Raw genomic sequence first — 57,671 nt, forward strand, 5'->3', positions numbered from 1 at the left:
AGGCTGGGACAATGTGTTCCAGTCTTAACTGTTAAATTTGACAAAGAATAGTTCAATTCTTTGAAAGAGAAGCAGACAAGTGCTATGATTAAATCTATCTCACATTTTGATATCAGTGATAGGAAAATATTATCACAGTGATAGAAAAAAACTATTATACAGGGTCTACTTATCGTGATAGACTGAAATATAATGATTTAAACTGCTTTAAAGCCCTGTTTTGTAGGTTTAGGCTTGCTGTAAGCCCTTTGTTTTAGGGCTTATGGTGCTTTAATTGGCAGTATAATTTATTTCAGGAGAACGATATGAAAATGAAAAAATTATTGGCTGCTTCTATTTTACTCGCTGTAACGGTGCTGGCTTTAGTATTACCGGTCAAGGTAGCCGCAAAGGAAACAGTGACAGTAGCTACTGATTCAGACACAGCACCTTTTACTTATAAAAAAGATAAGCAATTTGATGGTTACGATGTTGCCTTAGTGAAGGCAATTTTTAAGGACTCAAAACAGTATAAGGCTAAGTTTGAAACTGTAGCTTTTTCCTCCATTTTGACAGGGATAGATGCTGGGCGTTACCAAATGTCGGCCAATAATTTTAACTACAGTGACGAAAGAGCAGAAAAATACCTCTTTTCAGATCCTGTCTCAAAATCTAACTATGCCATTGCTAGTAAAAAGGGTAAGTTGAAAACTTTGGACAGCCTGTCTGGCAAATCGGTAGAAGTCTATGCTGGTTCTAACTATGCGGCTATTCTTGAAAATTGGAACAAGCGCCATTCAGATGAGACAGCTATTGACATTCATTATGTAGCCAACAGTGTGACCTTGACGCAGCGTCTCCAAAATGTCGAGGCAGGAAAGATTGACTTCCTGCTTTACGATGCCATTTCGCTAAAAACAGTCATCAAGGATCAAGGCATGAAACTGAAGGTTACTAATGTTAAAGGGAAAGTCGGCGGTGAAAAGGATGGACTGGAATATCTTCTTTTTGCCAAGGACAAGACAGGACAAAAACTTCAGAAGTTTGTTAATAAACGCATCAAGGTCCTTCAAAAAGACGGCACTTTGAAAAAACTGAGCCAAAAATATTTTGGCGGCGATTATGTTTCTTCGCTTGATTGATTTAATTGAAGACAGCTACGACACTGTGCAGAAAGACAGCTTCTCCCAGAGTCCTGCGACTCTTGGTTTTAAATTCGTCGTAGACGTCTGAACTCTCTGCGCCTTGCAGGCATTGAGAGTTCTAGTCGTCCTGACGAGGGTGCGTCAACGAAATCTCAGATTTCTGACTTACCGCTTATTTTGCTGTATGTCGCTTACGCCTTTTGCGACACTTTGTTTGGTTAGTCGATCTTACTAACCAAACAAAGTTAGTGGGAGAGGTAGCCAAGTCACAATGGTGATTGGCGTTTGTTATCAAGTGCAGAGCACTTAGATAACAATCCTCTGCCGTATCTTATGTAATCGAACACGGGCTAAAATCCTAGTAAAAAAGATAAACTTCCTTGTGTCTTAACGACACAGCGTCAGTTTCCTATTTTTATACGGATTTCTTCACGCCTTTTGTATCTTAAATAAAGGAGAACTATGTTTTATTTACTTTTAGCGGCAGGCTGGTATGACAAACTTGTCAGCAGTCTGCCCAACGGGAAACTTTTTAGCTGGCGGGCAGTATTTGACGCGATTCCTTCTATCTTAGAAAAACTGCCAACAACGCTGATTCTAACCTTAGGTGGCTCCGTCTTTGGTTTGCTTTTGGCTCTTTTGTTTGCTGTTGTCAAAATTAATCGGGTTAAAATTCTCTATCCGATTCAGGCCTTCTTTGTTTCTTTCCTGCGAGGGACACCCATCTTGGTTCAGCTCATGCTGACCTATTATGGGATACCTTTGCTGCTGAAGGCTCTCAATCAAAAGATGGGAACTGATTTTAATATTAATGCTATCCCAGCTTCTGTCTTTGCCATCACAGCCTTTGCTTTTAATGAGGCGGCTTATACCAGCGAGACCATTCGGGCAGCTATTCAGTCGGTCAATTCAGGAGAAATTGAAGCGGCCAAGAGTCTGGGAATGACAACTGTTCAGGTTTATCGCCGGGTTATTATTCCCAATGCTGCAGTTGTTGCGACTCCGACTCTGATTAATACCTTAATCGGTTTAACCAAGGGAACGTCTCTTGCCTTTAATGCTGGTATTGTCGAAATGTTTGCTCAGGCTCAGATCCTCGGCGGCAGTGATTACCGTTATTTTGAACGTTTTATTTCTGTAGCTATTATCTATTGGGGTGTCAGTATCCTGATTGAGCAAGCTGGACGCTTGATTGAAAAGAAGATGGAAATTACTTCCCCTGATAATCTTGTTAAAGATCAAGCAGTGGAAGGAGGTGTGCGTTAATGATTCGAATTTCCAATTTAACTAAAGAATTTTCCGGACAAAAGGTCTTAGACGGTCTTGATCTTGATATTGAAAAAGGCGAAGTTGTTGCCCTTGTCGGTGCTTCCGGCGCTGGTAAATCGACTTTTCTGCGCAGCATGAATTATCTGGAACAGCCTGATTCAGGCAGAATTGAGATTGATGATTTCAAGGTCAATTTTGATACCATTACCAAAGAAGAAATTCTAACGCTACGCCGTAAATTAGCTATGGTTTTCCAGCAGTTTAATCTTTTTGAACGCCGGACAGCGCTTGATAATGTTAAAGAAGGCCTTAAAATCGTTAAGAAATTATCTGATGAAGAAGCAACCAAGATTGCCAAGGAAGAACTGGCCAAGGTTGGCCTTTCTGATCGTGAAAACCATTATCCGCGCCACCTTTCCGGAGGCCAGAAGCAGCGCGTTGCTTTGGCAAGGGCTCTTGCTATGAAGCCAGATGTTCTTTTGCTTGATGAGCCAACCTCAGCACTTGACCCTGAGCTTGTTGGTGAAGTTGAAAAATCAATTGCGGATGCAGCTAAATCAGGGCAAACCATGGTCTTGGTCAGTCATGATATGAGTTTTGTCCGTCAGGTAGCCCATAAAGTTTTGTTCCTTGAAAAAGGGCATATTTTGGAGCAGGGAACACCGGATCAGCTCTTCAATCATCCAAAAGAAGAACGGACAAAAGAGTTTTTTGCCAGTTACAAAAAAACCTTTATTTGATATAATAAGAATACTCTTAATCAGAGTATTTTTATTTATGGTGGTTAATATGTTAGCAGAAATTTTTAATTTGTATATACAAGGCTTGCTTTTGTCTGCTTTAACGGTTGTTTTAGCCAGTGCGGGCTGGATTCTTTACCGTGCTATTCGCAAAAAAGATAAGACATCCAAGGAGCGCTTGACGATTTTGTATGAGGCGCTGCTAATAGATTTGGTAAGCATTCCCATCCTATCCTTTGCCTTTATGGCAATCATTTTGATGGTCAAGGCATAAAAGTGGTAAATTTTTAAAATTTGATTTAGAATATAAGAACAAAAAAAAGAAGGAAAAATAATGTACGATACAATTATTATTGGTTCAGGTCCTGCAGGAATGACGGCTGCTCTCTATGCTGCCAGAAGTAATCTCAAGGTTGCTGTCTTAGAACAAGGAGCGCCGGGCGGACAAATGAATAATACCTCTGATATTGAAAATTATCCGGGCTATGAACTGATTTCTGGACCCGAGTTATCAATGAAAATGCATGAACCGCTTGAAAAATTTGGGGTTGAAAATCTCTACGGCATTGTTTCAGCCGTTGAAGACCATGGAAATTTTAAAAAAGTACTGACTGAAGATGCCAGTTATGAAACACGAACGGTTATCGTTGCCACTGGTGCTAAGCACCGTTCTCTTGGGGTAGAAGGAGAAGAAAGCTACAACAGCCGGGGAGTTTCTTACTGTGCTGTCTGTGATGGTGCTTTTTTCCGCGGACAAGATTTGCTAGTTGTTGGCGGTGGCGATTCAGCTGTTGAAGAAGCCCTCTTCTTAACCAGATTCGCTAATAAGGTAACCATTGTTCATCGCCGTGATGAGCTGCGAGCTCAAAAAGTATTGCAAGAGCGTGCTTTTGCCAATGACAAGGTCGAATTTATTTGGGATTCGGTTGTCAAAGAAATTAAAGGCAATGATGTCAAGGTTACCAGCGTTGATATTGAAAATGTCAAAACCGGTCAGGTGACCAACCATGCATTTGGCGGCGTCTTTATCTATGTGGGGCTCGATCCAGTTTCAAGCATAGTGAAGGATCTGTCTATTACCGATGAAGCAGGCTGGATTCCAACGGATAACCACATGAATACCAAGGTCTCAGGTATTTTTGCTGTCGGCGATGTCCGCCAAAAAGACCTGCGCCAGATTACAACAGCTGTCGGTGACGGCGCTGTAGCAGCTCAGGAAGCCTATCAGTATATTGTCAATCATTTTTAAAAACAAGAAAGCCAGTTTCCAATTCTGATCTTCATTTGCTTAGAGTCTGGAGCTGGTTTTTTTATATGCTAAAAGAAGTGGATTGTTCAAGCACAAAATAGTTAATACTCTTCAAAAATCAAAACTATAGGTTGTTGCCTTTACTTTGCCCTACCCCAGTATGACCTGCAGTCTGTCGCCTAGCCTATTTTTGATTTTTATTGAGTATAAGTCCTGTCTTACTGCCATCTTTTTAGTTATTCATTAATAAAAAAGAAAAGCAGACTTTTTTGTGATTATTCTCACTTTTGCTTATCGGTTAGCGATTTTGTGATATAATAGTAGCCATAAATATAATCGAACACGAGCTACGAGCTGTGTCAAAAAGACAGCTTCTCCCAGAGTCCTGTGACTCTTGGTCGAACCTGCTTTTTGACTTTGCTCGTAACGCCCTTTGCGCCCCTTCGTTTGGTTAGTCGATCTTACTAAGCAAACGAAGTTAGTGAGAGAGGTAGCCAATTCACAATGGTGATTGGCGTTTGTTATCAAGTGCAAAGCACTTAGATAACAATCCTCTACCGTATCTTACGTAATTGAACACGAGCTGCGAGCTGTGTCAAAAAGATAGCTTCTCCTAGAGTCCTTTGACTCTTCGTCGAACCTCCTATTTTGACTTTGCTCGTAACGCCCTTTGCGCCCCTTCGTTTGGTTAGTCGATTTTACTAAGCAAACGAAGTTAGTGGGAGAGGTAGCCAATTCACAATGGTGATTGGCGTTTGTTATCAAGTGCAAAGCACTTAGATAACAATCCTCTACCGTATCTTACGTAATTGAACACGAGCTGCGAGCTGTGTCAAAAAGATAGCTTCTCCTAGAGTCCTTTGACTCTTCGTCGAACCTCCTATTTTGACTTTGCTCGCTAATGCTCTTTGTATCTTACTAACTGAACATGGGCTAAAATCCTAGTAAAAAAGATAAACTTCCTTGTGTCTTGATGACACGGCGTCAGTTTCCTATTTTTATACGGATTTCTTCACGCCCTTTGTATCTTACTAATTGAACACGGGCTAAAAGCGTCGAGAAAAAGATAGCCTGCCTTATGCGCAAAGCGCATGGCGTTAGGCTCCTATTTTCTTCTCGCTTTCTTCACGCCCTTTGTATCTTAATTAAAAGGAGAGTATGTATGTATAAGGATGACAGTTTAACTTTACATACAGATTTGTATCAAATCAATATGATGCAGGTCTATTTTGACCAAGGTATCCATAATAAAAATGCTGTTTTTGAGATTTATTTTCGTAAAGAACCTTTCGCAAATGGTTACGCTGTTTTTGCAGGTTTGGAGCGGATGATTGCTTATTTGCAAGAATTAAGCTTTTCAGAAACTGATCTTGCTTATTTGGAAGAGCTGAATTATCCGGCGGATTTTCTTGCCTATCTTAGGAATTTTAAATTGGAATTGAGTGTCAGATCTGCTCAGGAAGGTGACTTAGTTTTTGCCAATGAGCCCATTGTTCAAATTGAAGGTCCGCTTGCTCAGTGCCAGCTGGTTGAGACGGCTCTTTTGAATATTGTCAATTTTCAAACCTTAATTGCTACAAAAGCAGCCCGCATTCGCTCAGTCATTGAGGATGAACCGCTTTTAGAGTTTGGTACTCGGCGTGCGCAGGAATTGGACGCGGCCATTTGGGGAACACGGGCTGCCGTTATCGGCGGTGCTAATGCAACCAGCAACGTTCGTGCTGGAAAACTCTTTGGTATTCCTGTTTCCGGTACTCATGCGCATGCTCTCGTTCAGACTTACGGCAATGATTATGATGCCTTTATGGCTTATGCAGGAACTCATAAGGACTGTGTGTTTTTGGTAGATACTTATGATACACTTCGTCTGGGCGTACCTGCTGCTATTCGAGTGGCTAATGAATTGGGCGATAAGATTAACTTTTTAGGTGTGCGGATTGACTCAGGGGACATGGCTTATTTGTCTAAAAAGGTGCGAAAACAGCTGGATGAAGCTGGCTATCCTGATGCTAAGATTTATGCCTCCAATGATCTTGATGAAAATACCATTCTTAATCTCAAGATGCAAAAAGCTAAGATTGATGTCTGGGGAGTAGGAACCAAACTAATCACAGCCTATGATCAGCCTGCTCTGGGAGCTGTTTACAAGATTGTTTCTATTGAGGATGACAAGGGAGTCATGCAGGATACCATCAAGCTTTCCAACAATGCTGAGAAGGTGTCAACACCAGGCAAAAAACAAGTCTGGCGCATTACCAGCCGTGCCGAAGGCAAATCAGAGGGTGACTATATTACCTTTACTGATATTGATGTCAATGATTTAGAAGAACTGGATATGTTCCATCCGACCTATACTTACATCAATAAAAAAGTGAAAAATTTTGATGCAGTGCCGCTGCTGGTTGATATTTTTGACCAAGGCCGCCTTGTTTATACTCAGCCAAGTCTGCAGGAGATTCAAGACTATGCCCGCAAGGAATTTGATAAATTGTGGGATGAATACAAACGTGTTCTCAATCCGCAGGATTATCCAGTCGATCTTGCACGTGATGTTTGGCAAAATAAAATGGATCTTATTGATCGTATCCGCAAAGAGGCTTATGAGAAAGGTGAAGTTCAATGAGCTTACAAGAAAAAATAATTGCTCAGTTAGGTGTAAAACCCAGCATTAATGCTAAAGAAGAAATTCGCAGATCAGTTGAGTTTTTGAAAGATTACATGAAAAAGCACCCTTTTTTGAAAACTTATGTTTTAGGAATTTCCGGTGGACAAGATTCAAGCTTGGCCGGCCGTCTGGCACAAATTGCTATAGAAGAGCTGCGGCAGGAAACTGGAAATCAAGACTATCAGTTTATTGCACTTCGCTTGCCCTATGGTATTCAAGCGGATGAGGCTGATGCCCAGCGTGCTTTGGCCTTTATTCAGCCAGATCTTAGCTTAGCAGTGAATATTAAGGCAGCTGTTGATGGTCAGGTAGCGGCTCTTAAAGAAGCCGGGGTATCTGTTTCTGATTTTAATAAGGGCAATATTAAGGCTCGTCAGCGCATGATTACTCAGTATGCTGTTGCTGGCGAAAACAGCGGGGCTGTTATTGGTACTGACCACGCCGCTGAAAATATCACTGGTTTCTTTACGAAGTTTGGGGATGGCGGTGCGGACATCCTGCCGCTTTACCGCCTGAATAAGCGCCAAGGGAAGCAGCTTTTAGCAGAATTAGGAGCAGATAAGGCTCTGTATGAAAAAATTCCGACAGCAGATCTTGAAGAAAACAAGCCGGGAATTGCTGATGAGGTGGCCTTGGGTGTAACTTACAATGATATTGATGATTATCTCGAGGGTAAAGATATTTCTGCTGAAGCTCGGGAAAAAATCGAAACTTGGTGGCAAAAAACGGAACACAAGCGTCATTTGCCTATTTCGGTTTTTGATAATTTTTGGCGCTAGAATAGCTCGATTTAACTTAAAATGACTGATAGGAGATTAATATGTCAGAATTAACCACATCATTTACAGATAAATTAATTGAACAATATGAAGCCAATGCTAAATTTCAGGCAGTTGAAAATGCTATTACTCACAATGGTCTATTAAAATCGCTTGAAACGCGTCAAAGCGAAATTGATAACGATCATGTCTTTTCTATTGATTTGACCAAGGATGAAGTAGCTAATCAAAAAGCTTCTGGTCGCTGCTGGATGTTTGCCGCTCTCAATACTTTTCGTCATAAGCTGATTGCTGATTTTAAATTGGAGAATTTTGAACTTTCGCAGGCCCATACTTTCTTTTGGGATAAGTACGAAAAAGCCAATTGGTTTTTTGAGCAGGTTATTGCTACGGCAGATCAAGACCTTAGCAGCCGCAAGGTGAAGTTTTTACTTGATGTCCCACAACAAGACGGTGGTCAATGGGACATGGTGGTTGCCCTTTTTGAAAAATACGGTGTTGTTCCCAAGTCTGTTTATCCAGAGTCTATCTCTTCAAGCAACAGCCGCGAACTCAACCAATACCTCAATAAATTGCTCCGCCAAGATGCTCAAATTTTGCGTGAGTTTATTGCAGCAGGTGCAGACAGTGCAGCTGTTCAAACCAAGAAAGAAGAACTTTTGCAGGATATTTTCAATTTTCTTGCCATGAACCTTGGTCTGCCGCCGCGTACTTTTGATTTTGCTTACCGCGATAAAGATAACAATTATCAATCTGAAAAGAACATCACTCCCCAAGCCTTCTATGAAAAGTATGTTGGTCTTAAATTATCAGATTACGTGTCTATTATCAACGCTCCAACTACCGACAAACCTTACGGCAAATCTTATACGGTAGAAATGCTGGGGAATGTTGTTGGCAGTCCAGCTGTTCGCTATCTTAATCTGGATATGGAACGTTTCAAAGAACTGGCTATTGCACAAATGCAGGCTGGAGAAACGGTCTGGTTTGGTTCTGATGTCGGACAGGTCTCTGACCGGCAAAAGGGGATCCTTGCAACCAATACCTACGATTTTAAGGCTGCTATGGATATTAGCCTAACACAAGATAAGGCTGGCCGCCTTGACTACAGTGAGAGCCTTATGACACATGCTATGGTTTTAACTGGTGTTGATTTAGATGATCATGGCAAAGCTATCAAATGGAAAGTTGAAAATTCATGGGGAGACAAGGTTGGTCAAAAAGGTTACTTCGTGGCTTCAGACGCTTGGATGGACGAATATACTTATCAGATTGTTGTCCGCAAAGATTTCCTAACTGCTGAAGAACTGACTGCCTATGAAGCTGAGCCAATCGTTCTTGCACCATGGGATCCGATGGGAGCTTTGGCGAAGTAAACTATGCTGGTATATTGGAAGCATAAAGATTTGTATTTACTTTGGAAAAATGAAGTTAAATAATTTTTGAAGAGTATAAGGTGCTACAGAAGATTTAAGCAGCAATTAAAAGAGCGTATCTGATGAATCGTGAGTTCGAAAGAACCGATTTTATCAGATACGCTCTTATTTATTATCATCTGTTGTTAAGGGTTACCAGAGTTAGCAGCAGATGTTGCTTCGCTGTTGGCAGATGAGGCTTCACTGCTTTGCTGAGGAGCTTCAGTTGCTGACTGGTTACCATTATTTTCGTCTTCTTGGTTATCTTCGTCATCATCGCTATCTTCATCATCATTAGCATTAGAAGAGGATTGTGTTGAGAAGGAAGTGACTGGTGGAGCACCATATCTGCTGTTTGAACCAGAAGAACCATTAAGGTAGAGATATCCGCCGCTGCGGTAGAGCCCGGCAGGCATTACCCAGTCAGAGCTGCCTGAGCCTGAGCTGGCCAGGTAAGACATCATAGCCCGATAAACTTGAGTCGCTATTTTAAGACTTTCTCCGTAAACAGGTTTCAGCCGGTCTTTGTAGCCGGTCCAAACCGCCATTGAATACTGTGTGGTATAGCCGACAAAGTTTTCATCGGGAGCAATAGTACCAAGTCCATATGGATTGATGCCATACTTTTCAGCCATTTCAACTAATTCATGGTCGTCGTAGTTAGATGTTCCTGTTTTACCTGCTTGGTAAAGGCCAGGGATGGCCGCTTCAGTACCTGTACCGTAAGTCAATACAGTTTTTAGCATGTCTGTCATCATATAAGCAGTCGTCTCTTTCATAGCTCGAGTGCCTTTGGCATCGTAGGTTTCAGACGTACCGTCACTGAATTCGATTTTATTGACATATTGAGGTTGGTAATAAGTTCCGCCATTGGAGAAGGCAGCAAAGGCAGCAGCCATCTTTTCACTGCTGGCGCCGTATTTCTGGTCAGCACTGCTTGTATTACTTGAAATAGCGTTTGAATAGCGCATTTCTGGGTAATCAATTCCAAGTCCGTTTAGGAAGCCTTTGGCTGTGTCTAAACCAGCAGCGTCAAGGGCTCTTACTGCCGGAACGTTACGTGATTGCTGGATAGCTGTTTGAATGGTCATCCAGCCGTTATAGCGACGGTCCCAGTCATAGACTTGAGTGGTTGTTCCTGGATAGTAATAAACAGAGTCGTTAAGCATCTGCGCTGTTGTCGTAAAAGCCTCGCTTTCCAGGGCTGGACCATAAGCAGAAATCGGCTTCATGGTTGATCCCCAGTCACGGTCGGTTAGAACCGCTTGGTTGGTTCCGAAAGATACATTGGTATCTTGGTTACGTCCGCCAAGCTGAGCAATGACTTTACCGGTAGTAACATCCATAACAGTTGAAGCAACTTGGAAATCGGCATCCGGATAGGCAACAAATTGATCGGTATTGTAAATGTTCCAAAGGTACTGCTGTGCTTCGGCATTAACATTTGTATAGACCTTCATACCGGCTGAGAAGATGTCCTGGCCAGTACGCTTTTTAACTTCAGCAATAACCTGTTTCAGATAATTATCCATATATTTTGGATAACTTGATGTCCGTTTCAGCTCTTGAAGACCATCTGAAATCGGGGTAGCTACTGCCTTATCGTATTCAGACTGGGTAATCTTTTTATGCTTGTACATTTGAGACAAAACAGTATTTCGTCTGCTGGTTGCTGCTTTAGGTTGGGCATATGGATCATATTGGGTTGGCGCCTGCGGAATACCTGCTAGGGTTGCCAGCTGAGCAATTGAGAGCTCTTTAAGGTCTTTGCCGTAGTAAGATTTGGCCGCCGTACGCATTCCATAGTTACCATTTCCCATGTAAACCTTGTTAATGTAGAAGGTTAAAATTTCTTCCTTGGTATACTTTCTTTCCATTTTCAGCGACAGCCAAACTTCCTGAGCTTTACGCTTTAAAGTCTGGTCTGATGCTTTGGTGGAGAAGTAAGCCAGCTTGATCAGCTGCTGGTCAAGTGTTGATCCCCCTTGAGTTGATTTACTGATCAAGTTATTCCAGGCCGCACCTATAATCCGATAGATATCAACCCCGCGGTGTTTGAAAAAGCGGTGATCTTCAATGGAAGTGACAGCGTTGACCAAATTGATAGGAATATTATCAGAAGAGATACTCTCGCGCTTTTCAGCTCCCAAATCGGCAATTAAGTTGTTGTTGCTGTCATAAACCAGACTGGAATTGGTCGCCTTAAGTTTAGCTTCGGAAAGCTTGGGCGTACTGCTGACATAATAAGTAAAGAGGAGACCTCCGACAATAATAGCTAAAATAACGGCGCTTAGAATAATACCAAGTCCATATTTTAAAACCTTTAATCCAAAGTTTTTATCAAATTTAATGTCTTTAAAACTGGATTTGTTAAATTTGAGATTTTTCAATTTGGATTTGTCAAATTTCAATTTATTTTTAATTTTAATCACCGCCTAAAATATTTTTTTCAAGAACATCTAAATAAGGAACTTGAGGAAATGCTGATTCATTCACTTGATAGCCATTTTTTTTGATATAATCAAGTGGCATAGACTTCCCGCCCTTATCAATCTGATAAAAGCGAATCAGGTGGGAAGCAGGAAGCAAATAGGTCTCCCTAAGTGTCGAAAAATGCAATAAGACAAAGCAAATACCCTGTTGGTCTAAAACTTGTGACATATGCTTAATCTGATGAGCATGAAAATTTTTCATGGGTATCGATGTCTTATGTCTTGTTTCTTTTGCCTCAAAGTCTATGTAATGTCCCTTGTAAACTCCTGAATAATCTGTCGTTGAGGCCTGTCTGAAATAGGCTTCGACAATTTTAGCGCGACTTCGCTTAGGATAGTCTACCCTTACAATTTGAACAGGGGTCGGCTTTTTATGGATCACAGCAATCCGCTGGGACAGATAATACTCATTTGTCGCATTGATAGCTGCTTCAAAGGACATACCGCGATTGGCAAAATCAGTCATTTTAGCCTTTTGATCAGGTCTGCTTTGTTTACGAATTAAATGATGCGGATAGTTGACCATAGTTCTCCTAACTCTGCAATAAAGTAAAACATAACATAAAGCATATACTATTATATCATAAAATTAAAAAGGACAACAGCTTATGAGTACAATTCTTGTTACTGGTTACAAAAGTTTTGAATTAGGAATTTTTAAAGATAAGGATCCTAAAATAGCCGTGATCAAAAAGGCCATCAAGCGCGATCTTCTTCATTTTCTAGATGAGGGAGTAGACTGGTTGGTTTTTCTGGGGAATTTAGGGTTTGAATATTGGGCGCTGGAAGTAGCCTTGGACCTGCAGCAAACCTACGACCTTCAATTAGCAACCATTTTTCTTTTTAAGAATCACGGCGAAAATTGGAATGACAGCAATCAGGAAAAATTAGTTAAGTTTAAGCAGACTGATTTTGTCAAGTATGTCTATGATAGCTATCAAAATCCCAGTCAGTTAAAGAATTACAATCAATTTTTGCTGGATAATACAGACGGTGCTTACTTGTTTTATGATGAAGACAAAGAAACGAGTCTTAACTATTTGTATCAGCTGATGAAGACTAAGGACGATTATTGGCTGAAACGCCTGACTTTTGAAGAACTAAATGATATGGCACAGGATTTAGATTAGAATTTGTACGTAAAAGACTTGATTTTTAAATTTATTTTCTGTATGATTATGAATGATAGTGTAGGCATATTCTACACAGAATGATATGTTTGGAGAGATAAACGAATGGCAAGTATAATGTACACCCCTAAAGATATTTTTGAACAAGAATTCAAATCTAGCATGCGAGGCTATGACAAAAAAGAAGTTGATGAGTTTCTTGATGATGTCATCAAAGACTATGAAACTTACATGTCAACCATTGAAGAGCTTCGTCAGGAAAATGCTCGTTTGAAGGAAGAAATTAAGCAGGCGAAAAAACGTCAAGATTCTGTTCAGCCATCAGTTCAAGCAGCTTCAGCTGTAGGAACCAGCCGTGCAGCAACAACTGCAACCAATTTTGATATTTTAAAACGGATTAGCCGGCTGGAAAAAGAAGTGTTCGGTAAGCAGATTACCGAATAAAAAGGCAAAACTGTGCAATTTTTGGATAATCGCGTGATAGTTTTATCATGAGGAAAGTCCATGCTAGCACCGGCTGTGATGCTGGTAGTGTTTGTGCTAGGCGAAAAAATAAGCCTAGGGATGTGCTTTTTGCACATTACGGCGGATAAAATCACTAAGTCTTCGGATAGGTGAGAGTCATCCTGAAAGTGCCACAGTGACGTAGTTTTTGTGGAAACACAAAAAGTGGAACGCGGTAAACCCCTCAAGCTAGCAACCCAAACTTTGGTAGGGGCATGGAAAAGCCGGAAGCAGAACGGTCTTTTCTGACTGCATAGCAGTAGACAGATGATTATCGAAGAAGGTGAGGCCTAGTCGCCTTCGGAACAAAACATGGCTTATAGAAAATTGCATAATAGGTGAGCTAGCGGTTTGCTAGCTTTTATTGTCATTTAGTGAGGACTTATGAAAAAATCTTTTGATTTAGTAGCAACGGCAGCAGCAGGAATTGAAGCAGTTGTCGGTAAAGAATTAAGGCAGCTGGGGATTGACTGCCGGGTTGAAAACGGCAGAGTTCTTTTTAAGGGAGATGTCGAAACAATTATCACTGCAAATCTGTGGCTGCGCTCGGCAGACCGCATCAAAATTTTAGTTGGTGAATTTCCAGCAAGAACCTTTGAGGAGCTTTTTCAGGGTGTCTATGCCCTTGATTGGGAAAATTATCTGCCTTTAGGCTGTCAGTTTCCTGTTGCCAAGGCCAGATCTGTTAAATCTAGGCTACATAATGAGCCTAGCGTACAGGGAATTACCAAAAAGGCTGTTGTTAAAAAACTGCAAAAATATTTTCATAGACCTGAAAATATTCCCTTACCTGAAAACGGGCCTGAATTTAAACTAGAAGTTTCCATTTTAAAAGACCAAGCCAGAGTAATGATAGACACTACGGGTTCCAGTCTTTTTAAACGCGGCTATCGTACAGAAAAAGGTGGCGCTCCCATTAAAGAAAATATGGCTGCCGCTATTCTTTTGCTCAGCAACTGGTTTCCAGATAAGCCTTTTGTTGATCCAACCTGCGGTTCGGGGACATTTTGTATCGAAGCTGCTATGATTGGCATGAACATTGCTCCAGGCCTTAAGCGTCAGTTTGCCTTTGAAGAATGGCCTTGGGTGGATAAAGACCTAGTAGCTAAGGTGCGCAAGGAAGCTGATGAGAAAGCTGACTATGAGGCAGAACTTGATATTTCAGGGTTTGATATTGATGGTCGCATGATTGAGATTGCTCAGAAAAACGTCAGAGAAGCTGGACTTGAAGATGTAGTCAAATTGAAACAAATGCGCCTACAGGACTTCAAAACCGATAAAATCAATGGTGTCATCATTTCTAATCCACCTTATGGCGAGAGATTGCTTGATGACAAAGCAGTTGACATTTTGTATAATGAAATGGGTAAAACTTTTGCTCCTTTAAAAACATGGAGTCAATTTATTTTAACCAGCGATGAAAATTTCGAAGAAAAATTCGGAAGAAAAGCAGATAAAAAGCGTAAACTTTACAATGGAACCTTAAAAGTCGACTTGTATCAGTTCTACGGTCAGCGTGTTAAGCGCACGTTAAAATAGAAAGGCGGAGAAGTGCGTGTCCAAGGAAGAAAACAACTCAGTAGAAAACACGGAAAATACAGAAAAACTTGATTTTCAAGATGCCAAAGACATGACAGTCGAAGAGGCTGTGCGCAGAGATTCTGAGATTAAGGCTGGAGTAACAGAAGAAGACAGTGTGCTCGATCGTTACATTAAACAGCACCGCGATGAAGTTGCTTCACAAAAATTTGATACAAAGAGCGACGATTTTCAGAGTATTGATACTAGTGCACTGGATAATTTTATCAAGCAGCAGCGTCAGGAACTGGTTGATACTGGCCTGATTGAGCCCATTGAAGAAGATTCTGCAGAGCAAGAGCCAAAAGTTCAAGCAGCTGCTTCCGAAGAAGCAAACCATGAATTAGAAGATACCCTTGTGGCTCCAGCTATCAATCCTGATCAGAAAGTTTGGCAAAAAGCCGAATTTGATGATGTGCCTTTAACAGATACTCAGGAAAAAGAAAATCTCTTAAATGTAAACGAAGAAGCAGAAGAAGAAAAAGAAACTGCTGTGCCAGCTGCTTCCACTTACAGCAGGAGCAGTACAGCTGCTGATGATTTTTTTGATGAGTTCGACGACGAAGATGATGACATAGAAGAGCAGCCGTTTTATAAACGTAAAAAGGTTCTGATTACCTCTTTGATTGTCCTTTGTCTCTTGGCTGGCGGTGCAGCTTACGGTGCTTACCAATTCAGCAATCATTCACCGAAAACCAGCAAGACGGCAAAGACATCAAAATCAACAACAAAGAAAACAGACTTTGCCGAAATTTCGCAAACATTTGAAAAGTCCTATTCAAATTTCTTTGCGGATGCCAAAAGAGCCAAACCAAAAAATAATCAGTTTGCTAATCTGCCTAAGTTAGAGAAGATGTTAAAAAAGCTTAAGGGCAGCAAGTATTATGATGAAGCAAAGAAAAAATATGACAGCTTGAAACGCCAATTTTCAGCCATTAATGCGGTCAATGGGAAATTTAAATCCAATGCAATTGTTGATGGTGATAAGAAAGCAGCTGTCGTTAAAGACGATGCTAATTTTGATGATATTCCGGAAAGTAAATTAAACACCGGGAATGCGACCTTGGATGCTCTTTTGAAATCAGTCATTGCTGATGGCCGCAAGCAATTAGAAGAGAAGAAAAAAGAGGGAAATGCTGCTTCGTCATCTAATGCTAATGCCAATAACAATGCTGCACCAAGTTCAGGAAACAGCGGGCAAGCTGCACAAAGCAACCCTGCAGATTCAGCTGCAGCCAATGGTTCATCAGGTTCAGCCAATAATTCGGCTCCAGCTGCTCCAAGTAATCCCAACAATGGCTCATCTAACGCAGCTGCTCCGTCAGGTGCATCTGGTCATGGTATCTCAAATTATGATGTCGCAAAACTTCAGCGTGACCGTAGCCGTGTTCCTTATGACCAATCGAAAATTGCCGACAGCAGCAATCCAGCGTGGACTTTCAATCCAGGTATTTTAGAAAAAATTGTGGCTGTTTCACAGCAGCGCGGTTATATCACGGGTAATGACTATATTCTTGAGAAAGTCAATATCATCAATGGCAATGGCTATTACAATATGTTTAAACCGGATGGAACTTATCTTTTCTCTATTAATTGTAAGACGGGTTACTTTGTAGGAAATGCTTCAGGTCATTCAGACAAACTAGACTATTAAAAAAGAGCAAGCAGGAGTGGAAAAGACAGCCAAAAATGAGAGTAAACATTAAATTGGCTTTAATTTCTAGATTCTGCGTAAAACTATTTTTATACACTAAAAACGAGGCTGAGTTTTGCTATCAGCCTCGTTTGTTTTTAAAGATTTATCAGACAATCCGACGTTCAAAAGGATCGTCAGAAATGCCCTGCTCAAGAATCAGACTTGCCCATTCCTTGGCAGAAAAAAGGCTGTGATCCTTATAATTTCCGCAGGATTCAATGGTGGTTCCAGGGACATCTTCCCAAGAAGTAGCCTTGGCAATCTCCTCTAAACTTGATTTGAGAACCTGAGCAATTTCTTTGGTAGTGTGTTTTCCCCACATAATGAGATGAAATCCTGTCCGGCAGCCAAAGGGAGAGCAGTCAATCATACCGTCAATCCGTTGGCGGATGAGCTTAGCCAGCAAATGTTCGATTGTATGAAGGCCAGCGGTTGGAATGGCGTTTTCATTAGGCTGAACTAGTCGAATATCAAAATTGGTAATCACATCACCTTTAGGTCCTTGATCTTCTGAAATCAAGCGGACATAAGGGGCTTTTACGGCTGTATGATCCAGTTCAAAACTTTCAACAATAACTTTTTTAGACATAATAATCTCCTTTGTATATTTACGATAATCATATCATAAATTAGAAAATACTGCTGACAATTTTATTGTAGAAAATAATAATTTATGATAAACTATAATTTGGATTTTCTAATTGAAATCCAATAGAATTTTTGAGGTAAAAGAGGTAAAACATGTTAAATATTCTTTTAGCACTTGTTTTCTCCCTCATTGGTTTGGTTATTGGTTATGTTGTTATTTCAGCCCGATTAAACAGGGCTAAAGAAACGGCAGAACTGACTCTTTTAAATGCAGAACAAGATGCTGTCAATGCTCGGAGCAAGGCGGAAATGGATGCCGAGCATATCAGAACGACAGCAGAACGTGAGAGTAAGGCCTATAAAAAGGAACTGCTTTTAGAAGCAAAGGAAGAGGCTAGAAAATATCGAGAAGAGATTGAAAAAGAATTTAAATCTGAAAGACAAGAGCTCAAGCAAATGGAGACACGTTTAACAGAACGTGCCAGCTCTCTTGATCGTAAAGATGAAAATTTAAGCAGTAAAGAACAGTTGCTTGATAGCAAAGAGCAAAGTCTGTCCGATAAATCTAGACATATTAATGAGCGAGAGCAGCAAGTTGAACAATTAGAGCTTAAGAAAACTGAGGAGCTGGAAAGAGTAGCAGCTTTAAGTCAGGATCAGGCGCGTGAAATTATTCTTTCTGAAACAGAAAAAAAACTGTCGCACGACATTGCCAGCCGTATTAAAGAAGCAGATCGTGAAGTGAAAGATAAGGTTGATAAGACAGCTAAAAATCTACTAGCTCAGGCTATGCAGCGTCTGGCAGGAGATTATGTTACAGAGCAGACAATTACGACTGTTCACCTACCTGATGACAGTATGAAGGGGCGGATTATTGGTCGAGAAGGCCGTAATATTCGTACCTTGGAGAGTCTGACAGGAATTGATATTATCATTGATGATACACCCGAAGTTGTTGTTCTATCAGGTTTTGATCCAATCCGCAGAGAAATTGCGCGAATGACTTTGGAAGCTTTGATTCAGGATGGCCGCATTCATCCGGCTCGAATTGAAGAATTGGTTGAAAAGAATCGTCTGGAAATGGATAACCGCATCCGTGAATACGGTGAGGCAGCGGCCTTTGAAATCGGTGCTCCAAACCTTCATCCAGACTTGATTAAATTGATGGGACGGTTGCAATTCCGTACGTCATACGGTCAAAACGTCCTGCGCCATTCGGTTGAAGTTGGTAAATTAGCTGGACTTTTGGCAAGCGAGCTGGGTGAAAATGTTGATTTGGCCCGCCGTGCCGGTTTCCTTCATGACATTGGAAAAGCTATTGACCGTGAGGTTGAAGGCAGTCACGTCGAGATTGGAACAGAATTCGCCCGCAAGTATAAGGAACATCCAGTTGTTATCAATACAATTGCCAGCCACCACGGTGATGTTGAACCAGAAACGGTGATTGCAGTCTTGGTAGCTGCTGCGGATGCTCTCAGCTCTGCTCGTCCCGGTGCTCGCAATGAGTCCATGGAAAATTACATTAAACGTTTACGCGATTTAGAAGAGATTGCAACAAGCTTTGAGGGTGTTCAAAACAGTTATGCCCTTCAGGCAGGACGCGAAATCCGCATCATGGTAGAACCCGCAAAACTATCTGATGATGATGTAACCATCATGGCTCATAAAGTGCGTGAAAAAATTGAAAGCAATTTGGATTACCCAGGCAATATTAAGGTGACCGTTATCCGTGAACTGCGCGCCATTGATTATGCCAAATAAGCTAAAGCAGTGCTTAACAACAGCTTTATATGAATAACTAGTTTAAGGAAGGCCGGAACTTTTGTTGCGGTCTTCTTTGTTTTGATAAAAGTAAAGGAATTTTTTGACCTAGCTCAATAGTTACAGTGGACAAATCCAATTTGGAACTTCCTTTCATTAGTGGCCTGCTAGAGTTGACAAATAACTTTTAATGTTTCTGCTGTAGTTACAGCTGCTAATTGATTTTCAGGACTTTGGCAACTGGTAAAATTTTCTTGATAAACAGATGTCTTTTTGTTAAACTAGAAACAGAAACTTTAAGGAGCTAAAAATGTCTGAGCGTGGTTTGCTAATCGTTTTTTCAGGACCTTCCGGTGTTGGCAAGGGGACTGTCAGGCAGAAAATTTTTTCAACACCTGACCATAAGTTTGAATATTCGGTTTCAATGACAACGCGTCCGCAAAGACCCGGTGAAACTGACGGTGTTGACTATTTCTTTCGAACGCGTGAGGAGTTTGAAGAACTCATTAGACAGGGGCAAATGCTGGAATATGCTGAATATGTCGGCAATTATTATGGGACACCTCTGACTTATGTTAATGAAACGCTTGATAAGGGAATTGATGTTTTCTTGGAAATTGAAGTTCAAGGAGCGCTTCAGGTTAAACAGAAAGTTCCAGATGGAGTCTTTATCTTTTTGACACCGCCAGATTTGGCTGAATTAAAAGATCGTTTGGTAGGACGCGGAACTGACAGTCAAGAGATAATTGCCCAGCGGATTGAGCGGGCTAAGGAAGAGATAGCCTTGATGCGGGAGTATGATTATGCTGTGGTTAATGATGAAGTAGAACTGGCAGCTGAGCGCGTCAAGCATATCATCGAAACAGAACACTACCGTGTTGAGCGTGTTATCGGACGCTATGATAAAATGATCAAAGAAGAACTGCCTTTAAGATGAATTAGAAAAGAGAAAAAACTATGATGTTAAAACCTTCGATTGATACTTTATTGGATAGAGTACCATCAAAATATTCCCTTGTAATGCTGCAGGCTAAGCGTGCGCATGAGCTTGAAGCCGGTGCAAATCCGACCCAAGAATTTTCATCAGTTAAGCCAACCCTCCAAGCACTTGAAGAAATTGAAGCAGGCAATGTTGTCATTCATCCTGATCCAGAAGCTAAGCGCGCGGCTGTGCGTGCCAAAGCGGAAGCCGAGCGTCTGGCTAAAGAAGAAGAAGAGCGTAAAATCAAGGAACAAATTGCTAAAGAAAAAGAAGAAGAAGGTGAAAAAATCTAAGGTTGGCATCAATCTTAGATTTTTCATATTTGAGGTAGATGATGGTAAAAATTGCAGAGGTTATTGTAGATGTGCCTTTAATGCAGACGGATAAACCCTTTTCTTATAAAATTCCGGAAGAACTGTCATCGGTCCTTGTGGCAGGATCCCGTGTTCATGTGCCTTTTGGCAGGGGAAACCGTCTTTTGCAGGGTTTTGTGGTCAATATTGCTGAAGGAGAAGATGACCAGTTAAAACCTTTGGTTGAAGTTTTAGATGCAGAGCCAGTGCTCAATCAAGAACAGCTGCTGCTTTCAGACAAAATGCGTAAGACTGTTTTTTCCTATAAAATTTCGATTTTGAAAGCCATGCTTCCCAGCCTCTTAAATTCCAACTATGATCGCCTGTTAAAGCCTCAAGATGGTCTGACTCAGGCAGATGAGTTGCTTATTTTTGCTGGCCGAAAACAGGTTAATTTTTCGCAGCTAAGTCAGGAAGCTCAGCTGAAAAGTATGCGTTTGATCCAAGCGGGTAAAATTGAGGTATCTTATGTTGCCAAGGATAAAAAGAATATTAAGACGCAAAAATATTATGAAGTTGATGTCGAAAAATTAGCAGACTTAACTGTCAGCAAGCGGGCTAAAAAGCGGCAGGAGTTAAAAGATTACCTTTTCAGTCATCCCAAGGGTCAGGCTCTCTCAGAACTGACGCATCTTTTTTCACGGGAAGTTGTCCGTTATTTTATTTCAGAGGACATTCTGAAGATAAGAGAAGTAGAAGTCAACCGCAGTGCAGCTCATTTTGAAGCTGTCACCCAGTCTGATTTTTTGGACTTAAATGAAGAACAAAAGCTTGCTGTTGCGAAAATAACTGCTGATATTGGGAATAGCAGCAGACCCTACCTGTTGGAAGGAATTACTGGCAGCGGGAAAACAGAAGTTTACCTACATGTGATCGATAGAACCTTGAAAATGGGAAAGACGGCTATCGTTTTAGTGCCAGAAATTTCTTTGACACCGCAGATGACCAACCGTTTTATTTCTCGCTTTGGCAGTCAGGTGGCCATTATGCACTCAGGCTTATCTGACGGTGAGAAATTTGATGAGTGGCGCAAGATCAAATCCGGTCAAGCCCGTGTTGTTGTCGGTGCGCGCTCAGCTATTTTTGCACCTGTGGAAAATATTGGCGCCATCATTATTGATGAGGAACACGAAGCAAGCTATAAGCAGGAGTCAAATCCTCGTTATCATGCGCGTGATGTAGCCCTGCTGCGAGCTGACTATCACAAGGCGGTGCTTGTTTTAGGCAGTGCTACGCCCAGCATTGAAAGCAGGGCTCGAGCTAGCCGCGATGTCTACCAGCTTGTGAAATTATCTAAACGGGCTAATCCCTTGGCTCAGGTGCCCAAGGTGGAAATTATTGATTTTCGTGATTTTATAGGTCGACAGGAAGTAAGTAATTTAACGCCAGTACTGATTGATAAAATTAAGGACAGGCTGGCCAAAAATGAGCAAACAGTGCTTATGCTTAACCGCCGCGGCTATTCCAGTTTTATTATGTGCCGGGACTGTGGCTATGTGGACAATTGTCCTAATTGTGATATTTCCTTGACCTTACACATGGATACAAAAACCATGAATTGCCATTATTGCGGCTTTTCTAAAAGTATTCCGCGCAGTTGTCCTAACTGCAGCAGCAAGAAAATTCGTTATTACGGGACTGGAACGCAGAAAGCTTACGATGAGCTGCTTCAAGTGCTGCCAAATGCTCGAGTTTTGCGTATGGATGTTGACACAACCAGAAAAAAAGGAGCCCATGAAAAGATTCTCAGGGTCTTTGGCAGAGGAGAAGCTGATATTCTTCTGGGTACTCAGATGATTGCCAAAGGACTTGACTTTCCTAATGTTACTTTAGTGGGGGTTTTAAATGCAGATACTTCTTTGAATCTGCCTGATTTTCGCTCCAGTGAGCGGACTTTTCAGCTCTTAACTCAGGTAGCTGGCCGGGCAGGACGGGCTGATAAACCTGGTGAAGTTTTGATACAGACCTATAACCCCAATCATTATGCCATCCAAATGGCTAAGAATCAAGATTATGAAGCCTTTTATCGTCGGGAAATGGCTATTCGCCGTAGTTTGGCCTATCCGCCTTACTACTTTACTGTAGGTTTGACTCTGTCGCATAAGGACGAGCAGGAGGTCATCAAAAAATCTTATGAAGTGATGGCTCTTCTTAGGGCTGAGCTGACGGATAAGATTAAAATTTTGGGTCCAACACCCAAACCTATCGCTAGGACGCATAATCTCTACCACTATCAAATTATTATTAAGTACCGTTTTGAGGAGCATTTGGAGTCTGTTTTGAACCAGATTCTGGATTTAACGCAGAAAAAAGAAAATCGCGATTTGCGTTTGATTATTGACCATGAACCGCAGAGCTTTATGTAAAAGATTTGCAAGCTAATAATGTTAATGAGGTTAAAATGACAAAATTAATTTTTATGGGAACACCTGATTTTTCAGCAACAGTACTCAAGGGGCTTTTAACAGATGACCGTTATGAGATTGCCGCGGTTGTCACTCAACCAGACCGGGCTGTTGGCCGCAAGAAAGAAATCAAGATGACGCCTGTTAAACAGCTGGCTTTGGAGCACGGGGTGACCGTTTACCAGCCTGAAAAACTGTCAGGCTCTCCCGAGATGGCTGAACTGATCAATATGGGAGCCGATGGCATTGTCACAGCTGCTTTTGGTCAGTTTTTGCCCATGAAGCTGATTGACAGTGTTGGTTTTGCTGTCAATGTCCATGCGTCGTTGCTGCCCAAATACAGAGGCGGAGCTCCTATCCATTATGCCCTTATCAAGGGAGATAAGGAAGCTGGTGTAACTATCATGGAAATGGTTAAAGAGATGGATGCCGGTGATATGGTGGCCAAAGCCTCAATACCGATTGCCGATGAGGATAATGTTGGAACCCTGTTTGAAAAATTAGCAACTGTCGGTCGTGACCTGCTTTTAGAAACCCTGCCTGCCTATATTGCTGGTGACATCACTCCTCAACCGCAGGATGAGAGTCAAGCCACTTTCTCACCCAACATTAGACCAGAAGAAGAGCGTATTGATTGGAACAAATCTGCCCGCGAGATTTTCAATCAGGTACGGGGCATGAATCCGTGGCCTGTTGCCCATACTCTTTTAAATCAGCAGCGCTTTAAAATCTATGAGGTACAAGAGGTTGAAGGCAGCGGCAAGCCGGGCGAGATTATTGAGAAAACGAAGAAAATCCTGGTCGTAGCTGCGGCTCAGGGAGCCTTGTCCTTAAAAATAGTACAGCCAGCTGGCAAACCAAAGATGGCTGTTGCTGACTTTTTAAATGGTTTGGGTCAAAAACTTAAAGTGGGTGATTATTTTGGAGAGTAAACAGCAGCTTGCCCGCAGCGGTGCCCTTACTGTTTTGACGGATATTTTTGATAAGGGAGCTTACAGTAATATTGCCCTGAATCATTATCTAAAAAACCACAGCCTCTCTCAGCAGGATAAGGCTTTGCTGACCGAACTTGTTTACGGGAGCTTAAGCAGAAAAATAACCTTGGAGTGGTATCTGGCTCATTATATTGAAGATCGCAACCGATTGGAAACATGGGTCTATTATTTGCTGATGCTTAGCCTTTATCAGATTCTTTATCTGGATAAAATCCCTGAACACGCCATTGTCAATGATGCAGTAACGATTGCTAAAAAGCGGCATCAGGGTGCTGCTAAGCTGGTCAATGCTGTTTTAAGACAGTTTTTGCGGCAGGAAATTCCAGATGTAAAGGCGATTAAGCGAAAAAATAAGCGTTATTCGGTTGAGTACTCGCTGCCAGTCTGGCTGGTTAAAAAAATAATTGATGAGTTCGGTGAAGACAGGGCTGTTGCCATCTTCAAAAGCCTTTTAATCCGCAGTAAAGCTAGTATCCGTGTGGTCAATCCGGCTGAATTAGAGAAAGTAAAGCGGATGACTGGCTCAGAAAAGTCTGTTTTGTCCCCTGTCGGTCTCGTCAAAGCAGCTGGCCATTTTAGCGACAGTGATCTTTTCAAAGAGGGAAAAATTACCATTCAGGACGAGAGCAGCCAATTAGTCGCACCAACTTTAGAACTTCAAGAAGACGATAGTGTTCTTGATGCCTGCAGTGCTCCCGGAGGTAAAGCTGTTCATCTGGCTTCTTATTTAAAAAGCGGTCGTCTTACAGCTCTGGATTTGTATGATCATAAATTAAAATTAATTGAGGACAATGCTCGGCGACTAGGCGTATCAGATAAAATTAAAACGCAAAAGCTGGATGCCAGAAAAGTTCACGAGCAATTTGCTCCGGATACATTTGATAAAATTTTAGTGGATGCTCCCTGCTCAGGAATTGGTTTAATCAGGCGCAAACCTGATATTAAATACAACAAGGCCGGTCAAGACCTGCTTAGCCTGCAAAAAATTCAGCTGGAGATTTTAGATAGTGTTTGCCAAACTATAAAAAAAGGTGGTATAATAACATACAGTACGTGTACCATCTTTAAAGAAGAAAATCAGATGGTACTTAAACAATTTTTGGATGGACATCCGAATTTTGAACAGGTCAAATTACATCATAAACAAGAAGATATTGTTGTTGATGGCTGTCTTGTGATTACGCCTGAGCAATATCTGACAGACGGCTTTTTCATCAGTCAAATAAAGCGTATTTCATAGGATTTAGAAGGAGGCTGACTTTGTCAGACAATGAGCACATGAAAATTTCCCTTGTTACAGATATTGGACAAAAGCGCTCCAATAATCAGGATTTTATCAATAAATTTGATAATCATTCTGGGAATACCTTGATTGTATTAGCAGATGGTATGGGTGGGCACCGTGCCGGAAATATCGCCAGTGAGATGACAGTTACCGATCTGGGTCGCGAGTGGCTTAACACTGATTTGACAGATTTGGGACAGATTCGCGACTGGTTGGTAAATAATATTGAAATTGTCAACCGCCGCATTTATGAGCTTGGACAGACTGAAGATTTTCAGGGAATGGGAACTACCATTGAAGCTTTGGTCGTTGTAGATTGTAATGTCCTTTTTGCTCATATTGGCGATTCACGTATCGGTTTAATCCGTGATGGTGTTTACACACAATTAACCAGTGATCATTCTTTGGTCAATGAATTGGTTAAAGCTGGACAGCTGACAGAAGAAGAAGCTGCCAGTCATCCGCAAAAAAATATCATTACTCAGTCTATTGGACAGGCCAGTCCAGTTGAGCCAGATCTTGGCATTCAAACCTTAGGGGAAAATGATTATCTTCTTGTCAATAGTGACGGCCTGACAAATATGATTTCTAATGAAACAATTGTAAGTGTTTTAGCTGATGAGAATAAAAATCTGGACGAAAAAGCTGAAACCTTAATTCAATTAGCCAATGATGCAGGCGGTTTTGATAATATTACCGTTGCTTTGATTCACGCCGAAAGAGAGGGAGATGAATGATTCAGATTGGCAAATTATTTGCTGGTCGTTATCGAATTCTCCAGTCTATTGGACGAGGCGGGATGGCCGATGTTTATTTAGCTAATGACTTGATTCTGGATAATGAAGAAGTGGCCATAAAAGTGCTGCGGACAAATTATCAGACGGATCAAGTTGCTGTAACGCGTTTTCAGCGGGAAGCGCGTGCTATGGCAGAGCTTAATCATCCTAATATTGTCGCCATTCGTGATATTGGAGAAGAAGACGGTCAGCAGTTCCTTGCGATGGAATATGTTGATGGTGCTGACTTGAAAAAATATATTCAAGATCACGCGCCTTTATCGAATGCTGAAGTCATTCGAATCATGAAAGAGGTTCTCTCTGCGATGACCCTTGCCCATCAAAAAGGGATTATTCATCGTGATTTAAAACCTCAGAATGTTCTTTTAACAAAAGACGGAACGGCCAAGGTAACGGACTTTGGTATTGCAGTAGCTTTTGCTGAGACCAGTTTAACGCAGACAAATTCAATGCTGGGCAGTGTTCACTACCTGTCTCCTGAACAGGCGCGCGGTTCAAAAGCAACAGTTCAAAGTGATATTTACGCTATGGGAATCATGCTCTTTGAAATGTTGACAGGGCATATTCCTTATGATGGTGACAGTGCTGTGACCATTGCATTGCAGCATTTTCAAAAACCTCTGCCTTCTATCCTTGCGGAAAATAGAAATGTTCCTCAGGCTCTGGAAAACGTTGTTATTAAAGCAACAGCTAAACGCCTGTCTAACCGCTATAGTTCAACACAAGAGATGTTGCAGGATTTGAGGACCTGTTTGCAGCCTAGCCGCAGCCGTGAAAGAAAATTGGTTTTTAATGACACTGCTGATACGAAGCCCTTACCTAAACTTGAGCAGGCTGCAGCAGCCCAGTCCTTAAAGAACAAGGCGGCTAATCTAGATAAAACAAGTAGCCATCCTAAGCCCAAACCAAAGCTGCAGGATAAGCCTAAAAAGAAGGGACGCTTTTTATCTCGTTTCTTCAAGCTTTTCTTTGCTTTGGTTTTCATTGGCGTTATTGTCTTAGCCTATCTCATTTTGAGTAAGCCGAGTAATGTCTCTGTACCTAATGTTTCAGGAAATAAACTGTCAACTGCCAAGACAATTATTAGAAACTCAGGATTAAAGATTGGTCAGGTTCGTAAAATTGAAGACGACAGCGTGGCTAGTGGCAAGGTTGTGCGGACAAATCCGAGTGCAGGAACCAAAAAACGTGAAGGTTCCCGTGTTGATCTGTTTGTAGCAAGCTCTAAAGGCTTTAAGATGGAGGACTATACTGGTCAAGATTACCAAGATGTTATTGATAATTTAACCAATAATTATGGTGTCTCCAGAAAAAATATTGTTTTAAAAGAAGTTTCATCAGATGAGTACAGCAGCGGAACAGTTATCAGCCAGTCACCAACACCTGGCAAAACCTATCGTCCCGGCAGCGGTAAGAAGATTAGGCTCAAAGTTGTTAAAATCACTATGCCTAATCTTAAAAATACAAGCTATGAAGCGGCTGTCAATACTCTGACATCCATGGGAATTTCATCAAGCCGTATAAAGGTTTATGACGCCAGCGATTATTCAACAGAAATTTCTTCACCATCATCTTCTGCCTTAGTTGTTGGTCAAAAGCCTTACTATGGTGAAACGGTCAGTCTGTCTTCTGATGAGGAAGTAATCTTGTATGTTTCAACATCAAGTATTTCTAATTCTCATCCATCTTCAACTGAAAGATCTGAAGAAGAAACAACTGTTACAGAAGAAAAGACAACACAGGCAACCAGTGATGAAACAACCGTGGCTTCAACTTCAAATTAAATCAACAATACGATAGCAACTAATTCGTTTTATAAAAAATTAGGAGAAGGGACAGCTGCCCCAAGATTGGAGTGGCACCTTCTCTTTTTGCTTGTTGACAGCAGATGAAATTTATCTTAAATTTTGGTACAATGGCTTAGAATTATAAGACTTGAAGGTAACCTATGCGAAAATTCCAATTTTTTCTAGTTGTTGAAACAATTTTAATCGCCTTGGCTTTTATGACCATTTTAGCCAGCGATTTATCAAGTTTCATTTTAATTCTAGTGATTACACTTTTAGCCTTGAGATTTTACCGTCTGGGCAGTAAAAATGATTTCTTGCTAACAGCTAGTCTATTGCTGCTTTTTCTGATTTTCATGCTGAATCCCTATACGATTGCTGCAGTGCTTGTGGGGATCCTCTATGCAATGATTAATCATTTTGCTCAGGTTAAAAAGAAAAATCGTTACGCTTTATTAAAACTGCAGGAAGAAGGACTCAATGTTACCAAGAAACCACACCAATGGGTTGGCAATAATGAGTATATTGAGACTGATTCTTATGCCTTTGACGATATTAATGTTATTCGGATAAGCGGCAGTGATGTGATTAATTTGAGTCAGGTGATTATGATGGGACAGGATAATCTCGTCATCATTCGCAAGGTTTATGGACCTACCAAGATCTTAGTTCCTGTTGATGTTGCTGTAAAGCTAGATGTCAGCAGTATTTATGGAAGTGTTCGCTTCTTTGATTCGCCTGAATATGACCTGCGCAATGAAAGCATTAAGCTAATCGATAACAAGACGGATCTGACCAAGTCGGTTAAGATTATTGTAAATGTCATTGCAGGGATAGTGGAGGTGGAACGTATATGAGAAAACGAACTATTTTTATGATTTTTCTCTATGCTGCAGTTACCATTATTTCTATTGTTTTTGTCATCATTAACAGTCTCAATCTTGACTTAACTGATTTGCTGAAAGACTGGGTGGTTATGGAGCAGTTCAGCCTATCGCTTCTTGCAGCTTTTATTTCTCTGACCTTTCTGTTACTGTTGGTGTGGATGATTGTTGATGACAGTAGTAAAAGGCATTTAAATCAAAATTTAAGACGAATTCTGCTTAACCAAGCCATTACTCAGGAAAATGATACCGAACTTGGAAAAAATGTCAACCGTCTGTCTAATAAGATGCAGCAGCTGACCAACAATTTACAAAAAACAGAAAATGCCTATATTGCCAGCAGCCAGGAAATTGTCAAGAAGGAAAGAAAAAGAATTGCCCGCGATTTGCATGATACGGTCAGTCAGGAGCTGTTTGCTTCCTCGATGATTCTATCAGGAGTTTCACACAATTTGGAACAGCTGGAAAAAGAACAGTTGCAGACACAGCTTCTAGCCGTAGAGGATATGCTGAATAATGCTCAAAATGACTTGCGGATCCTTCTTTTGCATCTGCGTCCGACCGAGTTGGAAGGCAAAACGCTGTCAGAAGGATTAGCTATGATTATTAAAGAGCTGACAGATAAAAGCAATATTGAAGTCGTTTATAAAGAAAATATTGATAAACTCCCTAAAACGATTGAAAGTAATTTCTTCCGTATTGCTCAAGAATTTATTAGCAATACCTTGAAACATGCCAAGGCCAGCCGGATGGAAATCTACTTGTATCAGACCCCCTCTGACGTTCAGCTCAAGATGATTGATGATGGAATTGGTTTTGACATGGATGCTGTTCGTGATTTAAGCTATGGTCTGAAAAACATTGAGGACCGTGTCAATGATTTGGCTGGCGTGGTGTCCTTCTTAAGTGCTAAAGATAAGGGAGTTGTTATGGATATTCATGTGCCAGTAATGAAAGGAGATGTTGATGAGTAAAATTAAGGTTATTCTGGTTGATGACCATGAGATGGTAAGATTGGGTTTAAAGAGCTTTCTTAATCTGCAGCCGGATGTTGAGGTCGTCGGTGAAGCCAGCAATGGCCGCCAAGGAATTGACCTAGCGCTAGAATTAAAGCCGGATGTTGTCGTCATGGATCTTGTCATGCCTGAAATGGATGGTGTTGAGGCAACGCTTGAATTGCTGAAGCAATGGAAAGATGCCAAGATTTTAGTGCTGACTAGCTATTTGGATAATGAAAAGATTTATCCAGTCATTGAAGCTGGAGCTAAGGGCTACATGCTGAAAACTTCCAGTGCTGCAGAAATTTTGAACGCCATTAAAAAAGTTGCTAAGGGTGATTTGGCCATTGAGACCGAGGTTGATAAGAAAATCAAGGCCCACCATGATAATCCTGATTTACATGAGGATCTGACAGCCAGGGAACGGGATATTTTGAGATTGCTCGCCAAAGGTTATGACAATCAAACAATAGCTGATGAACTTTTCATCTCTTTAAAAACTGTGAAAACCCATGTTTCTAACATTCTGTCAAAATTGCAGGTAGATGATCGGACACAGGCCGTTATCTACGCTTTTCAGCATCATTTAGTACCGCAGGATGAAGATTAGTATGTTATAATAGAGAAGACAATGTCGCAAGGGATGAAAAATGAACTCTGAATTAAAATATAAGGCTAAAAAAGTCAAGGCTGTCTTTTTTGATATTGATGACACCCTTCGTATCAAAGACAGCGGCTATATGCCTGCATCAATTACAGCTGTTTTTAAGAGTCTTAAAAAACAGGGGATTTTGACAGGCATTGCTTCGGGTAGAGCACCTTATGGTGTTGTTCCTGAGATCCGTCAGCTTAATCCGGACTTTTTTATAACCATTAATGGCTCTTATGTGATTGATCATAAAGGAGAAGAAGTCCTTAACGATCCAATTCCCAAAGACATTGTTGAAAAATATGTTGCTTGGTGCAAAGAGACAGGTATTGATTACGGCTTTGCCGGTAAAGACAAGGCTGTCGTTTCTAAGCACACAAAATTAATTGACAAGGCACTTTTTCCGGTTTACGGAGTGTGCCATGTTGATCCTGATTTTTATCAAAAACACAATGTTTATCACATGTGGACATTTGAGGATATTGGTGACAGTCTGCAGCTTTCAGATGAGCTCAGACAATATGTCCGTCTGGTTCGCTGGCATGAGAATTCTTCGGATGTCATTAAAAATGGTGTTTCTAAGGCCTCAGGTCTCGCCCATGTTTTAAAAAAAGTTCATTTAAAACCCCAAAATGTCCTTTTCTTTGGCGATGGGTTAAATGATATAGAGATATTTGATTATGTTGGTCTTAAGGTTGCTATGGGCAATGGCCATGGTGATTTGAAAGATAAGGCTGATTTTATTACAAAAAATGTAGAAGAAGATGGCATTTTATATGCTTTGGAGGAATTAGGTTTGATCGAAAAAGAAGTACAGTTTCCGCAATTGAATTTAGATAGCACAGATGGTCCGAAAGCGACCATTAAAACCAATCATGGCAGTTTAAGTTTAAAATTGTTCCCTCAGCAGGCCCCAAAAACGGTCGCTAACTTTATTGCTCTTGCTAAGAAAGGCTATTATGATGGTGTTATTTTCCATCGAATTATTAAAGATTTTATGATTCAAGGTGGTGATCCAACAGGTACCGGTATGGGCGGAGAGTCTATTTATGGTGAACGTTTTGAAGATGAATTTTCAGAGGAACTGTATAACCTTCGCGGTGCTCTGTCAATGGCAAATGCAGGTCCAAATACCAACGGCAGTCAGTTTTTCATTGTTCAGAATCAAAATTTCCCTTACAGTGTTGAAGATTTAGAACGCGGTGGCTGGCCTAAGGAAATTGCGGCTGCTTATGCTGAAAATGGAGGGACACCGCATCTTGACCGCCGTCATACTGTTTTTGGTCAGTTGACGGATCAGGCCTCTTATGAGGTTTTAGATAAGATTGCCAGTCTTGCCACAGATGGAGCGGATCGCCCTGTCACAGAAGTTGTCATTGAAACCATCGAGGTGACTGACGATGAAGATCGGTGACAAGATAAAAGGGGAAATTACGGGTATTAAGCCTTACGGTGCCTTTGTTCAGCTGGAAAACGGAGCGGTAGGTCTCATTCATATTTCTGAAATTAAAACAGGCTATATTGACAATATCTATCGCATTTTATCCGTTGGTGAAAAGGTTCTTGTTCAAGTTCTTGATTATGATGAATACAGCCAGAAAGCTAGTCTATCTTTACGAACACTGGAGGAGGAAAAACACCATTATCAACACAGGCATCGTTTTTCTAACAGCCGTTTAAATATTGGCTTTAAACCATTGGCTGATAACCTGCCCATCTGGATTGAAGAAAATCTTGACTATTTAAAACAAGACCAAATCGAAGATGACAATCAAAATAAGGCATGATGCAAGCAGTATTAAAAAGATAAGACTCTTTGAAAATCATATTTACTTTGTCCCACTTCAGTATTGTCTGCGGATTGTCGCCTAGTCTGATTTAGTATAAAAAATAACCTGTACCCTTAAGTTTGGAAAAAATTCCAAAGCTTAAGAGTACAGGTTTTTTGCTTTGCATTTTAAAAATAACAGTCAATGCCGTGTTCCAGAAAAACAGCTTGGTAATCATAAAGATCTTCTGGATGAAGAGCTGCATAGTCAGACATTTCGTATTTGCGGTTTAGAAGTTTATATTTATTTTCTCCAAATTGATGAAAAGGGAGCAGCTGAACTTTGTCCACTTGAATATCATTAAACAGTTTTGCAAAGTGTTGGGCATCTTCTAATGAATTATTAAAATCAGGAATAACGGGGATTCTTAAAACAATTGTTTTGTTGTGTGTAAAGGCATAATTGATATTTTGAATAATAAGATTGTTATTGACACCCGTCACCTTACGATGACGAATCGTATTGTAGTGTTTTAAATCCGTGTAAATAAAATCAACATATTGGATTAGGTCAATAAATTTTTCGTGTTCGGCAAAAGCTGTTGTTTCAATAGCTGTATGAAGGCCTTCTTCCTTAGCACGTTTGAGAATGGCTTTTGCAAATTCAAACTGTGCAAAAATTTCACCGCCAGACAGAGTAAGACCGCCTCCGGATTCTTCATAAAAATCAACATCCTTTTTTACTTCTGAAATGATTTCCTCCACCGTTTTTTCCTCTCCCATAATCATCGGAAGTTTGGTTTCGGCATCCAACATTTGTTCAGGCTGACGTTTTTGAGACTCAGGATTGGAGCACCAAGGGCACCGTAAAGGACAGCCCTTTAAAAACACAGTTGTACGGATGCCTGGCCCGTCATGGATAGAGAAATGCTGAATATTGAAAATAATTCCTTTTTCACTAGTCATGTTTTTGCCTTTCTTTTTTGTCTTAAGATTAGTTTATCATAAAAACGAAATCAAATCAATTACGAACGTAATTTTTTATTTTACTTTCTTTTTTGCAATTTATCTGTTAAAATGAACTCAGAGGTGATTATATGAAACGTTTAGATGACATTATTAATTTAGTTTCTCAAGCTAAAAAAATAGATGTTAATACCTTATCTGAAAAGTTAGGTGTATCAAAAGTAACAATCCGTAAAGATTTGGACAAATTAGAAAGCAAAGGTTTACTGCATCGTGAGCATGGTTATGCAGTATTGAACAGCGGTGATGATTTAAATGTCAGACTTTCTTATCATTATAAGATCAAAAAAGCCATTGCGGAAAAGGCAGTTGAAATGGTCAGTGATAATGAAACGATTATGATTGAATCAGGATCGACCTGTGCTTTATTAGCGGAAGCTATTTGTCAAAACCGACGCAATGTTAAAATCATTACCAATTCCTGCTTTATTGCGACTTACATTCGAAAGTATGATTCCTGCCATGTGATTTTGCTTGGTGGTAATTATCAGCCTAATTCCGAAGTCACTGTCGGTCCCTTGTTAAAAGAGATGGTCAAGTCATTTCATGTTGAAAAATTATTCGTAGGAACTGATGGTTTTGATGAGCATTTAGGTTTTATGGGAAAAGACATGATGCGCTGTGAGGTTGTTCAATATATGGCTGAATCAGCTGATGAGTTAATTGTCTTAACAGATTCAAGTAAGTTTGCTAAACGCAGTTTGGTCAATCAATTTGCTTTAAGTCAAGTCTCACAAGTTATAACAGATTCTGATATTTCGAAAAACTTACGTGAGCATTTAAGAGCTAATCACATTAATCTAAAATTGGTGGACTAAAAATAAATAATAATGAAAGGCTGCTATGAATAAAGAAAGAAGACGCTTGCTGGCCAAAACAGCATACCTTTATTATATTGAGGGCAAAAGTCAGGCTGAGATTTCAGAAGAAATGGATATCTATCGAACGACAGTCAGCCGCATGTTACATCGTGCTAGAGCTGAAGGTATCGTTCAAATCAGCATCAAAGATTATGATTCTGATCTCTTTGCCTTGGAAGAATATATTCGTCAAAAATATGGTTTAAAAAAAGTGGAGCTTGTTGCTGATCAGTTTGATGATACACTGAATACTCGCTTGAACAATATCGCTCAGACTGCAGCAGAATTGGTTAAAGCAAGCATAAAAAATGAAGATACTGTGGGCATATCATGGGGAGCTTCTCTTAGCAAAGTCATTGATCAAATTGGCACTAAAACGCTTGATCATGTTAATTTTTGCCCCTTAACTGGCGGACCAAGTCATATTAATGCCCGTTATCATGTTAATACACTGGTCTATCGGATTTCTCGCGCCTTTCATGGCAAGGGTAATTTTATCAATGCCATGGCAGTTCAGGAAAGTGCAAGTTTGGCACAAGGTATCTGCCGTTCTAAATATTTCAATACGATTTCTGATTTGTGGTCGCATCTGGATATGGCTATTGTAGGAATCGGCGGAGAATTGACTGAAAGTGATGCCAGTCAGTGGCGTGATTTATTGACCAAGAAAGATTACGACATCCTGCACAAAGAAAAAGCAGTTGGTGAAATGTGCTGCCGTTTTTTTGATGAAAATGGAAATACTGTTCATCAAGGTCTGCAAGACAGAACAGTCGGTCTCAGTCTTGAAGAATTCGCTGCGATTCCCAAAACGATTGCGGTTGCCTGCGGTGAAAATAAGGCAGCAGCAATTCTAGCTATCTTAAGGAAAAAATATATCAATCATTTAGTGACTGATAAGTCTACTATTTTAAAAGTTTTAGAATTAGATCAGGATTTAACGCACTCAATCCAAAATAAAATCAGCTGAAATAGCCGATTAAATAAGGAAATTTTTAATTTAAAATATAATATAGAATCTGGCCTTGTCCAGATTTTTTTTGTAAAAATGTTAAGCTTTGCACAAAAATGCAATTATTTAAAAGTAGGCAAAAAGTATTGAAAACGGTTTCTTCAAATGATATAGTAAAGCTATCGAAAGAAATATATTTCCTTACGAAGAAAAATAAAAGATTTGCATCAGCAAAGTTCTTCTTGGAAAACTATTCAAAAAACAAAGGAGAAACTAATGGAAGTTATTGTAGCAGATCAAATGATCATGGGGTTGATTATTAATGCTGGAGATGCCAAGCAGCATATCTATCAAGCCTTGAATTTGGCTAAAGAAGGAAAATACGATGAAAGTGAACAGGAGGTCAAATTAGCAGATGCTGCTTTGTTAGAGGCACATAATATGCAAACTCAGTTTTTGGCACAAGAGGCCGGAGGCAAGAAGACAGAAATTACAGCCTTATTTGTTCATTCTCAGGATCATCTAATGACAACTATTACAGAAATCAACTTAATTAAAGAAATTATTGCTTTACGCAAAGAACTTAAAAAATAATATCATAAAGGAGACTTATCATGGTTAAAATTGGATTGTTTTGTGCAGCAGGTTTTTCAACAGGAATGCTGGTTAATAATATGAAAGCAGCGGCAGAAAAAAAGGAAGTTGCTGCTGAAATAAATGCTTATAGTCAAGGAAGTTTGGCTGACCATGTTGCTGATTTAGATGTTGTCTTGTTAGGCCCACAGGTAGCTTATACTTTAGATAAATCAGAAGAAATCTGTAAAGAACATCAAGTTCCTATTTCAGTTATTCCTATGGCTGATTATGGCATGCTAGATGGCAATAAGGTTTTAGATCTGGCTCTCAGCTTGGTTGATTAAATGGAGGAATTGAAAGATGGCTAAGTTTAATGCACAAAAAATCATTGCCCCAATCATGAAATTTGTCAATATGCGAGGAATTATTGCCCTCAAAGATGGCATGTTGGCAATCTTACCACTGACGGTTATGGGAAGTATTTTTCTTATCATTGGTCAGCTGCCTTTTGAAGGTTTAAATAATGCGATTGCCAGTGTTTTTGGTAAAACTTGGACCGAACCATTCATGCAGGTTTATGCAGGAACATTTGCGATTATGGGTTTGATTTCTTGTTTTTCAATCGGTTACTCTTATGCTAAGAACAGCGGTGTCGAACCGCTTCCAGCCGGTGTTTTGTCCCTGTCTTCTTTCTTCATTCTGCTTAGGTCATCCTATGTTCCGGCAAAAGGTGAAGCTATTGCTGATGCTATCGCTAAAGTATGGTTTGGCGGACAGGGAATTATAGGAGCAATTATTGTTGGTCTTGCAGTTGGTGCTGTTTATACCGCCTTTATTAAAAGAAATATTGTGATTAAGATGCCAGAACAGGTTCCTCAGGCTATTGCTAAACAGTTTGAGGCCATGATTCCTGCCTTTGTAATCTTCCTGCTTTCAATGGTTGTCTATATCGTTGCGAAAATGATAACAAATGGCGGCACCTTCATTGAACTTATTTACGATGTTGTTCAAACGCCATTGCAAGGTTTAACGGGTTCACTTTACGGTGCTATTGGAATTGCCTTCTTCATTTCATTCCTATGGTGGTTTGGTGTGCATGGGCAGTCGGTTGTCAATGGTATTGTGACAGCTCTCTTGCTTTCTAATTTAGATGCCAATAAGGCCTTGCTTGCTGCAGACAAATTATCTCTTGAAAACGGTGCTCATATTGTGACCCAGCAATTTTTGGACAGTTTTCTCATTCTATCAGGTTCAGGGATTACTTTTGGTTTAGTCTTTGCCATGTTATTTGCGGCCAAATCAAAACAATACAAAGCTTTAGGAAAAGTTGCTGCCTTCCCAGCTCTCTTTAATGTTAATGAGCCGATTGTTTTTGGTTTTCCAATTGTCTTGAACCCAGTTATGTTCCTACCATTTATCTTAGTTCCTATTATTGCAGCTTTGGTTGTTTACGCTTCAATTGCTATTGGCTTTATGCAACCTTTCTCGGGTGTTACTCTGCCTTGGAGCACACCGGCCATTATCTCAGGCTTTACGGTTGCAGGATGGCAAGGCGCTGTCATTCAGATCGTAATCTTGGTATTATCAACTCTCATCTATTTCCCATTCTTTAAAATACAGGATAGAATTGCCTACAATGCTGAACTTGAAGCTGTAAAATCTGAATAAAAGTAAGAAAGGGTCAGTGTCTCATTTGCAAAAACTGATCCTTTTCTTAAAAATATCATTTTTTGAGAAAAATAATTGCATTTCAGAAAAGATACTGTTATTATAGTTACGAAAGAAAGAAAAAAAATTACGAACACAAAAAGGAGAAGAAAAATGACAGTTCAGCTTTTAACTCAAAAATACACCAATGATGTTCAAAAAAATTCTCAAAAACACTTTGGCTATTTAACAGAACGCATGTACAACTACCGTGATAAGGTTCTTGACAAGAAGCCTTACATTGATGCAGAACGTGCCATCCTTGCTACTGAAGCTTATAGAGAACATCAGGAAAAACCAAATGTTCTTAAACGTGCTTACATGCTTAAAAATATCTTGGAAAAAATGTCCCTCTATATTGATGATGAGACCTTGATTGTTGGCAACCAAGCTTCCGGTGATAAAGACGCGCCAATCTTTCCTGAATATACCCTTGAATTTGTTTTAAACGAACTGGACCTTTTTGAAAAACGTGATGGGGATGTTTTCTACATTACAGAAGAAACCAAAAAGCAAATTCGCGAAATTGCTCCTTTCTGGGAAAATAATAATCTGCGTGCTCGAGCAGGTGCTATGCTTCCGGACGAAGTGCAGGTGTATATGGAAACAGGTTTCTTCGGCATGGAAGGTAAGATGAATTCCGGAGATGCTCACTTGGCTGTCAATTATCAAAAACTGCTTGAACTGGGGCTCATTGGTTTTGAAAAGCGCACGCGCGAAGCTAAAGCCAATCTTAATTTGACAGATCCAGCCAGCATTGATAAATACCATTTTTACGATTCGATCTTGATTACAATAGAGGCTGTCAAGACTTATGCAGAGCGTTTTGCAGCTTTGGCAAAAGAAAAGGCAGAAACAGCCAATGCTAAACGCCGTAAAGAACTGCTTGACATTGCAGCGATTTGTGAACACGTGCCTTACCATCCAGCCAGAACCTTTGCAGAAGCTGTGCAGTCTGTCTGGTTTATCCAATGTATTCTTCAGATTGAATCAAATGGTCACTCCCTTTCTTACGGACGTTTTGACCAATATATGTATCCATATATGAAGTCAGATATAGAAGCGGGGCGTGAAACGGAAGAATCAATTGTTGAGCGCTTGACCAATCTTTGGATTAAGACACTGACAATTAATAAAGTGCGCAGCCAAGCCCATACCTTCTCATCTGCTGGATCACCGCTTTATCAAAATGTCACTATCGGCGGTCAGACACGTGATAAAAAAGATGCGGTTAACCCTTTGTCTTTCCTTGTTTTGAAATCAGTTGCCCAAACACATTTGCCACAGCCTAACTTGACGGTTCGTTACCATGCTGGGCTTGACCCAGACTTCATGAATGAAGCTATTGAAGTAATGAAATTGGGCTTTGGTATGCCAGCCTTTAACAATGATGAAATCATCATTCCATCTTTTATCAACAAGGGTGTAACAGAAGAAGATGCTTATGATTATTCAGCAATTGGCTGTGTGGAAACGGCAGTTCCTGGTAAATGGGGCTATCGCTGTACCGGCATGAGTTATATGAATTTCCCTAAAGTATTGCTCATTACTATGAACAATGGTATTGATCCAGCTTCTGGCAAACGTTTTGCTCCAGAATTTGGTCACTTTGTCAACATGAAGTCTTATGAAGAACTCAAGACTGCCTGGGATAAGACCCTTCGTTATTTGACGCGGATGAGTGTCATTGTAGAAAATAGCATTGACCTAAGTCTTGAACGTGAGGTCCCAGATATTCTTTGTTCAGCTTTGACTGATGATTGTATCGGCCGTGGCAAGCATTTGAAAGAAGGCGGTGCAGTCTATGACTACATTTCCGGATTGCAAGTTGGTATCGCTAATCTTTCTGACTCTCTGGCTGCTGTTAAGAAATTGGTCTTTGAAGAAAAACGTTTAACAACGGCTGAACTTTGGGAAGCTCTTCAATCAGATTATGCTGGTGAGCGCGGTGAAGAAATCCGTCAACTGCTTATTAATGAAGCTCCTAAATACGGTAATGACAATGATTACGCAGACCAATTGGTATGTGATTGCTATGATGTTTATGTTGATGAAATCGCTAAATATCCTAATACACGCTACGGCCGCGGGCCAATCGGCGGTATCCGTTATTCAGGAACATCTTCTATCTCAGCCAATGTCGGACAGGGTCGTGGGACTTTAGCCACTCCTGATGGCCGTCATGCCGGAACACCGCTTGCTGAAGGCTGCTCACCATCCCACAATATGGATAAGAATGGTCCGACCTCTGTGCTTAAATCCGTTTCTAAATTACCAACGGATGAAATTGTCGGCGGAGTTCTTCTCAATCAGAAAGTAAATCCACAAACCCTAGCAAAAGAAGAGGACAAACAAAAACTTATTGCCCTGCTTCGGACCTTCTTCAACCGTCTTCACGGCTATCATATCCAGTATAATGTGGTTTCCCGCGAGACTTTGATTGACGCTCAGAAACATCCTGAAAAACATCGCGATTTGATTGTTCGTGTTGCAGGTTACTCAGCCTTCTTCAATGTTCTTTCTAAAGCAACTCAAGATGATATTATTGCACGGACAGAACACGCAATTTAAGAAAAAGAGGAAAAGAAAATGGAATTTATGCTTGACACACTCAACTTAGAGGAGATTAAAAAATGGGCTGCCATCTTACCATTAGCCGGTGTGACATCCAACCCATCTATCGCTAAAAAAGAAGGGGAGATTGACTTTTTCGAGCAGATGAAAAAGGTTCGTGCTATTATTGGTGAAGAACCAAGTCTTCACGCTCAAGTTGTTGCAGAAGATGTGGAAGGTATCATCAAAGATGCTCATAAACTTCGAGATACACTTGGAGGCAATCTCTATATTAAAATACCCGTTTCTCCAGAAGGTCTGACCGCTATTAAGCAGCTTAAAAAAGAAGGTTTTCAAATTACGGCAACGGCTATTTATACCGTTTTTCAAGGCCTTTTGGCCATTGAAGCTGGTGCAGATTATTTAGCACCTTATTACAATCGTATGGAAAATCTCAATACAGATCCTGTTGAGGTGATTAGTCAGCTTGCTCAGGCTATTGAGCGTAAGCAAGCTCCTACAAAAATTTTAGCAGCAAGCTTTAAAAATGTTTCTCAAATGACCAAAGCTCTAGCTGCCGGTGCCCAGGCTGTCACCGCTGGAGCAGACATCTTTGCTGCTGGCTTTGCCAATCCGTCTATTCAAAAGGCAGTTGATGATTTTGCTGCCGATTGGGAAAGCACTCAAGGACGTTCAACTATATAATATTTAAAAATTTTCAAGATGAAAGGAGATCTTACAATGAGAATTTTTGCCAGTCCTTCCCGCTATATTCAGGGAGAAAACGCCTTATTTAATAATCCAAAATCTATTATCAATTTAGGTAATCGCCCTATCCTACTTTCTGATGAGACTGTTTATCAGATTATTGGGCAGCAGTTCGAAACCTATCTTAATCAAGAAGGCCTGCTTGTAAAATATGTTCCTTTTAATGGAGAAGCTTCGACAAAAGAAATTGATCGAGTTGTCGCAATTGCAAAGGAAAATGAGAATGATTTGATTATCGGCCTTGGTGGAGGAAAGACGATTGACAGTGCCAAGGCAATTGCAGATATTCTTGAAATACCTGTTGTCATCGCTCCGACCGTAGCTTCCACAGATGCTCCAACTTCAGCCTTATCAGTTATTTACACAGAAGAAGGAGCGTTTGAAAAATATATCTTTTATTCCAAAAATCCTGATTTAGTTTTAGTAGATACGGCTGTTATCAGCAAGGCACCCGTACGATTGTTGGCTTCAGGAATTGCTGATGGCTTGGCAACCTGGGTAGAAGCAAGAGCCGTACTCCAAAAAAATGGTCAGACCATGGCTGGTGCCGGACAAAGTTTAGCCAGTCTTGCGATTGCTAGATCTTGTGAAGAAACTTTATTCGCTGATGGTTTGCAGGCCATATCGGCTTGTAAAGCCAAAGTAGTGACTAAGGCTCTTGAGAATGTCATTGAAGCCAATACTTTATTAAGTGGCTTGGGATTTGAAAGCGGAGGCTTGGCTGCTGCTCATGCCATTCACAATGGATTTACGGCTCTAGAAGGAGATATTCATCATCTAACACATGGTGAAAAAGTTGCTTACGGAACATTGACCCAGCTTTTCCTTGAAAACCGTCCAAAAGAAGAAATTGACAAATATATTCATTTCTATAGAGCTATTGGAATGCCAACCACTTTAGCAGAAATACACTTAGAAAATGCTGATTATTCTGAACTTCTAAAGGTCGGCAAACAGGCTACCATTGAAGGTGAAACAATCCATCAAATGCCATTTGAAATTAGTGCCAGTGATGTTGCCCATGCACTTTTAGCAGTCGATCAGTACAGTAAGTCGCTGAAATAAAAAGCAGTAAAAGTTAGTGAAGCATTCCTAATGAATCAGGAATGAAAATCAAAAAATATTAAAAGACAGTCTGATTTTTTGAACACCAAAGGATCAGGCTGTTTTGTGTTTGAAAGGATAGTTCAGAAGGCTGAGACAAGACCAAAAAACCTCTTATCACATTTGAGCAAATTTAAATCTTTGCAAAGTGCGATAAGAGGAATTTATATTTTTCAAATCAAATTTTTGTTCAGCTTTGAAAGCTGCTAGAAGATGAAGCTATATTTTAGTCAAATTCATAAAGCGCGGTTGAAAGATAACGTTCGCCATTATCCGGTGCAATAGCCAGAACTTTTTTACCTTTACCGAGTTTTTTAGCTACCTCAATAGCTGCCCAAACTGCAGCTGAAGCAGAAATACCTAACAAGAAGCCTTCTTTACCGCCGAAATTACGGCCAGTTGCTAAAGCATCATCAGATTTAACCCGAATAATTTCATCGTAGGAATGAGTATCGAGTGCTACTGGGATGAAACCAGTTGAGATTCCCTGAATCTTATGAGGACCAGGTTTATCACCGGAAAGAACGGCCGACTCGTCTGCTTCCAGACCATAAATTTTGATATCAGGATTATCTTTTTTAAGAACACGTGAAACCCCAGTGATTGTACCGCCAGTACCGATACCAGCTACAAATGCATCTAGTCCGTGTGATCCGAAAGCCTCCAAGATTTCTGGACCAGTTGTCAATTCATGAATCTTTGGATTAGCCGGATTGTCAAATTGAAGGGGTACCCAGCCACCAACTTCTTTAGCAATTTCATGAGCCTTGTCAATAGCTCCCTTGGTTCCTTCACTTCCTGGAGTTAAGATGAGCTTTGCTCCGTAAGCTTGGATAATTTTACGGCGTTCAACACTCATCGTTTCAGGCATGGTAATGATGACCTTGTAGCCTTTGGCTACGCCTACCCAGGAAAGTCCAATACCTGTATTACCGCTGGTTGGCTCAACAATAGTGTCTCCAGGCTTTATGATTCCACGTTTCTCAGCATCCTCAATCATGCTCAGAGCAATACGGTCTTTAACTGAAGAACCGGGATTAAAGGCTTCAAGCTTAAGATAAACATCAGCTGCACCTTCAGGAACAACATTATTGAGTTTAACAATAGGAGTATTGCCGATTAGTTCAGTAATGTTATCGTAAATTTTTACCATAATAAATATACCTCACAAAGTTTAATTGTTTCCAGTATAGGCTGAAAGGCAGGCTTTGTAAAATATAAATTATTTATCACGGTGATAAATAAATCATATCACAGGAATTTCAACGATTTGACTACCATGAATGCGGCTGCTGATTTTTCCCTGATAAAAATCACTCAGACTATTTAACGTTTTATCAATATCTTTTTCATCAACATAAATAGTAGTTGTTACCTTGACTGCAAAATCGGTATTGTATTCTTGCAGTCCATGCTCTTTTAAAAAATTGGTCAGATTTTGATATTGAGGATAGGTCAGCACAAGTTCAAGTCCAGTTTGTTCCTTGACTTCAACTATTCCAAGTGTTTTGAGAGCATTTGCCACGCTTCCTGAATAAGCACGGATAAGGCCGCCAGCTCCTAATTTGATGCCGCCGAAATAACGGGTGACAACAACTGCAAGATTGGTCAAGTTGTTTTTTTCGAGAACGCTCAACATAGGAACTCCCGCTGTACCGCTGGGTTCTCCGTCGTCGCTGGAGCGCTTGATGTTGCTGTCTTCTCCGATAATCATAGCAGAGCAGGAATGGTTAGCTTTATAGTGCTCTTTTTTTATTTGAGCTATGAAATCGCGTCCCTCTTCTTCGGTCTGAATTCTTTTGGCCTGACAGATAAATCGCGATTTTTTAATAATCTCTTCTGTGCTGCCGTTTTTAGCAATGGTACGATAGTTCATAAAAAAAGTGTACACATTTTTTTGAAAAGCTGCAAGTCAATTTTTGTAATTCTCCACGAATAATAAAAGTAGATGGAAGATTTGAAAAATTACTACGGGCGCTTATGGACAGAGAGCCAGTTAGATGATGGTCTGAAAAAATATGCTCAAACTATGCCAGCTATGACAGAGAAATTTCCTTATTTTATCTGCAATCGTTGCGGCAGCAAAAACAGCTCTGAAAACACCTTGCCTGACGGTTCTATTTATTGTCGGGGCTGCCTGGTCTTTGGTCGCATCAGCAGTCAAGAAAAGCTGTTTTACTTTGAGCAGCAGGCATTCCCTAAAATTCAGGCCTTGAGTTGGCAGGGGCAGCTGACAGCTCTTCAGCAGGAAGTCTCAGATAGTCTTAGAAAGGCTGTCAAACAGAAAGAAAATATACTTGTTCATGCCGTTACTGGTGCCGGAAAGACAGAAATAGTTTATGGAACGCTGGCTGATACACTTGAAGAAGGAAAGGCAGCAGCCTTGGTCAGCCCTCGGGTTGATGTTTGCTTGGAGCTGTATAAACGTTTAAGCCGTGATTTTTCTTGCCCTATCAGCTTGCTGCATGCTCAATCAGAAGCTTATGAACGCAGTCCCTTAGTGATTGCAACTACTCACCAGCTTTTAAGATTTTATCAGGCCTTTGATCTCTTAATTGTGGATGAAGTTGATGCTTTTCCTTTTGCTGATAATAAAATGCTGCAGTGTGCTTTAGAGCGATGTCTTAAACCTGATGGTGTCAAGGTGTATTTAACAGCCACTTCAACAGCTAAGCTGGACAGACAGATCAAGCAGGGCCAGCTGAAAAAATTGCACCTAGCCAGACGTTTTCACGCAAATCCCTTAGTGGTTCCCAAAACGATTTGGTTGGCTTTTTCTTTGGAAAAATTAGGCCGGCAAAAATTGCCTGTTCGTTTTTTAAGCTATGTTCGAAAGCAGCGGCAGAGCCGCTTTCCTCTGCTGATTTTCTTTCCGCATATCGAATTGGGGGCACTTTTTACAGAGTCTCTGAAAAAATATTTTCCGGACGAATCCATTGATTTTGTTTCCAGTTTAAGTCCGGATCGCTTAGAAAAGGTAGACAAATTTAGAAAAGAACAGATTCAAATTTTGGTGTCAACAACTATTTTAGAAAGAGGCGTCACCTTTCCAAATATTGATGTTTTTGTAATGATGGCGAACCACCGTTTATTTACTAAGACAGCCTTGATACAAATTGCCGGTCGGGTTGGACGCTCAGCAGATCGACCGACAGGAACCTTGATTTTCTTCCATAATGGTCTTAACAAGGCAATAAAAAAGGCAATCTTAGAAATTAAGGAAATGAATCAAAAGGGAGGTTTTGTATGAAGTGTTTGCTATGTCAGTCGCCTTTTGAAAACAGCTTGAACTTTTCTTCTGTCTTTTTCTTAAGCGCTTCAGAAGAAGTCGTTTGTCTCACTTGTTTTTCTAACTTTCAGGCTATTTCAGAGAATCATTGTCCTACTTGTTATAAGAATAATGTTAAGGGACAGTGTCAGGACTGTCTTCATTGGCAAAGTCAGGGGCAGAAAGTTAATCACAGAGCTCTTTTTTCTTATAATCAAGCGATGAAGGATTATTTCAGCAGCTATAAGTTCCAAGGAGACTATCTTTTAAGAAAAGTCTTTGCCAAATCTATCAAAAAAGCATTGAAAAGCTACCGTGATTATACTTTGGTTCCTATCCCGCTTAGCTGTTCGAGCTTGAGCAGTCGCGGCTTTAATCAGGTGAAGGCTTTTTTAGACGAAGCAAAACTGCCCTATAGAGACTTGTTAGGAAAAAATGATGCTGTTAAACAGTCCAGTAAAACACGGCAGGAGCGTTTGGCCAGTCAGCAGTTTTTTTATATAAGGGCTAATGAAGAGCTGCCTGCTAAGGTTGTATTAGTTGATGATATCTACACTACGGGTGCCACTATTCAGCTAGCCAGTCAGTTGTTACATGAAAACGGTGTGAAAACAGTGATATCTTTTTCTTTGGCAAGGTGATAAAAATGCTTGCAAATTTTCATGAAAGCGATATAATAATAATGAAGAAAGCGCTTATTTTGAGCGTAAGAAAAGAGGTAGCTTATGATTAAATATAGTATTCGTGGCGAGAACATTGAAGTAACAGATGCGATTCGCAACTATGTTGAGTCTAAACTCAAGAAAATCGAAAAGTATTTTAATGCTGATCAAGAATTAGATGCACGTATCAATTTAAAAGTATATCGCGAAAAAACGGCTAAGGTTGAAGTTACTATTCCGCTTGATTCAGTTACTCTTCGTGCTGAAGATGTTTCTCAAGACATGTACGGTTCAACTGATTTAGTTGTTGATAAAATTGAACGTCAAATTCGCAAGAATAAGACAAAAATTGCTAAAAAACATCGGGAAAAGAAACCGACATCTCACGTCTTTACAACTGAATTTGAGGCAGAAGAAATTGAAGAAACACCAGCAGTAAAAGTTGTGAGAACAAAAAATATCACATTAAAACCAATGGATATTGAAGAAGCTCGTTTGCAGATGGATCTTCTGGGACATGACTTCTTTATTTATACAGATGCTAATGACAATACAACTAATGTACTCTATCGTCGTGAAGATGGTAATTTAGGAGTCATTGAAGCCAAATAAAACATGAAAAAAATTTGAGACAAATGTAATCGTATCTCAAAAAGTTAGCTCATTGTTAGCTGCAGTGAGTGACTTATCTCAATATTTGTAGAGAACCAGCTCATTTCAGCTTGGTTCTCTTTTTTAGGGGACAATAATTGTTCCCCTTTTTTGTTTATAAAGATATAAAATGAAACTAATCCAAGGCCGAGGAGAAAATAATGGAAAACAGACGCTTAAGCTTACTTTATAATTTGCAGAATTTATACAATTCCAGTGATCTGGGAAGTGTAGATTATCAGCTTTCCCGCTATTTAATTGATAACTATCAAGAGATAGACAAGTTAAATATTTTTGAGGTTGCTGAAGAAAATAATGTGTCAAGAGCTACAGTGAGACGCTTTTGTCAACATTTGGGCTACGATAATTTTAAAGAGCTCAAAAAGCACTTCTCCGAATTTGATGAAGGCTTTGAAAGTTATAAAGAGTTTTATCGTAAAGATCATTTTCTATTTAAATTGAGAGAGCAGCTTAAATTACTGTTCACAGAATTGGAAGATAGACTTTCAAACAAGGAATTAACACAAATTGTTAATACTATTCATCATTCAGATGAAGTGATAATAGTTGCCTCAAGTACCATAGCAAACAGTATTCGGGTCTTTCAGCAGACAATGGCCATTTTTGGTAAAAGAATTTCCCTTGTTGCAAGCCAAGATAAGCTTAGTCAATTTAGCAGTAGACTGAATTCAAATTGTTTGATCCTTGTATTTTCTATATCAGGAGTATTAGCAGAAACATTGGAAGACGATTTATTTGTAAGCGGAGCAAGAGTTTTCTTGTTTACAAATAGTAGAAATCCTTTATTTAATGCCAAATTTAATAGAGTGTATCATTTAACCTCAATGGACAATCAAAATAATAGAGATATTATTTATTACACTTATGGTATAACTTACGCCTTGGATTCAATTATTTGTGAGTACAGCCAATTGTTTATGAAGGAGGAATAGAATAATATGTATCATAAAGAAAAACCAACATTTCCTAAAGATTTTTTATGGGGGGCTTCAAGTGCTGCATGGCAAGTCGAAGGAGCTGTTAATGAAGATGGCAGAACAGTTTCTAAGATTGACTTAAATTCACAAAAGAAAAAACCATTTGCTGATAATTCAGTTGCTTCTGATCATTATCATCATTATAAAGAGGATGTTGCCTTGATGAAAGAAGCAGGATTTACCTCGTACAGGTTCTCAATTGCTTGGCCACGTATTTTTCCTGATAAATCAGGAATCCCCAATCAAAAAGGAATTGATTTTTATAACAATTTAATTAATGAACTTGTCAATAATGGTATTGAGCCAATTGTAACTCTTTATCACTATGACCTTCCGATATGGGTTGATGAAGAATATGAAGGCTGGTATGGACGTGGTATTATTGATGCCTTTGAACAATATGCCAGAACATGCTTCAAGGAATTTGGAGATCGTGTTAAATACTGGCTGTCTATCAATGAACAAAACATGCAAATTGTTTATGGTCATTGGTTAGGAACCTGCAAATATCCAGAAACATGGTTTGAGGATCAGTGGAAAGTTAATCATATCATGAATCTTTGCCATGCCAAAGCTGTTATCGCCTGTCATGAAATGGTGGAAAATGGAAAAATTGGGCCTGTTCCTGGAATGGTACCAATTTATTCAAATACTGGAAATCCGATGGATCAAATTGCAAGACTTAATGCTGAAGAGTTTACTGAAAAAATTTGGAATGACTTTTATGCACATAGAAAATATAGTAATTTTATCAAGAACTATTGGAAAGAGCATGGGATAAATCCTGATATTCGTGATGGAGATCAAGAAATTTTTAATCAAGCTAAAATTGATTACTTTGGAATTAATTGTTATCGTTCAAACACGGCAGCTGAGGCAAAATTAAATGAAAAACCTCAAGCCTATGAACTTAATAAATATGGTATTAAGGGGCAATTAAAATTTCCAGTCGTACCGGGAGAATACAAGCTTGTTTATAATGACTACGTTGAATACACAAATTGGGATTGGGAAATTGATCCAGTAGCAATGCGTTATGTTCTAAGAGATATGTGGAATCTCTACCGCTTACCAATGATTATCACAGAAAACGGATATGGCGCACATGAGGATGTGGACGAAAATGGTGAAGTGAATGACACCTATCGCATTAACTTTTTACGAGACCAAATCTATCAAATTGGGCTAGCCATTCAAGATGGAGCGGAAGTCCTTGGCTACAATCCTTGGTCATTTACAGATTTGCTTTCTACGGGTAATGGAATGGCTAAGCGTTATGGCTTGGTATTTATTAATAGAACTGATGATGATCTCAGAGATTTAGCCAGAATTAAAAAGGCATCTTATTATTGGTATTCGAATCTCATTAAATCAAATGGTCAGGACTGGGGGAACTAGCTATGTCTAAAGATTATAAAAGATTAGCTGATGACATTGTTAAATTAAGTGGTGGCATATCAAATATTGCAAGTATTAGTCATTGTATGACACGGCTGAGATTGAATCTGAAAGATGAAACAAAGTTTGATAACTCAGCAATTACTAAATTATCAGGTGTTCTTACTGTTGTTGTACAAAATGGTGAACATCAAATCGTTATTGGTCAAGATGTTCCTAACTTATATGCCGAAATTCAAAAAATGGAAGGTATAAAAGAAAAAGGTTATGTGGAAGATGCTGATACAGCCAGAGAAGATATAGCCTTAGAAAAGAAACCCGGTGAAAAACATGGCTATTTAAATACTATTATGTCTTTTATTGGGGGAACTTTCTCGCCTGTTATTCCAGTACTTGTGGCTGGCGGACTTACAGGTGCAGTTTTGACAGTACTGACTAACTTCTTTGGAGTAAGTGATAAATCAGGCACCTATATAATCATTTATGCCATTAATCAAGCTACGTTCTACTTTTTACCGATATTTATTGGTTTTTCAGCTGCTAACCGTTTAAAATCAAATGGTTTTCTAGGAGCCTTTTTGGGAGCAATCCTTCTTTATTCCACAATTAATGGAGCAAAAGGTCTCAATTTCTTTGGAATTAAAGTTCCACAAATAAACTACAATTCTACAGTATTTCCAATTATTCTGGGCGTGCTGTTTATGTCAGTCATTTATAAATTTCTGGAAAGGCATATGCCTGTCTATTTTAAGACTATATTTGTTCCTTTGATTACAATTTTACTAACAGTTCCAGTTACATTAATTGTTTTGGGCCCTATTGGAAATGTTTTAGGAACTTGGTTAGCTGATGGTGTCTATGCTCTATATAAAGCAGCTCCAGCTCCCGCTGTAATGGTGATTGGGATGACCACTCCTTTAATGGTATTCTTTGGTATGAATAATGCCACTTATCCAGTTTTATTTGCATTAATGGCTCAAGTAGGCAGTGATCCCCTTATTATGACAGGTATGGCTCCTGCCAACGTTGCTGTTGGAGGTGCAGCTCTTGCAGCAATGTTCATTTCCAAAGATGTTAATCAGAAATCAATATCTATGTCAGCTGCTATCACAGCTCTATGTGGTATTACTGAGCCAGCAGTATACGGAGTTCTTTTCCCGCAAAAATATCCTTTGATTGGTGCAATTATTGGCGGAGGAATAGGCGGACTTTTAGCTGGTCTGCTCAAAATGACACAATATGTAGTCTCAACGCCTGGTTTTATTTCACTCCCAGCTTATATTGACCCTTCTGGTTCCAAATATAACCTAATTGTATCAATCTGTGTTATGGCAACTGCACTTACCGGTGGTTTTATTTCAACCTATTTTCTTGGGAGTAGAATTAATAAGGTTTAATGATTAAAAGAAAATCACGGCAGTCGCCGTGGTTTTAGCTTGAAGAAAAAGTCCTTTTTCTTTGATACTTCCTTAGGTGATGTCGGACGGCAGCGACTTCCTAGGGAATTCCATGCCTAAACTTTGAGCCACAGTCTCAAAGTTTCCGAGTGTCAGAATTGGCTAAAATTCACCATTTCTGACACTTTCATCACGGCGGAAGTATCCTTTAAACTTGTTTGCGTTCGTGGAATTTATATGGTAGTCTGTAGACTTCTTTGCTGATTAAGGTAGGCAAATGGAGATTTGTCTACAGTCTGTCACGGCAGTCGCCGTGGTTTTGTTATAAGTGCAATAAAAAGTATCTTTGAAATTTCCTCTTTTTCTATTGCTCCAGACTCTTCTAAATTATCTAACTTTTGAGCAAGATTGCTCAAAGGATAGTAAAATAGTATACTATTTTTATAAAGAATAGGGAGTTTTTAATGAAAAAGAAATTAGTAAAACTTGTTTTGAGTCTGCTGACGGTTTTTCTTTTGTCAGCTTGTCGTAGTAATAATACAAATTCGCAAGAAGCTTTTAGTCAAACAGAAGCAGAGCAGACTGAAAAAGAGACAAAAGAGCAAACCACTTCAAGTAGTTCCTCTAAGGAAGTTACTGAAGCGGAAGTGTCTGATGAGGAGCTCTATGCTTCCACCTTGGAAAAGGTGGCTGCTGATACTACAGAAGGTCATGCGACACTGTATTGCTTTTACGATATCGATAGAAATGGTAGCAATGAGCTGCTGACTGGCTACATGGCAAGTAATGGTAAGCCTTTTCTGCTGGCAATTTATTATCTTAAGAATGGTATTTCAACCTATTTATCACGTTCCTATGTTGCTTCTGCTGGAGGTGATCGCGAAAGTACTGATATTTATGATGACGGTACAGTATATTTTGCCCAATGGTCGTCTGGTACAGGAGCCGGTACAGCTTATCTTTATCAACTGAAAGCAGATAATTCAGGCTATGATATCCTTAAAGAACAAGACTTTGACATGTCTGCGGGTGATGAAATGCCGACCTTTAAAAATGGCCGATCAGCAGTTGATATTTCACGGCTCTATTGGAGGTCTTTCCAAGAAAAAACAAATGATACTAGTCAAAAAGATTTAAATATTGATGAAATTAATAGCGGTAATTTTCAATCCTTGGTTGGTATTTGGAAAAACGGCAAGGGCGAGACATTAGAAATTACTTCTGATGGTAGAGTAAACAGTACAATGACTTTACAAGGGGTTAAAGACTCTGAAAATAAGAGTGATGTTCCATATGCTAGCTTAAGGTCAGGAAATACAGGTGCAGCCTTGGCTTTATTTAAGATTGGTTTTAAGAATCCTCAAGGAGATCGATCAGATATAAGCAAACCTCGTATTTTGGTAACACAAAATGCTGGGAATTACCCGGCAGAAGAGTATTATTATCGTCAATAGAAAGGCCTAAAAAGGACTGCAATAATAGCTTGTGCTGCCTGATATTTTCCGCTTGAAATAAGCAAGAGTATCTAATAAGCTGTCACGTTAAGTTATTTCACCATAAAAAATGAAGGTTTGAAACTTTTTGTTTCAGACCTTTGTTTGTTTAATCTAACTGGAAAGGCTGCAGTTATTTTTAAAACTCTTCAACTCATTTTAGCAGGCAGCATTTTTCCAAAACTAAAAACTTAAAAAAACTTAAAAATGCTTATTTTTGCTTAAAATATGTTATAATAAATTTAGCGAAAGGAGGGAAACAATGTATCAAGAACAGCGTTTGCAAGAAATTCTAAGGTTGATTGAAGAGAAAGGGCAGCTATCATCTAAAGAAGCTCGTGAGCTGTTGGGAGTTTCGCGTGATACCATTCGCCGTGATTTTGCTATTTTGGCAGAAAAAAAACAGGTTCTGCGAACACATGGCGGGATTTTGCCCCTGCAGAAGCCCCAGACAATTCTTTCTTTTGAAGAGCGTCTTAATAATTTGACACAGGAAAAAAATGATATCGCTCAAAAGGCTTACCAATTAATCGTTGAAAGACAACTCTATTTCTTTGATGTTTCAACATCTGTTCTCAAGCTGGCTCAGCTCATTGACAGGGAGATTACGGTTTATTCTCATTCTTTAGATAACGCTTTAGTCTTGGCTCAGCATGAAACAGTTGATTTTCATCTTTTGGGTGGGCGGTTTCATCGTAAGAATCGTTTCTATTATGCCTTAAATGAGGCGGATTTGCTGAAAGATATTCATTTTGATGTTGCTGTTATTGGTGCTGCTGGTCTTAAAGGAGGTCAAATTTCTTTTGAAGACGAAGCTGATACCTACCTAAAGAAACTAGTGCTAAAAAACGCTAAGACTAAGGTGTTGCTGGCAGAACAGGCTAAATTTGATAAACAGTCTAATTTTGTTTTGGCTGACATTAATGACTTTGATTATTTTATTACGGACAAAAAGCCAAGTAAAAAGATACAGGCAAATTTGTCTGATGAGGTTGAGATTATTTTTTAAAGGGAGGCATTATGGTAAAGGCAATTAAACTGATTCTAAGTGATATTGATGGAACGATTTTGGATGACAAGCACCAGCTTGACTCTGATCTGGGTGAGGCTGTTGCTGCTTTAAAAGCAAGGAAGATTCCTTTTGTACTGGCTTCTGCCAGGTCTCCTCATGGTATGTTTCCTCTCGCTGAGAAACTCAACTTGGGAAGCAATCCTATTGCTTGCTACAATGGTGCTTTGATTGTAGAAGGCAACCGAGAAAATTTCACAACTTTAATTGAACACACTTTGGATAAAAAAGAGGTGAAAAAAGTCATCGATGTCATCCGCAGTCAATTTCCCCACATTGCTGTAAATGTCTATTCTAATGGCGACTGGATTGTGGAAAAGAGAGATAAATGGGTGCAGATTGAGTCTGATATTACCAAGGAAACGCCGCTTCTTAACAGACTTGATGAGCTTTTGGCAGACAGCAAAAGACCGATTCATAAACTTCTTTTAATTGCTGAGGCTGATGAGATTCAAGAACTTCTTGTGCATCTGAAGACCCTGTCATTTGCGGATGCTTCCTTTTACCTGTCAAAGGCTAATTATTTAGAGGTTATCTCAAAATCAGTTTCCAAAGAAAATGCTCTCATGGAAATTGCCAGCTATTATGATGTGCCGCTAGCAGCTACTATGACGATTGGTGATAATTTCAATGACCTGCCCATGTTAAAATTAGCCGGTTTGGGGGTAGCCATGGGCAATGCACCGCAGGCTGTCAAAGATGGGGCAGACCAGGAAACAGCCTCTAACAATGATAAGGGAGCTTCCAAGGCTATCAAAAAGTATGTGCTGCACTAGTCTTGTCTTATTTGCAGCTGCCAGAAAGGAAAACAGCAATGTCTCTTGAATCTGATTTTTTTAAGAAGAAACGAGTGAAATTTGAAACCCTTCTTCCTTATGGTTTTTCAAAGGAAGGGGAAGAATATGTCTACAAAGAAAGCTTCATGAACGGTGATTTTGAGGCCCTGATAAACATTTCTGCTGCCGGTGTGGTATCTGGTCGTGTGCTCGATACTGATATGGGCGATGATTATCTTGCCCTGCGGGCAGAGCATCAAACAGGCAGTTTTGTCGGTCAGGTCAGGGAAGCTTATGCTGAGATTTTAGGAAAAATTGCCCATGCTTGCTTTGAAGCGCAGCCTTTTATAGAGGATCAGACTAACCGTTTGGCGCAGAGGCTGGAGCAGATTTATGGGGATAAGTACGATCATCCTTTTAAAAAATATCCGGCTTTTTCTTCTTATCGTTATCCTCTTAACCGTAAATGGTATGGCCTCATCATGGCTATTGAACGTGGCAAGCTGGATTTGGGAGAAGAAAAGTGGGATAAAGAGGAACTCAGGCAGCAGGTAGAGGTCATCAATCTCAAGGTCAAATCTGATGATCTGGCAGAGCTTCTGACTGTTCCGGGAATTTATCCTTCCTACCATATGAATAAGAAATCATGGATTTCAGTTGTTCTGGACGGCACTGTCACAGATGAACAGCTGTTTTCTTTGGTGGACAATAGCAGAGCTTTGGTCAGCGGTAAAAGTCTAGGAAATCCAGCTGGTCCTGACTTTTGGATTATTCCGGCTAATCTTAAATATTATGATATTGATGCCGAATTTGCTACCCATAAAATCAATATCTGGCCGCAAAAGGCAAGCATTCAGACTGGGGATTACCTTTTTATTTATATTACGGCGCCGACACGCGCTTTGCGCTATGCCTGCAGGGTCCTTGAGTCTGGAATTCAGCGGCCTCATGTGAAGCGAAAACAAATGAAACTGGAGCTGCTTAAAAAATATGAAGACAGCGACTTTCCTATTGAGCGGCTTAAAGCGCACGGCGTTACCAATATCCGCGGTCCGCGGCGGATGACTGCCAGTTTGATAGATGACATCAAACCAAGTTTAAAAGACAGCTAATCCTGGCAACTGCTTACCTAGCTGCTATCAGAAGGGTTGTTGATATAGATTATTAGAAAGGCTCGGCCTCCTATGTTTGGAGGTTGGGCTTTTTTAGCTGCAGCGGTTTTATTTTTTGGGAGTCGTTGATTTTTGAGGCAGCAGCTTAGTTTTTTGCCGCAAGAAATGGCAAAAATATCTACTACCAATTAGCTGTTTTTCACCTTATACTAATAAGTAAGAAGGGGGTAAGAAATTGATGAAAGAACGTTCTGTCAGTATTTTAAACCGTATTTTGGTATCAACACTTCCCGTTCGCACAGATAGTCTGCAAAAAGAATTTAAAGTTAGTTCCAGAACTATAAGAAATGATATTTTAACCATTAATGATTTTTTAACATCAATTCACTTACCAATCATCCAAAGTATCCGTTCGCAAGGATTCGTTTTAAATCTGAGCGACGAGCAAGGAAAAGTTCTGCAAAGTGAGTTGTCCAATGAAGACAAGACAGACTACCTGGACAGAAAGGAGCGGACCTTAGATTTTATTTTACATCTAGCTCTGGGAGCAGATAAGGTCTTTGTATACCGTCAAGAAAAGTATTACGGGGTTTCCAAATCAACCATTGACGAAGATATGAGGCAAATCAGACAGGAGCTGTCTTTTTATCATATTAATCTTATCAGCCATCCTAAAAGGGGTTTGTTGCTAGAAGGCAGCGAGGCTGCCATTCGTATTATGCTGTACAGTCTTCTTAGTCCGGAGATTGCTAAAACAGGGACAGTCTTCAGGTCACACAAGAGTCGGATTATCAGCCGCTATATTCCTAGCGAGATTATCCTCAAAATTAATAAGATTTTCGATCATACGATTTTGACAGCTGAGGATGATATTCATCGAACGCATTTTATCCTTTTTACTTGTATTTGGCTTTTAAGGGTCAAACAAGGAACAAAAATCAGTCAAGAGGACCTTCCTAAGGAAGCTGCGGTTAAAACAGCTGCTCTTGATAATTATTTAAAAGCTATCTGTCAAGCATTTGCGATAGCCCCATCAGTCCTTGAAATGCGCTATATCCATTCGATTTTGCAGTCTTTTAATATCAAAAAGAAGGACAGCCCGATTAACTGGATTCAGCTGCAGATACTAACGATTCAGCTCATCAATTTTGTTGAACAGGAAACCAAGATTCCCTTTAATCTCAAGGACAATATTTTACAGCAAGGGCTATATCATCATATGGTCAGCATGGTGACTAGGGTCAAAAATAATGTTCAGCTGACCAATCCCTTAACCGAAAGGATTAAGCAGAGTTACGGCAGTATTTATCAAGCTGTGGCTAAATTTTCCCGTCAGCTGGAAAAGGTGCTGGAACGCAAAATTATAGATGATGAGATAGCTTTTTTAACGATTTACTTTTCAACTACTCTAAGTGAGCTCAATCAGGACAGCAAGTACTGGTATCGAGCAGTTGTGGTCTGCAATCATGGTACAGCTACAGGCAAGCTCTTGTCCGAGAATCTCAAGGAATTTTTCAATATTGAAGTATTTGCCATTCTCAATTCCAGAGAAATAGATATTATTGACAAATTAGACGTTGACTTGGTTTTTTCAACAATAGACATCGATTACCAAGGTAAGCCAGTCTTGGTTCTTGACTCCATTATCCAAGAGGATACCAAGCTGCGCATCAATCATTTTTTGCAAGCCAATCAAAAGGCTAGAAGAATGAGTCAGAAAAAAGACGATTATACTAAGGTTTTTTTGGAAATTCTCCAGCTCATGGAAAAAAGCAGCAAGGTTGACATTGATAAAGAGCTGTACGCAGCAATTGAAAGTATTTTTGCAAGAAACGGTCTGAGGATTAATAAGAGGGAGGTCCAACCAATGATTGAGGATATTTTAAAGGATGAGCATATCTTAATTACTGATAAAACTTACAGCTGGCGCGATGCCATTAAGTTTGTTTCTGCACCTTTGTATAAGGAGGGGATTGTCACTAAACATTACAGTGAAGCTATGATTGAAAGTGTGGAAAAATACGGGCCTTATATCATTATCGGTCCGCACTTGGCACTGGCTCATGCCAGACCAGAAGATGGGGCCAAACAACTGGGGCTGAGCCTGGCTGTTTTTAAAAAACCTGTTTCATTTGGTGAAGAAAACAATGAACAAGTCCAAGTCATATTTTGTCTATCAGCGGTTGACTCTTTTTCACACCTCAATATTATGAAAAGTCTTGTTAATCTTATCCGAGCAACCAACAAGATTGAACAGCTCTGTCAAGCTAAGGATGTTCAGTCTGTTAAAACTATTTTATTCCATTCAAAGGAGGAGTCATGATGGGAAAACCGATTAACATTTTATTTGTCTGCGGTGCTGGTTTGGGCAGCAGCTTTGCAGCTCAGATGGCGGCTGAAGATGTTTTGAACAAGTATCATATTGATGCCAAGTTAGATCATGTGGATATTTCGACAGCGGCTTCGGTTCAGCCGGAGGTCATTATTACCGCTCAAAATTTCCAGAAACAGTTTGCTAATTTTGACATTGATGGGTCTAAAACAGCCATCATTTATTTAAAAAATATTGTTTCCAGTCAGGAAATTGAAGAAAAACTGATTCCGGTTTTAAGAGAACGCAAGCTGATTTAACAAAGGAGGGAGAACATGAGTATTATTAATTTTATTATCAATAATATCCTGACACAGGCTGCTATTACTATTGCTTTAATTGCGATGCTGGGTCTGATTTTGCAGAAAAAATCAGCTGGTCAGGTAATCTCTGGAACGCTGAAGACCTTGCTTGGTTTTCAGGTCTTAAGTGCGGGTTCCAGCGTTATTGTAACGAGCTTAACCTATTTTGGAAAAATCTTTAAAACGGGCTTTCATACCCAAGGGATTGTTCCTTCAATTGAGGCAATCAATGGTCAGGCCATGAATGATTTGGGGCTTGGCAGTGACATTGCCTTAACCTTTCTAGCTATTTTCGTGTTTAATATTATCTTTGCAAGAATTACCAAATGGAAATACATCTTTCTGACCGGGCAGGCTATTTTGTGGATGGCCACCATGACCACTGTTTTTGGTTATTTTGCCGGCCTTAGAGGATTTTTGCTTATTATTATTGGCGGTATTGTTGGCGGTGCTTTTGCGGTGGCCATGCCGGCTATTGCTCAGCCTATTATCCGCAAGGTAACAGGCTCAAATGATATTGCTCTGGGACATTTTTGTACCATTGGCTATCTCTTTGAGGCAGGTGTGGCTAAAATATTCGGTGAAAAAGGCGACAAGAAAAAATCCATTGAAGACATTGAACTGCCCAAGGCCTTTGACTTCCTGCAAGATACTTATCTGTCGGTAATGGTTGTCATGGTGCCCTTGTTTATCATTACGGCCATCTTTGCAGGGCCCAAGGCTGTAGATACGGGT

The 57,671-nt window shown here is 39.9% G+C and carries 52 protein-coding genes and 1 other RNA gene (1 of these 53 running past the window's edge); 47 read left to right on the plus strand and 6 right to left on the minus strand.

Annotated features, from left to right (window positions below):
• Positions 1-305 precede the first annotated feature (305 nt).
• The 8 genes from SCSH_RS04025 (at position 306) to pepC (ending at position 9,202) form a co-directional block, all read left to right on the plus strand.
• Complete coding sequence (locus tag SCSH_RS04025) at positions 306-1,121, plus strand: transporter substrate-binding domain-containing protein (protein ID WP_057490609.1); 816 nt, start codon at positions 306-308, stop codon at positions 1,119-1,121.
• Between the two features lie 465 nt (positions 1,122-1,586).
• Positions 1,587-2,390, plus strand: coding sequence for an amino acid ABC transporter permease (locus SCSH_RS04030; RefSeq protein ID WP_057490610.1), 804 nt, complete (start codon positions 1,587-1,589; stop codon positions 2,388-2,390).
• The gene (locus SCSH_RS04035; protein WP_057490611.1) at positions 2,390-3,133 is read left to right on the plus strand and encodes an amino acid ABC transporter ATP-binding protein; all 744 of its coding nucleotides are present in this window, start codon (positions 2,390-2,392) and stop codon (positions 3,131-3,133) included. The genes SCSH_RS04030 and SCSH_RS04035 overlap by 1 nt, the downstream gene beginning before the upstream one ends.
• 49 nt (positions 3,134-3,182) lie before the next feature.
• On the plus strand, positions 3,183-3,407 hold the full coding sequence (locus SCSH_RS04040) for a DUF4059 family protein (protein WP_057490612.1): 225 nt from the start codon (positions 3,183-3,185) through the stop codon (positions 3,405-3,407).
• A gap of 60 nt (positions 3,408-3,467) precedes the next feature.
• Positions 3,468-4,382, plus strand: coding sequence for a thioredoxin-disulfide reductase (gene trxB / locus SCSH_RS04045; protein ID WP_057490613.1), 915 nt, complete (start codon positions 3,468-3,470; stop codon positions 4,380-4,382).
• A gap of 1,162 nt (positions 4,383-5,544) precedes the next feature.
• A complete protein-coding gene (locus SCSH_RS04050; protein ID WP_057490614.1) occupies positions 5,545-7,005 on the plus strand; it encodes a nicotinate phosphoribosyltransferase in 1,461 nt (486 codons plus the stop codon).
• A complete protein-coding gene (gene nadE, locus SCSH_RS04055; protein WP_057490615.1) occupies positions 7,002-7,826 on the plus strand; it encodes an NAD(+) synthase in 825 nt (274 codons plus the stop codon). The genes SCSH_RS04050 and nadE overlap by 4 nt, the downstream gene beginning before the upstream one ends.
• 41 nt (positions 7,827-7,867) lie before the next feature.
• Complete coding sequence (gene pepC, locus SCSH_RS04060; protein ID WP_057490616.1) at positions 7,868-9,202, plus strand: aminopeptidase C; 1,335 nt, start codon at positions 7,868-7,870, stop codon at positions 9,200-9,202.
• A gap of 185 nt (positions 9,203-9,387) precedes the next feature.
• Here the strand turns inward: pepC and pbp1a are convergent, their stop codons facing one another.
• Positions 9,388-11,673 (minus strand): penicillin-binding protein PBP1A, encoded by a 2,286-nt coding sequence (gene pbp1a, locus SCSH_RS04065; RefSeq protein ID WP_057490617.1) that lies wholly within the window; start codon positions 11,671-11,673, stop codon positions 9,388-9,390.
• Positions 11,666-12,259, minus strand: coding sequence for a Holliday junction resolvase RecU (recU, locus tag SCSH_RS04070; protein ID WP_057490618.1), 594 nt, complete (start codon positions 12,257-12,259; stop codon positions 11,666-11,668). The genes pbp1a and recU overlap by 8 nt, the downstream gene beginning before the upstream one ends.
• A gap of 82 nt (positions 12,260-12,341) precedes the next feature.
• Here recU and SCSH_RS04075 point away from each other — a divergent pair, with 82 nt between their 5' ends.
• From SCSH_RS04075 to SCSH_RS04090, 5 genes are all read left to right on the plus strand, one after another.
• Positions 12,342-12,863: an SLOG family protein gene (locus SCSH_RS04075; protein ID WP_057490619.1), complete on the plus strand. Its 522-nt coding sequence runs from the start codon at positions 12,342-12,344 to the stop codon at positions 12,861-12,863.
• 105 nt (positions 12,864-12,968) lie between these two features.
• Positions 12,969-13,307, plus strand: a complete 339-nt coding sequence (gene gpsB, locus SCSH_RS04080; protein ID WP_057490620.1) for a cell division regulator GpsB — start codon at positions 12,969-12,971, stop codon at positions 13,305-13,307.
• A 17-nt stretch (positions 13,308-13,324) separates the two neighbouring features.
• An RNA gene (gene rnpB / locus SCSH_RS10875) (RNase P RNA component class B) lies at positions 13,325-13,692 on the plus strand.
• Positions 13,693-13,751: 59 nt separating this feature from the next.
• Positions 13,752-14,906 (plus strand): THUMP domain-containing class I SAM-dependent RNA methyltransferase, encoded by a 1,155-nt coding sequence (locus tag SCSH_RS04085; protein WP_057490621.1) that lies wholly within the window; start codon positions 13,752-13,754, stop codon positions 14,904-14,906.
• A 16-nt stretch (positions 14,907-14,922) separates the two neighbouring features.
• Positions 14,923-16,599 carry a cell division site-positioning protein MapZ family protein gene (locus tag SCSH_RS04090; RefSeq protein WP_057490622.1) on the plus strand — a complete coding sequence of 559 codons (1,677 nt, stop codon included), beginning with the start codon at positions 14,923-14,925 and terminating at the stop codon, positions 16,597-16,599.
• A 148-nt stretch (positions 16,600-16,747) separates the two neighbouring features.
• On the opposite strand, the gene SCSH_RS04095 is transcribed toward SCSH_RS04090, so the two are convergent.
• On the minus strand, positions 16,748-17,230 hold the full coding sequence (locus SCSH_RS04095; RefSeq protein ID WP_057490623.1) for an S-ribosylhomocysteine lyase: 483 nt from the start codon (positions 17,228-17,230) through the stop codon (positions 16,748-16,750).
• A 152-nt stretch (positions 17,231-17,382) separates the two neighbouring features.
• Between SCSH_RS04095 and SCSH_RS04100 the strand changes: the two genes are divergently transcribed.
• From SCSH_RS04100 to SCSH_RS04160, 13 genes are all read left to right on the plus strand, one after another.
• Positions 17,383-18,990, plus strand: a complete 1,608-nt coding sequence (locus SCSH_RS04100; RefSeq protein WP_057490624.1) for a ribonuclease Y — start codon at positions 17,383-17,385, stop codon at positions 18,988-18,990.
• Between the two features lie 310 nt (positions 18,991-19,300).
• A complete protein-coding gene (gene gmk / locus SCSH_RS04105; RefSeq protein WP_057490625.1) occupies positions 19,301-19,927 on the plus strand; it encodes a guanylate kinase in 627 nt (208 codons plus the stop codon).
• Positions 19,928-19,947: 20 nt separating this feature from the next.
• Complete coding sequence (gene rpoZ, locus SCSH_RS04110) at positions 19,948-20,265, plus strand: DNA-directed RNA polymerase subunit omega (RefSeq protein WP_057490626.1); 318 nt, start codon at positions 19,948-19,950, stop codon at positions 20,263-20,265.
• A gap of 41 nt (positions 20,266-20,306) precedes the next feature.
• A complete protein-coding gene (locus tag SCSH_RS04115; RefSeq protein ID WP_057490627.1) occupies positions 20,307-22,691 on the plus strand; it encodes a primosomal protein N' in 2,385 nt (794 codons plus the stop codon).
• A 35-nt stretch (positions 22,692-22,726) separates the two neighbouring features.
• The gene (fmt, locus tag SCSH_RS04120; protein WP_057490628.1) at positions 22,727-23,662 is read left to right on the plus strand and encodes a methionyl-tRNA formyltransferase; all 936 of its coding nucleotides are present in this window, start codon (positions 22,727-22,729) and stop codon (positions 23,660-23,662) included.
• Positions 23,616-24,965 carry a 16S rRNA (cytosine(967)-C(5))-methyltransferase RsmB gene (gene rsmB / locus SCSH_RS04125; protein ID WP_057490629.1) on the plus strand — a complete coding sequence of 450 codons (1,350 nt, stop codon included), beginning with the start codon at positions 23,616-23,618 and terminating at the stop codon, positions 24,963-24,965. The genes fmt and rsmB overlap by 47 nt, the downstream gene beginning before the upstream one ends.
• A gap of 38 nt (positions 24,966-25,003) precedes the next feature.
• The gene (locus tag SCSH_RS04130; protein WP_057490696.1) at positions 25,004-25,747 is read left to right on the plus strand and encodes a Stp1/IreP family PP2C-type Ser/Thr phosphatase; all 744 of its coding nucleotides are present in this window, start codon (positions 25,004-25,006) and stop codon (positions 25,745-25,747) included.
• Positions 25,744-27,591: a Stk1 family PASTA domain-containing Ser/Thr kinase gene (gene pknB, locus SCSH_RS04135; RefSeq protein WP_057490630.1), complete on the plus strand. Its 1,848-nt coding sequence runs from the start codon at positions 25,744-25,746 to the stop codon at positions 27,589-27,591. Before SCSH_RS04130 ends, pknB begins: the two co-directional genes overlap by 4 nt.
• 164 nt (positions 27,592-27,755) lie before the next feature.
• The gene (gene liaF, locus SCSH_RS04140; protein WP_057490631.1) at positions 27,756-28,451 is read left to right on the plus strand and encodes a cell wall-active antibiotics response protein LiaF; all 696 of its coding nucleotides are present in this window, start codon (positions 27,756-27,758) and stop codon (positions 28,449-28,451) included.
• The gene (gene liaS, locus SCSH_RS04145) at positions 28,448-29,452 is read left to right on the plus strand and encodes an envelope stress sensor histidine kinase LiaS (RefSeq protein WP_057490632.1); all 1,005 of its coding nucleotides are present in this window, start codon (positions 28,448-28,450) and stop codon (positions 29,450-29,452) included. Before liaF ends, liaS begins: the two co-directional genes overlap by 4 nt.
• A complete protein-coding gene (locus SCSH_RS04150) occupies positions 29,445-30,086 on the plus strand; it encodes a response regulator transcription factor (protein ID WP_057490633.1) in 642 nt (213 codons plus the stop codon). The genes liaS and SCSH_RS04150 overlap by 8 nt, the downstream gene beginning before the upstream one ends.
• A 40-nt stretch (positions 30,087-30,126) precedes the next feature.
• Positions 30,127-31,539 carry a Cof-type HAD-IIB family hydrolase gene (locus SCSH_RS04155; RefSeq protein WP_057490634.1) on the plus strand — a complete coding sequence of 471 codons (1,413 nt, stop codon included), beginning with the start codon at positions 30,127-30,129 and terminating at the stop codon, positions 31,537-31,539.
• Entirely contained in the window at positions 31,526-31,912 is a 387-nt protein-coding gene (locus tag SCSH_RS04160; protein ID WP_057490635.1) for a S1 RNA-binding domain-containing protein, read from the plus strand. The genes SCSH_RS04155 and SCSH_RS04160 overlap by 14 nt, the downstream gene beginning before the upstream one ends.
• A gap of 170 nt (positions 31,913-32,082) precedes the next feature.
• Here the strand turns inward: SCSH_RS04160 and SCSH_RS04165 are convergent, their stop codons facing one another.
• On the minus strand, positions 32,083-32,859 hold the full coding sequence (locus SCSH_RS04165; RefSeq protein WP_057490636.1) for a glycyl-radical enzyme activating protein: 777 nt from the start codon (positions 32,857-32,859) through the stop codon (positions 32,083-32,085).
• 131 nt (positions 32,860-32,990) lie between these two features.
• Here SCSH_RS04165 and SCSH_RS04170 point away from each other — a divergent pair, with 131 nt between their 5' ends.
• From SCSH_RS04170 to SCSH_RS04205, 8 genes are all read left to right on the plus strand, one after another.
• Positions 32,991-33,737: a DeoR/GlpR family DNA-binding transcription regulator gene (locus SCSH_RS04170; protein WP_057490637.1), complete on the plus strand. Its 747-nt coding sequence runs from the start codon at positions 32,991-32,993 to the stop codon at positions 33,735-33,737.
• Between the two features lie 25 nt (positions 33,738-33,762).
• Complete coding sequence (locus tag SCSH_RS04175; RefSeq protein ID WP_057490638.1) at positions 33,763-34,749, plus strand: sugar-binding transcriptional regulator; 987 nt, start codon at positions 33,763-33,765, stop codon at positions 34,747-34,749.
• 258 nt (positions 34,750-35,007) lie between these two features.
• On the plus strand, positions 35,008-35,325 hold the full coding sequence (locus SCSH_RS04180; protein WP_057490639.1) for a PTS lactose/cellobiose transporter subunit IIA: 318 nt from the start codon (positions 35,008-35,010) through the stop codon (positions 35,323-35,325).
• 20 nt (positions 35,326-35,345) lie between these two features.
• Positions 35,346-35,651 carry a PTS sugar transporter subunit IIB gene (locus tag SCSH_RS04185; RefSeq protein WP_057490640.1) on the plus strand — a complete coding sequence of 102 codons (306 nt, stop codon included), beginning with the start codon at positions 35,346-35,348 and terminating at the stop codon, positions 35,649-35,651.
• A 16-nt stretch (positions 35,652-35,667) separates the two neighbouring features.
• Entirely contained in the window at positions 35,668-36,975 is a 1,308-nt protein-coding gene (locus SCSH_RS04190) for a PTS sugar transporter subunit IIC (RefSeq protein WP_057490641.1), read from the plus strand.
• Between the two features lie 153 nt (positions 36,976-37,128).
• Complete coding sequence (locus tag SCSH_RS04195) at positions 37,129-39,585, plus strand: glycyl radical protein (protein ID WP_057490642.1); 2,457 nt, start codon at positions 37,129-37,131, stop codon at positions 39,583-39,585.
• A gap of 18 nt (positions 39,586-39,603) precedes the next feature.
• The gene (locus SCSH_RS04200; RefSeq protein ID WP_057490643.1) at positions 39,604-40,272 is read left to right on the plus strand and encodes a fructose-6-phosphate aldolase; all 669 of its coding nucleotides are present in this window, start codon (positions 39,604-39,606) and stop codon (positions 40,270-40,272) included.
• Positions 40,273-40,308: 36 nt separating this feature from the next.
• Positions 40,309-41,400, plus strand: a complete 1,092-nt coding sequence (locus SCSH_RS04205) for a glycerol dehydrogenase (RefSeq protein WP_057490644.1) — start codon at positions 40,309-40,311, stop codon at positions 41,398-41,400.
• 265 nt (positions 41,401-41,665) lie between these two features.
• Here SCSH_RS04205 and cysK read toward each other — a convergent pair whose 3' ends face one another.
• A complete protein-coding gene (gene cysK, locus SCSH_RS04210; protein ID WP_057490645.1) occupies positions 41,666-42,592 on the minus strand; it encodes a cysteine synthase A in 927 nt (308 codons plus the stop codon).
• Positions 42,593-42,685: 93 nt separating this feature from the next.
• On the minus strand, positions 42,686-43,315 hold the full coding sequence (locus SCSH_RS04215) for a YigZ family protein (RefSeq protein ID WP_057490646.1): 630 nt from the start codon (positions 43,313-43,315) through the stop codon (positions 42,686-42,688).
• Between the two features lie 72 nt (positions 43,316-43,387).
• On the opposite strand from SCSH_RS04215, the gene SCSH_RS04220 reads away from it, so the two are divergent.
• The 13 genes from SCSH_RS04220 to SCSH_RS04280 form a co-directional block, all read left to right on the plus strand.
• Positions 43,388-44,689 (plus strand): ATP-dependent helicase ComFA, encoded by a 1,302-nt coding sequence (locus SCSH_RS04220; protein ID WP_057490647.1) that lies wholly within the window; start codon positions 43,388-43,390, stop codon positions 44,687-44,689.
• The gene (locus SCSH_RS04225; protein ID WP_057490648.1) at positions 44,686-45,348 is read left to right on the plus strand and encodes a ComF family protein; all 663 of its coding nucleotides are present in this window, start codon (positions 44,686-44,688) and stop codon (positions 45,346-45,348) included. The genes SCSH_RS04220 and SCSH_RS04225 overlap by 4 nt, the downstream gene beginning before the upstream one ends.
• Before the next feature lie 84 nt (positions 45,349-45,432).
• A complete protein-coding gene (hpf, locus tag SCSH_RS04230; RefSeq protein WP_057490649.1) occupies positions 45,433-45,981 on the plus strand; it encodes a ribosome hibernation-promoting factor, HPF/YfiA family in 549 nt (182 codons plus the stop codon).
• A 200-nt stretch (positions 45,982-46,181) separates the two neighbouring features.
• Positions 46,182-46,973, plus strand: a complete 792-nt coding sequence (locus SCSH_RS04235) for a MurR/RpiR family transcriptional regulator (protein WP_057490650.1) — start codon at positions 46,182-46,184, stop codon at positions 46,971-46,973.
• Between the two features lie 6 nt (positions 46,974-46,979).
• Positions 46,980-48,416, plus strand: a complete 1,437-nt coding sequence (locus tag SCSH_RS04240; RefSeq protein ID WP_057490651.1) for a glycoside hydrolase family 1 protein — start codon at positions 46,980-46,982, stop codon at positions 48,414-48,416.
• 2 nt (positions 48,417-48,418) lie between these two features.
• Complete coding sequence (locus tag SCSH_RS04245) at positions 48,419-49,813, plus strand: PTS transporter subunit EIIC (RefSeq protein ID WP_057490652.1); 1,395 nt, start codon at positions 48,419-48,421, stop codon at positions 49,811-49,813.
• Between the two features lie 464 nt (positions 49,814-50,277).
• Positions 50,278-51,267, plus strand: coding sequence for a DUF6287 domain-containing protein (locus SCSH_RS04250; RefSeq protein ID WP_057490653.1), 990 nt, complete (start codon positions 50,278-50,280; stop codon positions 51,265-51,267).
• A 301-nt stretch (positions 51,268-51,568) separates the two neighbouring features.
• A complete protein-coding gene (gene sppR, locus SCSH_RS04255; protein WP_057490654.1) occupies positions 51,569-52,315 on the plus strand; it encodes a sugar-phosphate phosphatase transcriptional regulator SppR in 747 nt (248 codons plus the stop codon).
• Positions 52,316-52,326: 11 nt separating this feature from the next.
• Entirely contained in the window at positions 52,327-53,151 is an 825-nt protein-coding gene (locus SCSH_RS04260) for a Cof-type HAD-IIB family hydrolase (RefSeq protein WP_057490655.1), read from the plus strand.
• Between the two features lie 38 nt (positions 53,152-53,189).
• Positions 53,190-54,263: an MmcQ/YjbR family DNA-binding protein gene (locus SCSH_RS04265; RefSeq protein ID WP_057490656.1), complete on the plus strand. Its 1,074-nt coding sequence runs from the start codon at positions 53,190-53,192 to the stop codon at positions 54,261-54,263.
• 238 nt (positions 54,264-54,501) lie between these two features.
• On the plus strand, positions 54,502-56,586 hold the full coding sequence (locus SCSH_RS04270; RefSeq protein WP_057490657.1) for a BglG family transcription antiterminator: 2,085 nt from the start codon (positions 54,502-54,504) through the stop codon (positions 56,584-56,586).
• Positions 56,586-56,894: a PTS sugar transporter subunit IIB gene (locus SCSH_RS04275; protein ID WP_057490658.1), complete on the plus strand. Its 309-nt coding sequence runs from the start codon at positions 56,586-56,588 to the stop codon at positions 56,892-56,894. The genes SCSH_RS04270 and SCSH_RS04275 overlap by 1 nt, the downstream gene beginning before the upstream one ends.
• Before the next feature lie 15 nt (positions 56,895-56,909).
• Positions 56,910-57,671 carry the 5' portion of a PTS sugar transporter subunit IIC gene (locus SCSH_RS04280; protein WP_057490659.1) on the plus strand. 528 nt of this gene lie beyond the right edge of the window, so only the first 762 of its 1,290 coding nucleotides appear in the window; it begins with the start codon at positions 56,910-56,912; its stop codon lies off the right edge, out of view.

This window comes from Streptococcus orisasini (assembly GCF_001431045.1).
GTDB lineage: Bacteria > Bacillota > Bacilli > Lactobacillales > Streptococcaceae > Streptococcus > Streptococcus orisasini.

Bases quoted from the DNA above. Each gene is read 5' to 3' on its own strand.
- SCSH_RS04025 (WP_057490609.1), top strand. From the start codon at position 306: ATGAAAATGAAAAAATTATTGGCTGCTTCTATTTTACTCGCTGTAACG.
- SCSH_RS04030 (WP_057490610.1), top strand. From the start codon at position 1,587: ATGTTTTATTTACTTTTAGCGGCAGGCTGGTATGACAAACTTGTCAGC.
- SCSH_RS04035 (WP_057490611.1), top strand. From the start codon at position 2,390: ATGATTCGAATTTCCAATTTAACTAAAGAATTTTCCGGACAAAAGGTC.
- SCSH_RS04040 (WP_057490612.1), top strand. From the start codon at position 3,183: ATGTTAGCAGAAATTTTTAATTTGTATATACAAGGCTTGCTTTTGTCT.
- trxB (WP_057490613.1), top strand. From the start codon at position 3,468: ATGTACGATACAATTATTATTGGTTCAGGTCCTGCAGGAATGACGGCT.
- SCSH_RS04050 (WP_057490614.1), top strand. From the start codon at position 5,545: ATGTATAAGGATGACAGTTTAACTTTACATACAGATTTGTATCAAATC.
- nadE (WP_057490615.1), top strand. From the start codon at position 7,002: ATGAGCTTACAAGAAAAAATAATTGCTCAGTTAGGTGTAAAACCCAGC.
- pepC (WP_057490616.1), top strand. From the start codon at position 7,868: ATGTCAGAATTAACCACATCATTTACAGATAAATTAATTGAACAATAT.
- recU (WP_057490618.1), bottom strand. From the start codon at position 12,259: ATGGTCAACTATCCGCATCATTTAATTCGTAAACAAAGCAGACCTGAT.
- SCSH_RS04075 (WP_057490619.1), top strand. From the start codon at position 12,342: ATGAGTACAATTCTTGTTACTGGTTACAAAAGTTTTGAATTAGGAATT.
- gpsB (WP_057490620.1), top strand. From the start codon at position 12,969: ATGGCAAGTATAATGTACACCCCTAAAGATATTTTTGAACAAGAATTC.
- SCSH_RS04085 (WP_057490621.1), top strand. From the start codon at position 13,752: ATGAAAAAATCTTTTGATTTAGTAGCAACGGCAGCAGCAGGAATTGAA.
- SCSH_RS04095 (WP_057490623.1), bottom strand. From the start codon at position 17,230: ATGTCTAAAAAAGTTATTGTTGAAAGTTTTGAACTGGATCATACAGCC.
- SCSH_RS04100 (WP_057490624.1), top strand. From the start codon at position 17,383: ATGTTAAATATTCTTTTAGCACTTGTTTTCTCCCTCATTGGTTTGGTT.
- gmk (WP_057490625.1), top strand. From the start codon at position 19,301: ATGTCTGAGCGTGGTTTGCTAATCGTTTTTTCAGGACCTTCCGGTGTT.
- rpoZ (WP_057490626.1), top strand. From the start codon at position 19,948: ATGATGTTAAAACCTTCGATTGATACTTTATTGGATAGAGTACCATCA.
- SCSH_RS04115 (WP_057490627.1), top strand. From the start codon at position 20,307: ATGGTAAAAATTGCAGAGGTTATTGTAGATGTGCCTTTAATGCAGACG.
- fmt (WP_057490628.1), top strand. From the start codon at position 22,727: ATGACAAAATTAATTTTTATGGGAACACCTGATTTTTCAGCAACAGTA.
- rsmB (WP_057490629.1), top strand. From the start codon at position 23,616: ATGGTTTGGGTCAAAAACTTAAAGTGGGTGATTATTTTGGAGAGTAAA.
- SCSH_RS04130 (WP_057490696.1), top strand. From the start codon at position 25,004: ATGAAAATTTCCCTTGTTACAGATATTGGACAAAAGCGCTCCAATAAT.
- pknB (WP_057490630.1), top strand. From the start codon at position 25,744: ATGATTCAGATTGGCAAATTATTTGCTGGTCGTTATCGAATTCTCCAG.
- liaF (WP_057490631.1), top strand. From the start codon at position 27,756: ATGCGAAAATTCCAATTTTTTCTAGTTGTTGAAACAATTTTAATCGCC.
- liaS (WP_057490632.1), top strand. From the start codon at position 28,448: ATGAGAAAACGAACTATTTTTATGATTTTTCTCTATGCTGCAGTTACC.
- SCSH_RS04150 (WP_057490633.1), top strand. From the start codon at position 29,445: ATGAGTAAAATTAAGGTTATTCTGGTTGATGACCATGAGATGGTAAGA.
- SCSH_RS04155 (WP_057490634.1), top strand. From the start codon at position 30,127: ATGAACTCTGAATTAAAATATAAGGCTAAAAAAGTCAAGGCTGTCTTT.
- SCSH_RS04160 (WP_057490635.1), top strand. From the start codon at position 31,526: ATGAAGATCGGTGACAAGATAAAAGGGGAAATTACGGGTATTAAGCCT.
- SCSH_RS04165 (WP_057490636.1), bottom strand. From the start codon at position 32,859: ATGACTAGTGAAAAAGGAATTATTTTCAATATTCAGCATTTCTCTATC.
- SCSH_RS04170 (WP_057490637.1), top strand. From the start codon at position 32,991: ATGAAACGTTTAGATGACATTATTAATTTAGTTTCTCAAGCTAAAAAA.
- SCSH_RS04175 (WP_057490638.1), top strand. From the start codon at position 33,763: ATGAATAAAGAAAGAAGACGCTTGCTGGCCAAAACAGCATACCTTTAT.
- SCSH_RS04180 (WP_057490639.1), top strand. From the start codon at position 35,008: ATGGAAGTTATTGTAGCAGATCAAATGATCATGGGGTTGATTATTAAT.
- SCSH_RS04185 (WP_057490640.1), top strand. From the start codon at position 35,346: ATGGTTAAAATTGGATTGTTTTGTGCAGCAGGTTTTTCAACAGGAATG.
- SCSH_RS04190 (WP_057490641.1), top strand. From the start codon at position 35,668: ATGGCTAAGTTTAATGCACAAAAAATCATTGCCCCAATCATGAAATTT.
- SCSH_RS04195 (WP_057490642.1), top strand. From the start codon at position 37,129: ATGACAGTTCAGCTTTTAACTCAAAAATACACCAATGATGTTCAAAAA.
- SCSH_RS04200 (WP_057490643.1), top strand. From the start codon at position 39,604: ATGGAATTTATGCTTGACACACTCAACTTAGAGGAGATTAAAAAATGG.
- SCSH_RS04205 (WP_057490644.1), top strand. From the start codon at position 40,309: ATGAGAATTTTTGCCAGTCCTTCCCGCTATATTCAGGGAGAAAACGCC.
- cysK (WP_057490645.1), bottom strand. From the start codon at position 42,592: ATGGTAAAAATTTACGATAACATTACTGAACTAATCGGCAATACTCCT.
- SCSH_RS04215 (WP_057490646.1), bottom strand. From the start codon at position 43,315: ATGAACTATCGTACCATTGCTAAAAACGGCAGCACAGAAGAGATTATT.
- SCSH_RS04220 (WP_057490647.1), top strand. From the start codon at position 43,388: ATGGAAGATTTGAAAAATTACTACGGGCGCTTATGGACAGAGAGCCAG.
- SCSH_RS04225 (WP_057490648.1), top strand. From the start codon at position 44,686: ATGAAGTGTTTGCTATGTCAGTCGCCTTTTGAAAACAGCTTGAACTTT.
- hpf (WP_057490649.1), top strand. From the start codon at position 45,433: ATGATTAAATATAGTATTCGTGGCGAGAACATTGAAGTAACAGATGCG.
- SCSH_RS04235 (WP_057490650.1), top strand. From the start codon at position 46,182: ATGGAAAACAGACGCTTAAGCTTACTTTATAATTTGCAGAATTTATAC.
- SCSH_RS04240 (WP_057490651.1), top strand. From the start codon at position 46,980: ATGTATCATAAAGAAAAACCAACATTTCCTAAAGATTTTTTATGGGGG.
- SCSH_RS04245 (WP_057490652.1), top strand. From the start codon at position 48,419: ATGTCTAAAGATTATAAAAGATTAGCTGATGACATTGTTAAATTAAGT.
- SCSH_RS04250 (WP_057490653.1), top strand. From the start codon at position 50,278: ATGAAAAAGAAATTAGTAAAACTTGTTTTGAGTCTGCTGACGGTTTTT.
- sppR (WP_057490654.1), top strand. From the start codon at position 51,569: ATGTATCAAGAACAGCGTTTGCAAGAAATTCTAAGGTTGATTGAAGAG.
- SCSH_RS04260 (WP_057490655.1), top strand. From the start codon at position 52,327: ATGGTAAAGGCAATTAAACTGATTCTAAGTGATATTGATGGAACGATT.
- SCSH_RS04265 (WP_057490656.1), top strand. From the start codon at position 53,190: ATGTCTCTTGAATCTGATTTTTTTAAGAAGAAACGAGTGAAATTTGAA.
- SCSH_RS04270 (WP_057490657.1), top strand. From the start codon at position 54,502: ATGAAAGAACGTTCTGTCAGTATTTTAAACCGTATTTTGGTATCAACA.
- SCSH_RS04275 (WP_057490658.1), top strand. From the start codon at position 56,586: ATGGGAAAACCGATTAACATTTTATTTGTCTGCGGTGCTGGTTTGGGC.